This window comes from Cedecea sp. Ae19-4, from assembly GCF_059801165.1.
Genome location: NZ_JBCHWG010000002.1, coordinates 56,024 through 112,918 on the forward strand (window position 1 = coordinate 56,024; position 56,895 = coordinate 112,918).

Sequence of the window (56,895 nt, forward strand, 5' to 3'; positions counted from 1 at the left end):
AAAGGATGTTTGCGCACTCCCTCTGGGTCAGTTTATCACCTTCCCCTCGGGATCCGTGGAACATTGACTGCGGCTGGCTGAAGGGGCTGATTGCCGTCAACGTGTAAGGGTTCACTCTGGTGGAAACATCCACCAAATGAAACCGGGCCTTCAGATCGATTTCGGACAGGTCGCCGCAGCGCATATCGCTGGCGGTATAGTCATCCATCTTTTTCTGGGTTTTGAATATCTTACAGGGGAACTGAAGTGCCGGCATAAAGACCTTCCTGGTATATTATTAACGAGGCTCATCTTGAGCGTCGCTTATCATAAGCGGCATATATATACGGCGCGTAATATTTTTTATTTTTATAGTAAGAACTTAGACCTCAGTCATTATTTTCACTCACAACATAAAACAAAATTACTTTATTTATCTTTATGCATTCATCTAATTAATATATTGAATGAAATTATTATAAAAATATTATTGTATTAACGGATAAAATTCTCCCCCAGGTGTCTGTCACGGCACAGACCCTCTTTCGTATCTGTGCTATAACTCAGCGACTTATTTTCAGGGAGATGACCATGCGACAAAGAGTGATTGCCTGCCCGATAATCCAGAATCAGGGCCAATATTTGCTGTGCAAAATGCCACAAGATCGCGGGGTGTTTCCCGGCCAGTGGGCGCTCTCCGGTGGCGGCATTGAGCCGGGTGAAACCATGGCAGAAGGGCTACGGCGTGAGATCCGGGAAGAGCTGGGGGAAGCGCTGATTATCTCGCACATTGAGCCGTGGACCTTCCGCGATGACGTGCGGGTGAAAACCTACACCGACGGCAGCCAGGAGCAGGTGTACATGATTTATCTGATGTTCGACTGCATTAGCGAAAACCGCGAGATAACCCTTAACGAAGAGTTTGAGCAGTACGCGTGGGTCAGCCCGCAGGATCTGGCGAGCTACGATCTGAATGAAGCCACCGCCGCGACGTTCCGTGATAAAGGGCTGCTGTAATGCATTGGGCAGCCCGAAGGCTGCCCGGCACGGCTAGCGCATCGCGTTGTATATCGCCTGCTGAATTTTGACGGTCTGCTCATCCACCGGCTCTGGCTCCAGCCCCTGGGCGGTCGCATCTTCGTAGCGCTGCTTCTGCGCCGCCAGGCGTAGCTGAGCGCGCTCTACTTCCTCTTTCTGGCGCTGTACCGCCGGGGCTGAACTGCAGAAGCTGGCGAGGAATTGCTTTCTCAGCGAAGTCAGCTTTTGCCCTTTCTTCATGCCTAGCTCGGTGGAGCCAATCAGCCTGCGGCAGGGCCGGGTTTCGTCCATTTGCGGGCGGTATTGCAGCAAAATGGTCAGCACATCGCGGTCATCCGCCGCCAGCGCCTGCTCGGCAAAATAGACTTTCCAGTTCATCCCGCCCTGCATAAACAGGCGCACAATACGCGCGTCATTACGGTTAATCGCCGCCCGCAGGTTATTTTCGTCCCAGGTGATGCCCATATTGGCAAGCATATCCCGCGGGCTGTTGGATTCCGGCCGCTCTTTCTGCTGCACCGGCGTACTCACTATTGGCGGAGCCGCCGTCACCTCAGGTTTTGAGGTGGCATCACTTAACAGATAAAGACCAATCACCGCCACTGCCACCACCACAATCCCTACCGATGCCCACAGCGCGGTGGAGATCATGTCGGTAGTATCATGCTGTTTTTTGGCCGTGCGCGGGTCATAACGCTCGATGGATTCTCTGATCTCTGCCGGATCGCCGCCCTGGGCCGCATGATTTTTACGCGCCTGGTCAAGGTAGCTTTGCAGTGCCACATCATCCGCGTCCAGCAGCGAGGAGGGATTCACTTTAGTGCGGCCTTCGCTAAAGGCTTTTTGTACCGGGCCGCTGATTTCACCGAAATAGCTATCCAGCAAAGCCACCTGCACGCTCGTCAGCGGCTGCTTGTGCATCAGGTCGTTGCGGATTTGACGGGTGCCATCGAGGAAGATTTGCAGGGTTTTACGTTGGTCGATAAGAAAGCCCAGCTGAGGCGAGTTTTGGTAAACTTTGGCGTAGTGATGGGCAAACTCTTTCTTATCCACCAGCATCAGCGCCAGCTCGCTGAACTTCATGCCGCTCAGCACATCGCCCCGCTCGCCTCGCTTCAGCCAGCGGCGAACTTTGTCAGCCCCAAACTGGCTTTTTAGCTGATTAACCAGCTCCGCCTGGTTTTCCCACGCCTGATTGACCAGCCCTTTCAGCATCAGTTCAATGGCGCGCATCTGCTGCTGGGCGCCTTTCTGTAGCCCGTCAACGTCGGAGGAAAGCTCGGTGGAGTAGCCCAGCAAGGGCTGTTTGAAGCGCACATGTTCCAGATAGCTGGTGAAGCGCAAGGCGGCGAGGAGCTGGTTCTGGCTAACTTCCTGCCCGCTTTCATACTGCGGCACCAGCTGCTGCAAATGGCGCAGCAACAGCGTGAATTGTGAAATTTCGGAGTCGTTAAGATTCAGCCGTTTCGCCACCGCCCCCCAACTGCCCAGCGCCATACGGGCCTGCTCCAGCTGCTGGAAAAACCACTGCGGATCTTTGCCTTCGGCGGCACGAATATTCAATAGCGGCAGGATCTGAAGTGAAGCCTGCCGAATAATCCCCAGACACGTCTCAAAGTGCTCCCGCATCTGCAATGTTGCGCTGCTCATGATAGTCCTTTGTCGATGTCCGGCCTTACGTTGCCGAACGCAGAAAAAACGGCTTTTTTCCGCCCCAGGCGGCTATTTTTTTATGGTTATTAATGCCAAGGCCACACTTCGCCATTACAGCCGAGTGTAAAGCAGCCCGCCGGGAATCAATGGCGATAAAAAGAGCGATTTAGCCGGGCATTTTCAAATCTCACATTCGACGATTTCGCCCAATCTTTTCAGGGCCGCCTCGGTAACGGCGTTGAACGGCAAAGAATAGTTCAACCGCAGGCATTGGCGATATTTTCCAGAGGCTGAAAACAGCGAGCCGCTCGCAATATGGATTTTTGCCTCTTTCAATGCGCTGCCCAGCCGCACCGCATCGACTTCTTCCGGGAGTTCAATCCACATCAAAAAGCCCCCCTGAGGCCGGCTGACGCAAATCCCGCAGGGGAAATATTGCCGCACGCGGCAGGTAAACACCTCCAGATTGCGCTGGTAGTGCTGGCGCATACGCCGGATATGGCGGTGGTAATGCCCGTTGCGAATAAAGGCCGCTACCGCCTGCTGGGTGAAGGTCGCGCTGCTGCCGGTGCCGATATACTTGGTGTGCAGCGTGCGGTCGAGGTAACGTCCCGGCACAATCCAGCCCACGCGCAGCCCCGGTGCCAGCGTTTTTGAAAACGAACTGCACAGCAGGACGCGGCCATCCACATCCAGGGATTTGATCGTCATAGGGCGCGGGTATTCATAGGCCAACTCACCGTAGACATCATCCTCGATGATGGCGATATCAAAGCGCCGGGCAAGGTTCATCACCGCTTTTTTACGCGCCTCCGGCATGATGAAGCCAAGAGGATTATTGCAATTGGCTACCAGAATCACGGCTTTGATGGGCCACTGCTCCAGCGCCAGCTCGAGTGCTTCCAGGCTAATGCCGGTGACAGAATCAGTAGGAATTTCAACTACTTTAACACCGTAACCGCGCAGCATCTGCATGGTGCCGTGGAATGACGGCGACTCAACCGCCACTATGTCCCCCGGCTCACACACCGCGCGAATCGCAATCGACAGTGCTTCATGGCAGCCGTTGGTCACCACGATCTCATCGGCATTCACCATGCAGTTGCTGTCCAGCATCAGGCGGGCAATTTGCTCGCGCAGGGCTTTCACGCCGAACATACCGTCGTAGCCCAGCAGCTCAGGCTCCTGGTACTGCGCGAGCCGCCCCATTTCTCGCCACAGCGGTTTCATCGTCGACTGGGTGAGATCCGGCGATCCGCTGCCGAAGGCGATCACTTCGCAATCCTGCCGGGAGTTCACCAATTCCAGCACCGCATCCCACTGCGTCACTTCCACCGGGCGCTGTACGGGACGCGTTAAGCGCGGCACAGGCGGCACGGCTTTGCGCGGCGAAACAAAGTAGCCGGAACGTGGCTGAGGGGAAATCAGCTGCTGGTCTTCCAGGACGTGATACGCCTGTTGCACGGTACTGATACTGACGCCGTGTTCACTGCTCAGGCTCCGCACCGAAGGCAAGCGCTCCCCGCTTTGATAAAGCCCCTGCTCAATGCGCTCAGCCAGCAGCGTGGCGAGATGTTGGTAACGCGTCATGCTGTATCCTCACCGGAAGCCATACAGAAGGAAAAACCGATACAGAATGGCGCAAAAAATGCCATTCAGCTCATGTTTTAGCCCTTCTGTATGTTAAAGAAAAGTAATTTTTGAATCTGTCTGCTTTTGCCCGCTGGCCCCATGATTACCCCCAGGCAAACCGCGAGGAGTCACAGCATGGGCTTTGAAGAGAACCACCATCGCAGACCGTTTTATGGCCTGGTAATGCTTTACCAGTATTTTCGCCGCAGCCGCCAGCGCCGCCAGACTTTACGGGCGTTACGCGAACTTAGTCCGGAACAACTCAGGGATATGGGGCTGACGAGGGATGATTTATCCCGCTGGGAATAACGCTTAAGCGGTGCCACACGCTGGCACCGTTTTTTATTTACTGCTATCAAAAGGAGGACCAGACAACAACAACAATACTCAGGAGCCGCATGAACATCACCGACTTGCCTTTTACTACCACCGACTGGGCCACCCTAATCCCCACCGAACACCTAGGCATTACCGGCAAAGCGCTTTGGCGCACGCAGCAGTTTGGGCCCATCCGCGTGCGCATGGTGGAATACACCGCCGGCTATCTGGCCGATCACTGGTGCCAAAAAGGGCACGTTTTGCTGTGCCTGAAGGGCGAGCTGCAAACTGAGCTGGAAGATGGCCGCCAGTTTACGTTAACCCCGGGTATGAGTTACCAGGTGGCCGACGGCGCGGAGCCTCACCGTTCCTCAACGGCATCAGGTGCCGTCCTGTTTATTGTGGATTAACGCCATGCCGACGCTTTTGACGCCACGCCTGGCACTCAGCCAAATCACCGAAGCCGACTGGCCACTTTTCCGCTACCTGCAGCAGCAGCCGGACGTCATGCGCTACGTGGCCGATAACCGGCCGGAGACAGAGATCCGCCAGGCTTTTGACGCCCGTCTTCCCAACTGGCAGCCGGGCAGCCGCCACTGGCTCTGTATGGTGATGCGTCACCGCAAAACCGGCGTGCCGATTGGCGTCACCGGCTTCATTCTGCGTGAGGACGATATCGCGGAAGTCGGGTTTTTACTCGACCCGTCGTTTCACGGTCAGGGCTACGGGTATGAATCGCTGTACGAGGTGTGCGCCTTTGCATTTGCGGAGGTCGGCATCCGCAAGCTTGTGGCCACGGTCACCGCCGGAAATTTTCCGTCGAAGAAAGTGCTGGAGAAAGTCGGGTTTCAGCCGGAAGGAACGCTGCGGGAGAACTACTGGCTGAACGAACGCTGGCAGGATGACTGGATTTTTGGCCTGCTGGCCCGGGAGTTCAGATAAAACACGGGCCGCACAAGGCGGCCCATACTGCGTGATTCAAGACTTAGTTGTAGATTTCAGCCACGCCGTACATTTTGTTATCACCACCGGCGGAAACAATGCGGATAGACTTCGCGCCTGCCTGCTCGGCTTTCTGCTGCAGCTGGTGTTGCAGGCTGTCGAGGTTAGACGCGCCGCTGACCGATACGGTGCCCATTTTCTGGCTGACAGCTGGCTGAGTTTCCGCAGCGAAGCCGGAGAAGGAAGCAGCGAGAGTCATAACTACGGCAAAATATTTGATGCTTTTCATGATGGTTACCTTTGCATTTTGTTTAGTTGGAAGGCTGACTGCCTTCGATGAGATAAGAATAGCGCCGCCGTGCTTTGTTTGTTAGCGGAACAATTCGCTTATCTACTTCAAAAAAACTGAACACAAAGTCATCATGAAAAAGCGACAGAAAATGAGGGCAAACCCCGCACCCGGCGCTTAACAACAAGGCCGGATGAGGATTTAATCGGAAAACGATGACGGGTTTTATCGGCTTATTTCACCGAAAAGAGAACGCGGTCAGAATTCCGTGCGGGAGAAACCGGTCATCTCGGTCAGTTCCATCTCGCGACCCAGAGCGGTCATCGGATGGACAATTACCAGGCCACGCACGCTTTTCTTGAGCTTGCCCATATCGGCCTGCTCTTTTTTGGTAATCGCACGCTTGTACGGCAGCGCTACCAGCTTCTGCGCTTCTTTGCTCAGCTTCTGGTTACGCACCGCCTGCAGGCGAGCGATTTCGATTTCCAGCTTCTGCCGCTCTTTTTCCAGCTCGGCATATTTTTCCGCTTCGTTGATCAGGTGCAGGCCTGGCATTTCGTGGCGGATAGCGTCCAGACGGTCGCTGAGGCGTTTAATTTCTGCTTTTTCGATTTCTTTCATTTTGACTTACCGTGAATAAAGATGGCTTGCTGGCAAGGATACACGATCCTGAGGGACAGGGCGAAAAGCGGCTATTTCTGGAAGGCTTTTTTTAAGCTGATCCGGGAGATCAGCTCGGTCAGGGAAAGGACCATTGTGGAGCGAACGATTTGCATATAGCGCTGACGCTGCATTGCCAGCAGTTCAGGATCGCTGCCATCAACGAAGGTCGGCGTCGGCGGCAGCGCCGTCACGCAGTGCAGCTCGCCAAACGGGCCTAGCATTTCGTCATCGGTGAAGCTGTACTCGTTGCCGTCGTGGTTCAGTTCTTCCCGGAGCGCCATGAGCAGCTCGCAGTCTTCGTACTCGGCGCGGTTCAACACGCCCAGCCCGTAGATAAGCTTCAGGCGTACCGACAGGTCGCCCAGCGGGCCGTCGCCGTCCAGCAATGGCTCAACCGCATATTTCACCGCGTAGTCGTCCTTGCGGAACACCTGCAGCACCAGGATATTTACCGCTTCGGTTAACAGCTCGACGGCAGCAATCAGCAGGCTTCTTACGGTTTTGCCGGCATTCAGTCGCTCAAGCACGCGGTTTTCAAAGGCCTGGGTTTCTTCCATTTTTGCCTGCATCACTAAACATGTTTCAGGCGCGGTATCCACCGCGCCTGCATAGGGTTACGCTATGGCGTTATACGCCTTCACCGCCTCAGTCACGGCTTCGCTGTTTACATCCAGACCGGACACTTCCGCCAGCGCCGCCTGCGGGCCTTTATCTGCCAGAAGCTGCTTCAGCTCCTGCGCCTGCGGGTCCTGCTCGCTGTGGTAGTGCATTGCCGCCGCAATCCCTTTGATCAGGTTAGCGTGAGGCAAACCGTACTCAATCGTCCCCAGCAGCGGCTTAACCAGGCGGTCACCCGCGCTGAGTTTACGCAGCGGCTGGCGGCCAACGCGTTCCACGTCATCCTTCAGATACGGGTTTTCGAAACGACCGAGGATTTTCTTGATGTACGCGGCATGTTTGTCGGCTTCAAAGCCGTAGCGCTTAATCAGCACCGCACCGCTCTCTTCCATCGCCCCTTTCACTACGGCGCGCACTTTCTCATCAAGAATGGCATCGCGGATAGTCTGGTGCCCGGCCAGCTGACCGAGGTACGCGGTTATAGCATGCCCGGTATTCAGCGTGAAGAGCTTGCGCTCGACAAACGCCATAAGATTATCAGTAAGTTCCATGCCAGGAATGTTCGGCAGGTCACCTTTAAACTGGGTTTTATCGACAATCCACTCGCTAAAGGTCTCCACGGTCACTTCCAGCGGATCGTGAGTGGCGGATTCAGACGGCGGAACGATGCGGTCAACTGCAGAATCGACAAAGCCAACGTGCTGCTCTACCCACGCCCACGCGTCAGCAGACAGCGCTTTCTTGACGTGCTCTTTCAGCTGGCTGGTGCCACGCACCATGTTTTCACAGGCGATGATGTTCAGCGGCGTTTCGTTGCCGTTCGCACGGCGCAGTTCCAGGCCTTTGGCAAGCGTTGGTGCGATGCGCTCCAGCACAACCGGGCCGACGGCGGTGGTGATCAGATCAACCTGAGCGATAAGGGCCACAACGTCGTCGCCGATGCTGCTGACGGCATTCACGTTGGAGACGGTATCAATCTGCTGCTGCTCGCCGACTACGTGAACCTGGTAGCTGTGACGCGCGTTCAGGGCATCCAGAACCACCTGGTTTACGTCGGCAAAAGTCAGTTGCAGACCGGCGTCCGCCAGCAGTTTACCGATAAAGCCACGACCGATATTACCTGCACCAAAATGTAATGCTTTCATTGCGTTAACCTTCCTGATTATTTCACCCGTGAGGGCTGGGGTAAGGATACTGTATTCGAATCCCCTCACCCTAGCCCTCTCCCAAAAGGGGAGAGGGGGTAATGCTTTGCACCTGCTGCCCCTCAGGGGGTGAGGGGCAGGGTCTTATTTCTTACCGGCCAGCAAATCCAGCACTTCCTGGACGCTGGTGGTGTGCGCCAGGCGCTCAATCACCGACTCATCATCCAGCGCGTTGGTCAGGCTGGTGATGACCTGGATGTGTTCGTTATTGCGGGCTGCAATACCGATCACCAGGCGAGCCACGTCTTCCGGCTCTTCACCGAAGTGAACGCCTTCCGGGTACTGGCAGAACACCACGCCGGTTTTCAGCACGCGGTCTTTTGCTTCCACGGTGCCGTGAGGAACCGCGATACCTTCACCCAGGTAGGTCGGGGTCAGTTTCTCGCGCTCAAACATCGCGTCCACGTATTCCGGCTGCACGTAGCCGCCGTTCACCAGCTGTTCACCAGCGAAGCGAATCGCTTCTTCTTTGTTGCTGGCTTTCAGGCCGAGGAACACGTTACCCGCGCCCAGCTTGAACACCGCGTCTTCGCTGGAAACAAAGCTGTCTTCCAGGCTGTGCATGACTTTTTCTTCTTTCTGACTCAGATTCTGGGAAGCCACCAGACGCTCAACCAGGTTAGCGTACAGGCTGCTGTCGAGGAAGTTGGTCAGGGAGATATGCTGCGCCTGCGGCACCTGGCGCATCGCACGCTCGGTCAGGTCGCGGTGGGTAATCACCAGGTCAACGTCGTCCGGCAGGCTGTTGATCGCGCAGTTGGTCACGGAGATATTTTTCAGGCCAGCGTCGTTCACTTTCTTACGCAGCACGCCTGCGCCCATGGCGCTGGAGCCCATCCCTGCGTCGCAGGCAACGATGATTTTACGCACGTGGCTCAGGTCGTTAGACAGGCCAGCACCTACCGCCAGCGGCGCTGCGCCACCTTTGGATTCGGCTTTCATTTCCTGCATACGGCGAGCCGCAGCTTCGATGTCGTCTTCTTCTTTCACTTTGCTGGTTTTCAGCAGGATGGCGGAGACCACGAAGGAGACAACCATTGCCGCACAGATAGCCGCGATGTTAGCGAAGTACGCGCCTTTCGGCGTCATTGCCAGTACCGCCAGGATAGAACCCGGGGAAGCCGGAGACACCAGGCCGCCGTTCAGCACGGTCAGGGTGAACACGCCGGTCATACCGCCGAGGATAACGGCCAGGATCAGACGTGGGTTCATCAGCACGTACGGGAAGTAAATTTCGTGGATACCGCCCAGGAAGTGGATGATTGCCGCGCCGCCCGCAGACTGCTTAGCGTTACCGCGCCCAAAGAACATGTACGCCAGCAGAACACCCATACCCGGACCCGGGTTCGCTTCAATCAGGAAGAAGATGGATTTGCCCAGCTCGTGGGACTGCTGAATACCCAGCGGCGAGAAGATACCGTGGTTGATGGCGTTGTTCAGGAACAGGATTTTAGCTGGTTCTACAAAGATAGACGCCAGCGGCAGCATGTCGTGCACAACCATGAAGTTAACGCCTGCCGCCAGAACTTTGGACAGGACTTCAACCGCCGGGCCGATGCCGAGGAATGCCAGAATCGCCAGGATCATCCCGATGATACCGGCAGAGAAGTTGTTCACCAGCATTTCAAAGCCGGATTTGATTTTACCGTCGACCCATTTGTCGAAGTGCTTGATTGCCCAGCCGCCCAGAGGACCCGCAATCATTGCGCCGAGGAACATCGGCATATCTGCCCCGACGATAACGCCCATGGTAGTAATCGCACCCACCACGCCGCCGCGGTCACCGCCAATCAGGCGACCACCGGTAAAGCCGATCAGCAGCGGCAGCAGGTAAGTGATCATCGGGCCTACCAGCTTCGCCAGCGTTTCGTTTGGCAACCATCCGGTAGGAATAAATAAGGCCGTGATAATACCCCAGGCGATAAACGCCCCGATATTTGGCATAACCATATTGCTGAGGAAACGACCAAAGCTTTGCACTTTGATCTTGATATCGGATGACATACACATACCCCTTGTTGGTGTTCCGCGCTGAAAAGCAGCCCGAGGTTTATTGTTAACGTAGCGGCAGGGTCGCCGGCCTTATGCAGTAAAGTGACGCGAATCTGGCACTGAATCGTTAATCTGTCCAGCAACCGCCTAATTATGTGATTTAGATCACTAATACTCAGGGATCCACCTTCCACATTGAGTGATGAAGATCACATAATTGCAGTGTAAAAAAAGTACACCGTGGAATTTTTAACCCTGATTGACCTTTTAATGTGACTAAAATCACATTTTGTTATGACGTCTTTATTATTCATTTGTGATCTACTTCACAAAGTATTTTGGGGCAGATTAATCCTAATGTGATCCAGTTAAAATCTGGGCGTTGACAACAAACGGCGGGCAAGAAAGGGATGAAAGTAAATTACAGCGAAGCGGCTGGCAGAAAGCGCGACGTTGAATGCCGCGCTGGAATGAAAAGTTAGTTATCTAAGTCCGCGACAATGCCGCGCGCCTGAGCAAACAGCTGCTGGTAATGGGCGTCGCTGTCGCCAATCCCCTCTTCCACGCCGATGGTGTTATAGAGGAACTCAATTTTTGCATCTTCCACGCCCAGATACCCCATTGAGCCGTGAATATAATCGGCCATGTTTTTTTCCCAGCCATATTTCACAAACCCGGCCTGCGAGCCGCCGACCAGCGCCACCCAGCGGATTTTCTTATTGCCCAGCGTGCTGCCTGGCCCGTAGCCCAGGCCGAAGTTCCACACGCGATCCAGATAGCCTTTGAGCATGGCCGGGAAGCTGTACCACCACACCGGGAACACGATCACCACGGTGTCTTTATCTTCTAACTCGCCAAACAAGCGATGAACTTCCGGGGAATACTGTTTCTGCGGGTTGTTCCAGTCCGGCTCATCTTCCATGCCCAGCGCCGGGTTAAAGCCGCTGCGGTACAGATCCAGGGAGGAGACGTTAATGCCGCGTTCGGCCGCCTCGCCCTGAATTTCCTGCACCACCTGCGCGGTTAGCGACTCACTGCGCGGGTGCGCCCAAACAGTATACATATTCTCTGATTTCATGGAGTTATCTCAGCCAGTGGGGATGTACGTTCACTTTACGACCGCTGGATAATTCTGTAAAACGCAGTATTTGAGATGGGTTAATGAAGGATTTTCACTAATGGCGCTGAATTTTACCGACTTCGCAACCTTTATCGCCGTGGCGCGGCACAAAAGCTTTCGCGCCGCCGGGGACGAGCTGGGGCTGTCTCCTTCGGCGATCAGCCACGGCATCAAACAGCTCGAGCAGCGCCTGAAAATTCGGCTGTTCAACCGCACCACCCGCAGCGTCTCGCTGACCGAGGCTGGCAACAACCTCTACGAGCGCCTGCGCCCGGCCTGCGACGAGATTCATACTATTCTCGATGAGGTGAACTCGTTTCGGGACACGCCGATGGGCACCCTCAAAATCAACAGTTCGCGGCTGGCATCACGCCTTGTGCTGATGCCGCTGGTCGCCGGGTTTACCGCCCGCTATCCCGACATCAAAGTCGAAGTGACCACCGACGACAGGCTGGTGGACATCGTGAAGCAGGAGTACGACGCCGGGATACGGCTGAGCACCACGGTGGAAAAAGACATGATTGCCGTTCCCATCGGCCCAAAAGCGAGGATTTGCGTCGTCGCCACGCCGGAATACCTGGCGCAAAACCCTGCGCCAATGCACCCTCGCGAGCTGGTTAATCACTGCAGCGTCATCTTTCGTTTTCACAGCGGCCGCCCCTATTGCTGGGAGTTTTACGGGCCGGAGGGCAAGCTGGAAGTGACGCCGTGCGGCAACATCATCGTGGACGATCTCGACTCTGAGCTGGGAGCGGTGCTGTGCGGCGCAGGCATCGGCTATCTCTATCAGCAGCAGGTAGAAGAACACCTGGCAAGCGGCAGGTTGGTTTCAATGCTCGAAGACTGGCTGCCTGCGCTGCCGCCGTTCCAGTTCTATTACCCAAATCGGCAATACATGCCCAGCGCGCTGCGTGCCTTCGTTGATTACATAAAAGCGCAGCAGGCGTAGACTTTTTCACCAATGTTGGGTATCTGTTTCATACTTACCTCAAGTTGGCAAAAACGGATAATGTCATGAAACTGATCGGTAATTACACCAGCCCCTACGTGCGAAAGATCTCGGTCATCCTGCTTGAAAAAGGCCTCAGTTTTGAATTTATTAACGTCAACCCGTGGGTTGGCGACAGCCCGGCTCCGCAGTACAACCCGCTAGGCAAAGTCCCTACGCTTATCACCGATGAAGGCGAGCGCTGGTTTGATTCGCCGATCATCGCCCAATACCTTGAGCTGCTAAACATTGCGCCAGAGCTCATTCCGCACGACCCAAAAGCGGCGCTGAAAGTGCGCCAGCTTGAGGCGCTTTCCGACGGCATTCTGGACGCGGCGTTAACGTCGGTGCGTGAGAAACTGCGCCCGGCGGAACAGCAGTCTGAAGAAGTCCTGGTGCGTCAGCGCGAGAAGATTGGCCGCGCCCTCGACCTGCTGGAAGAATACGCCGCCGACGGCACCCTGGCCGCCGAGCCGCTCGATCTGGCCAGTATTTCCGCGGCCTGCGCAGTGGGCTATCTTAATTTCCGCCGCGTTTCACCGGGCTGGTGCGTGAACCGCCCTCACCTGGTCAAGCTGGTAGAACAGCTGTTCCAGCGCGAGAGTTTTGCCCGTACCGAACCGCCCGCGGCATGATCTGCGGCCAGGACAGGGGACGCTGTCCCCTGTAATATCGCCCACAAATTTCTTAATTCAGTCCTTGCCATGACGACAGCTCAAACACTTTTTAGCCATCTTCCAGCGACCGACCGCCTGCTGCGCGATGCCGCCTTTAGCGCCCTGCTTGCCGAGTTCGGTCATACCCGCGTGGTTGCCACGCTGAGAACGCTGCAAAACGAAGCGCGCGAGCACATCCGCTCGGCAAGCAAGCTGCCGGACTGGAGCGAGGACTGGGCGAAGAAAACGCGTAGCGTGCTCGAGGCCAGCCAGCGCAGCGCTCTCCAGCCCGTGTTCAACCTGACCGGTACCGTGCTGCACACCAATCTTGGCCGGGCATTACATGCTGAAGAAGCTATCGCGGCAGTGACGGAATCCATGCGCTCCGCCGTCACGCTGGAATATTCACTGGACGATGCCGGGCGCGGCCACCGGGATCGCGCCATCGCCGACCTGCTTTGTGAGCTGACCGGGGCGGAAGACGCCTGCATCGTCAATAACAATGCGGCGGCGGTTCTGTTGATGCTGGCGGCCTGCGCAGACGGCGGTGAAGTGGTAGTTTCTCGCGGCGAACTGGTGGAGATTGGCGGCGCGTTTCGCATCCCCGACGTCATGCGTCAGGCGGGCTGCGGGCTGGTTGAAGTCGGCACCACCAACCGCACGCACCTGAAAGATTACCGCGCGGCAGCGGGGGAAAATACCTCGCTGCTGATGAAGGTCCACACCAGCAATTACCACATTGAAGGCTTCACCAAAGTCGTTAGCGAGGCCGAGCTGGTTACGCTGGGCAACGAACTCGGCCTGCCGGTCGTCACCGATCTGGGCAGCGGCTCGCTGGTGGATTTAAGCCAGTGGGGCCTGCCGCCAGAGCCGATGCCGCAGCAGCTGATCGCCGATGGCGTGAGCCTGGTGAGCTTCTCCGGCGATAAACTGCTCGGTGGCCCGCAGGCCGGGATTATCGTCGGCAAAAAGGCGCTGATCGAGCGTATTCAGAGCCACCCCCTGAAGCGTGCGCTGCGGGCCGACAAAATGACGCTGGCGGCGCTGGAAGCCACACTGCGGCTGTACCAGCACCCGGAAACGCTGGTTGAACGCCTGCCAACCCTGCGCCTGCTGACCCGCAGCGCCGAAGATATCCACCGGCAGGCCAGCCGCCTGCTGCCCGCATTTGAAGAGCGCTTTGGCGAGCAGTTCGACGTGCGCGTTGAAGCGTGCCTGTCGCAAATCGGCAGCGGCTCTTTACCCGTTGATCGCCTGCCTGGTGCCGCTCTGACCTTCACGCCAAAAGACGGACGTGGCACAACGATCGCCTCGCTGACGCAAACTCTGCGCGAGCTGGAAAGGCCGGTGATTGGCCGCGTGGCCGAGGGCCGCCTGTGGCTGGATTTACGCTGCCTCGAAAACGAAGCGCTGCTGCTGGAGGGACTCGCCCAGTGATTATCGCCACCGCCGGGCACGTCGACCACGGCAAAACCACCCTGCTTCAGGCGCTGACCGGCGTGAACGCAGACCGCCTGCCGGAAGAGAAAAAACGCGGCATGACCATCGACCTCGGCTACGCCTACTGGCCGCAGCCGGATGGCCGGGTTATCGGCTTTATCGACGTGCCCGGGCATGAAAAGTTTCTGGCCAACATGCTGGCTGGCGTCGGCGGCATCGATCATGCCCTGCTGGTCATCGCCTGCGATGATGGCGTGATGGCGCAAACCCGCGAACATCTGGCGATTTTACAGCTGACCGGCAACCCGCAGATCACAGTCGCGCTGACTAAAGCCGACCGCGTGAGCGACAGCCGCATTGCGGAAGTCCGCGATGAAGTTACTGCATTACTGGGTGATACCCAGGCCGCAATCTTTGTGACCGCCGCCACCAGCGGGGAAGGCGTCGAGGCGCTACAGCAGCATCTCAAAGGGCTGGGCGAACGCCCTCATGCCACGGCACATCGCTTCCGCCTCGCCATCGACCGCGCCTTTACGGTCAGGGGCGCAGGGCTGGTTGTGACCGGCACGGCGCTGAGCGGCGAAGTCAATATCGGCGATTCACTCTGGCTGACGGGCGCAGAAAAACCGATGCGCGTGCGCGGCCTCCACGCTCAAAACCAGCCGGCAACCCGCGCGATGGCCGGGCAGCGTATTGCGCTGAACATCAGCGGTGACGCGGAAAAAACCGACATAAGCCGGGGCGACTGGCTGCTGAGCGACAAACCTCTGCAGCCGGTTGAGCGCGTCATCGTCGAGCTGCAAACGCTGCAGCCGCTCCAGCAATGGCAGCCGCTGCATATTCACCATTCTGCCCGCCACGTGACCGGGCGAGTTTCGCTGCTCGAAGGTAATCTGGCCGAGCTGGTGCTGGATGTCCCGCTGTGGCTGGCGGATAACGACCGCCTGGTGCTGCGCGATATCAGCGCGCGCATCACGCTCGCCGGAGCCCGTGCCGTGCTGCTTCATGCGCCACGCCGTGGTAAACGCCAGCCTGCCTTCCTGAGCTGGCTGGGTGAGCGGGCAGAAACCACCGATGACCAGCAAGCGCTGGGATCTCACCTGGCGCGAGGCGCCGTTTTGCTCAACGAATTTAGCTGGGCGCGTCAGTTAACAACGCAAGGGCTTCAGGCCTTACTTGCGAAGCCGGGATACTTGCAGGCGGGCAACGCGCTGTTAAGCCCGGACGTGGCCGCTCTCTGGCAGCAAAAACTGCTCGACGCGCTGGCTCGCTACCACCAGCAACACGACGATCAGCCGGGGCCGGGGCGAGAACGCCTGCGCCGCATGGCGTTGCCCGCAGAGGATGAAGGTCTGGTACTGTCGCTCATCGAAAAAATGCGCGGTGAAGGCCTAATAATGAGCTGCCAGGGCTGGCTGCATCTGCCGGGACATGAACCTGGGTTTTCCTCAGCACAGCAGGCCGTGTGGGATAAAGTCGACGCCCTGTTCGGCGACGAGCCGTGGTGGGTCCGTGACCTGGCCAAAGAAACCGGTGAAGAAGAGCAGGTCATGCGCCAGCTGCTAAGATCCGCCGCTCAGCAAGGGCTGGTCACCGCGATTCTGAAAGATCGTTATTATCGGAACGATCGCCTGCAGGCGTTTGCCGATCTGATCCGCGAGCTGGATCAAACCCACGGCGCGACCAACGCCGCCGACTTCCGCGACAGGTTGGGCGTGGGCCGCAAACTGGCGATTCAGATTCTGGAGTATTTCGACAAAATTGGCTTCACCCGGCGGCGCGGCAACGACCATCTGCTGCGCGATAAGGCGCTATTTTTACCGGCGTAATATTCCATTCTGCGGGAAGAGGTCTGCCCTCTTCCCCAGGGAATCCGTGAAGCATGTCGTAAAGCCGACGCGAAATGGCGAAGAAACAGACAGCCCGAACTACCCTTGTGAGTGAACCATCACAAGGAGACGGCCATGACAAATAATCCTCCCGATACCCGTATTATTCCCGGCGAGTATGGTTTCCCGCTCAAACTTAAACCCCGTTACGACAACTACATCGGCGGCCAGTGGGTTGCCCCGGTTGGCGGCCAGTACTATGCAAACCTCACCCCGGTAACCGGCCAGCCGCTGTGCGAAATCGCCAGCTCCGGCAAGGCCGACATCGACCTGGCGCTGGATGCTGCCCACGCGGCTAAAAAGGGCTGGGGGCAGATGTCCGTGCAGGAGCGCGCGTCTATCCTGCTAAAAATTGCCGACCGCATGGAGCAAAACATTGAGCTGCTGGCGACGGCGGAAACCTGGGACAACGGCAAACCGATTCGCGAAACCAGCGCCGCCGACGTGCCGCTGGCTATCGACCACTTTCGCTACTTCGCCTCCTGCATTCGTGCCCAGGAAGGCGGCATCAGCGAGGTGGATAAAGACACCGTGGCCTATCACTTCCACGAACCGCTGGGCGTGGTGGCGCAGATTATCCCGTGGAACTTCCCACTGCTGATGGCGAGCTGGAAAATGGCCCCGGCGCTGGCGGCGGGCAACTGCATCGTACTGAAGCCCGCGCGGCTGACCCCGCTCTCCGTGCTGCTGCTGATGGAGCTGGTTGGCGACCTGCTGCCGCCGGGCGTGGTTAACGTGGTCAACGGCGCGGGCGGCGAAATAGGTGAATACCTGGCGACCTCCAAACGCATCGCTAAAGTGGCGTTTACCGGCTCCACCGAAGTCGGCCAGCAGATCATGCAGTACGCCACCCAGAACATTATCCCGGTCACGCTGGAGCTGGGCGGCAAATCCCCGAACATCTTCTTCGCCGACGTAATGGAAGAGGAAGACGCCTTCTTCGACAAGGCGCTGGAAGGCTTTGCGCTGTTCGCCTTCAACCAGGGCGAGGTCTGCACCTGCCCGAGCCGCGCGCTGGTGCAGGAGTCCATCTACGAACGTTTCATTGAACGCGCGATCCGCCGCGTAGAAGCCATTCGCTCCGGCAACCCGCTGGACAGCCGCACCCAGATGGGCGCGCAGGTGTCTCAGGGGCAGATGGAAACCATCCTCAACTACATCGACATCGGCAAGAAAGAAGGCGCGGATGTACTTACTGGCGGGCGCAGAAAAGCGCTGACGGGCGACCTGCAGGCGGGCTACTACCTTGAGCCGACCATCCTGTTCGGTAAAAACAACATGCGTGTGTTCCAGGAGGAAATTTTCGGGCCGGTGCTCGCCGTCACCACGTTTAAAACCGTGGAAGAGGCGCTGGAGCTGGCGAACGACACCGAATACGGCCTGGGCGCGGGCGTGTGGAGCCGCAACGGCAGCCTGGCGTATAAAATGGGGCGCGGCATTCAGGCCGGGCGCGTGTGGACCAACTGTTACCACGCCTACCCGGCGCACGCGGCGTTCGGGGGCTACAAACAGTCCGGGATTGGGCGCGAAACCCATAAGATGATGCTGGAGCATTATCAGCAGACGAAGTGCCTGCTGGTGAGCTATTCCGATAAGCCGCTGGGCCTGTTCTGAGGATTGACCCTCACCCTAACCCTCTCCCTGGCAGGGAGAGGGGACGAGTTAGCGTTGCCTGTTAGATATTTTCTCCTGGCTCGCCTGGGGAGAGGATTGCTTCACCTTCCACTTATTTCCTCCCTCGCTCCTATGGAGAGAGGATTGCTCCACCTTCCACTTATTTCCTCCCTCCTATGGAGCGAGGATTGCTCCACCTTTCACTTCTTTCCTCCCTCTCCCCTTTGGGGAGAGGGCCGGGGTGAGGGGAAAACCTAGCGCAGCCGCTCAGGATGCGTATAAACCGTTGCCCGCCCAGGCCGGTTAAAGCCCACCAGCGTGAGATTTGTCCGCTGCGCAACTTCAACCGCTAATGAGGTCGCCGCAGACACCGCGAACAGGATTTCAATGCCGCACATCGCGGCCTTCTGCACCATTTCATAGCTAGCCCGGCTCGACACCAGCGCAGCGCCGTTGTGCCACGGGTTACGGCTGCGAACGCCGAGCATTTTATCCAGCGCTACGTGGCGGCCAATATCTTCCCTTCCGTCGAGGATGTGGCCCTCTGGATCTAGCCAAAGTGCCGCATGGGTACAGCCGGTCAGCTCGCCGACGGGCTGGTAGTCACGCATTTTTTTCAGCGCCGCATCCAGGTTTTCCAGGGCAAAAGTCTGGGTAAACGGCAGCGGCGGAACCGGGCGGCCAATGTCGTTTAACTGCTCGACGCCGCAAACGCCGCAGCCGGTTCGCCCGGCCAGCGCTCGCCGGCGCTCTTTCAGCCCCATAAAGCGGCGGCTGGACAGCTCAATTTGCACTTCAATACCGTTGCAGGACGGCGACACATCCATCCCATAAATCTCCGCAGGGCTTTCAATGATGCCTTCGGACAGCGAAAACCCGAGGGCAAACGCTTCGAGGTCTTTAGGCGATGCCATCATCACAACGTGTGAAATGCCGTTGTAAACCAGCGCCACGGGCACTTCCTCCGCCAGCCAGTCGGTTTCTGCCACGGTGAGATTGCCCCGGTGCCAAAGATCAATCGTGCGCGCGCCGGTGATCTGCGCCACGGTTTCTTTTTCAGAGTAGCGAAATTTGTTCACTTAGTTTTAACCATTCGAGAACACCCTCAGGACCATTGTGGTATTCTACTTAATACCCCTTCCGGATGAAGGGAAGAAAGCCATCAAAATCTATACTGGTTCTAATTGTGAACCTTTGCGGGTTACCCCGCAAAATAAATCCTAAGCAATGTGAAATGTCGAAATGTAAGGAGCGATCCATGCAGGTCAGCAGAAGGCAGTTCTTTAAGATCTGCGCTGGCGGTATGGCAGGCACCACGGCAGCAGCACTGGGTTTTGCCCCCGGCGCTGCGCTAGCGGAAACCCGGCAGTACAAGCTGCTGCGCACCCGTGAAACCCGTAACACCTGCACATACTGCTCCGTGGGCTGTGGGCTATTGATGTATAGCCTCGGCGACGGCGCAAAAAACGCAAAAGCCTCAATTTTCCATATCGAAGGTGACCCGGACCACCCGGTAAACCGCGGCGCGCTGTGCCCGAAAGGGGCCGGTCTGGTGGACTTCATCCACTCCGAAAGCCGCCTGAAAACGCCTTCTTACCGCGCGCCAGGCTCCGATAAATGGCAGCCAATCAGCTGGGACGATGCCTTTAACCGCATCGCGAAGCTGATGAAAGAAGACCGCGACGCCAACTTCATCGAAAAGAACGATCAGGGCACCACAGTCAACCGCTGGCTCTCCACGGGGATGCTGTGCGCCTCCGCGTCCAGCAACGAAACCGGCTATTTAACCCAGAAATTTACCCGCGCCCTCGGCATGCTTGCCGTGGATAACCAGGCGCGTGTCTGACACGGACCAACGGTAGCAAGTCTTGCTCCAACATTTGGTCGCGGTGCGATGACCAACCACTGGGTTGATATCAAAAACGCCAACCTCATCGTGGTAATGGGTGGGAACGCGGCAGAAGCGCATCCGGTGGGATTCCGCTGGGCGATGGAAGCCAAAATTCACAATGGCGCGAAGCTGATTGTGATCGATCCTCGCTTTACGCGAACCGCTTCGGTGGCGGATTTCTACACGCCTATCCGTTCCGGGACCGACATTGCATTCCTGTCGGGCGTCCTGCTGTACCTGATAAACAACAACAAATTCAATCGCGAGTACGTCGAGTCTTACACCAACGCCAACCTGATTGTGCGTGAGGACTTCGGCTTCGACGACGGCCTGTTCACCGGCTACGACGCGGCAAACCGCAAGTACGACAAAACCACCTGGAACTACGAGCTGGATGAAGAAGGCTTCGCCAAACGCGACCTGACGCTTCAGCACCCGCGCTGCGTGTGGAACCTGCTGAAAGAGCATATTTCCCGCTACACGCCGGATGTGGTCACCAGCATCTGCGGTACGCCGAAGGAAGACTTCCTGAAGGTGTGCGAGTACATCGCCGAAACCAGCGTGGCGGACAAAACCGCATCATTCCTGTACGCCCTGGGCTGGACACAGCACTCCATCGGCGCGCAGAACATCCGCACCATGGCGATGATCCAGTTGCTGCTCGGCAACATGGGGATGGCGGGCGGCGGCGTTAACGCCCTGCGTGGCCACTCCAACATTCAGGGTCTGACCGACCTCGGCCTGCTTTCCACCAGCCTGCCGGGTTACATGAACCTGCCCAGCGAAAAACAGGTGGATATCGACAGCTATCTGGCGGCCAACACGCCGAAACCGCTGCTGAAAGGCCAGGTGAACTACTGGGGCAACTACCCGAAATTCTTCGTCTCGATGATGAAAGCCTTCTTTGGCGACAAAGCGACGAAAGAAAACAGCTGGGGCTACGACTGGTTGCCGAAGTGGGACAAAGGCTACGACGTGCTGCAGTACTTCGAGATGATGAGCCAGGGCAAGGTCAACGGCTATCTGTGCCAGGGCTTTAACCCGGTGGCCTCGTTCCCTAACAAGAACAAGGTCGTGGCCTCGCTGTCGAAGCTGAAGTTCCTGGTCACCATTGACCCGCTGAACACTGAAACCTCCAACTTCTGGCAGAACCACGGCGAGATGAACGACGTTGATCCGTCGCAAATCCAGACTGAGGTGTTCCGCCTGCCATCCACCTGCTTCGCGGAAGAGAACGGCTCCATCGTCAACTCTGGGCGCTGGCTGCAGTGGCACTGGAAGGGGGCAGATGCGCCAGGAGAAGCGCTGAACGACGGCGAGATCCTCTCCGGCATCTTCACCCGCCTGCGCCGCATGTACGAGCGCGACGGCGGCAAAGTGCCTGAGCAGGTGCTGAACATGACCTGGCAGTACCTGACCCCGGATAACCCGGCGCCGGAAGAAGTGGCTATGGAAAGCAACGGCAAGGCGCTGGCAGACCTGATTGACCCGGCCACCGGCGCGGTGCTGGTGAAAAAAGGGCAGCAGCTCAGCTCCTTTGCTCAGCTGCGCGACGACGGGACAACGTCCAGCGGCTGTTGGATCTTCGCCGGGAGCTGGACACCGGACGGCAACCAGATGGCACGCCGCGACAACGCCGACCCGTCAGGCCTGGGCAACACGCTCGGCTGGGCATGGGCGTGGCCGCTTAACCGCCGCATTCTGTATAACCGTGCTTCCGCCGATCCGTCGGGTAAACCGTGGGATGAAAAACGCCGCCTGATCTCCTGGGATGGCGCGAAATGGGGCGGCATCGACGTGCCGGACTACAGCACCGCCGCGCCGGACAGCGGCGTCGGGCCGTTTATCATGCAGCCGGAAGGGCTGGGTCGCCTGTTTGCCCTCGACAAGATGGCAGAAGGGCCGTTCCCGGAACACTACGAGCCGTTTGAAACGCCGCTGGGTACCAACCCGCTGCACCCGAACGTGGTCTCCAACCCGGCGGCACGCGTGTTTAAAGATGACCTGGAGGCGATGGGCACGCACGACAAGTTCCCGTATGTCGGCACCACCTATCGTCTGACGGAGCACTTCCACTACTGGACCAAGCACGCGCTGCTCAACGCCATCGCGCAGCCGGAGCAGTTTGTCGAGATTGGCGAGAAGCTGGCCAACAAGCTCGGCATCGCCCACGGCGACACGGTGAAGGTCTCCTCCAACCGCGGCTACATCAAGGCCAAAGCGGTGGTGACCAAGCGTATCCGCACGCTGGACGTTCATGGTCAGAAGGTAGATACCATCGGGATCCCGATTCACTGGGGTTACGAGGGCGTGGCGAAGAAAGGCTTTATCGCCAACACCCTGACGCCGTTTGTCGGGGATGCCAACACGCAAACGCCAGAGTTCAAGGCGTTCCTGGTCAACGTGGAAAAGGTGTAACGGAGACGAATTATGGCTTATCAATCTCAGGACATTATCCGTCGTTCCGCCACTAACGGCTTCACGCCCGCGCCTCAGGCGCGGGATCACCAGCAAGAGGTCGCCAAGCTTATCGACGTCACCACCTGCATCGGCTGTAAGGCCTGCCAGGTGGCGTGCTCGGAGTGGAACGACATCCGTGATGAAGTGGGGCACAACGTCGGGGTGTACGACAACCCGGCGGACCTGACCGCCAAATCCTGGACGGTGATGCGCTTCTCAGAAGTGGAGCAGAACGACAAACTGGAATGGCTGATCCGCAAAGACGGCTGTATGCACTGCGCGGATCCGGGCTGCCTGAAGGCGTGCCCGTCGGAAGGGGCTATTATTCAGTATGCCAACGGCATCGTCGACTTCCAGTCCGAACAGTGCATCGGCTGCGGCTATTGCATTGCGGGCTGCCCGTTCGACGTGCCGCGCCTGAACCCGGAGGACAACCGCGTCTACAAATGCACCCTGTGCGTAGACCGCGTCACCGTGGGCCAGGAGCCTGCATGCGTGAAAACCTGTCCGACCGGGGCGATTCATTTCGGCTCGAAAGAGGATATGAAGACCCTCGCCGGCGAGCGCGTGGCGGAACTGAAAACCCGTGGTTATGACAACGCAGGTTTGTACGATCCGGCAGGCGTTGGCGGGACGCACGTGATGTACGTGCTGCACCATGCGGACAAGCCGACGCTGTATCACGGCCTGCCGGAGAACCCGTCCATCAGCCCAACCGTGAAGTTCTGGAAAGGCGTCTGGAAACCGCTGGCCGCCATCGGCTTTGCGGCAACCTTCGCCGCCAGCGTCTTCCACTACGTTGGGGTCGGCCCGAACCGTGCCGATGAAGAGGACGATAATCTGCACCATGACGACGACGAGGTGCGTAAATGAAAAAGCAACCGACCATTCAGCGCTATAGCGCGCCGGAGCGCATCAACCACTGGATCACCGCCTTCTGCTTCGTGCTGGCGGCGGTGAGCGGACTGGGCTTTTTCTTCCCGTCCTTCAACTGGCTGATGGGCATTCTCGGCACGCCGCAGCTGGCGCGCATCCTCCACCCGTTCGTTGGGGTGGTAATGTTCGCCTCCTTCATCATCATGTTTTTCCGTTACTGGCACCACAACCTAATCAATCGGGATGATATCTTTTGGGCGAAGAATATTCGTAAGATCGTCGTCAACGAGGAAGTGGGAGACACCGGGCGCTATAACTTCGGCCAGAAATGCGTGTTCTGGGCGGCGATTATTTTCCTGGTGCTGTTGCTGGCGAGCGGCGTGATTATCTGGCGTCCTTACTTTGCGCCAGCCTTCCCAATTCCGGTTATTCGATTTGCGTTAATGCTGCATTCATTTGCCGCGGTAGCGTTAATTGTGGTTATCATGGTGCATATTTACGCCGCCCTTTGGGTAAAAGGCACCATCACCGCGATGGTGGAGGGCTGGGTTACCACGACGTGGGCGAAGAAACATCACCCGAAATGGTATCGCGAAGTCCGCCGGAAACAGGAAAAGTCATCTGAATGAGTATTCGCATAATCCCGCAAGATCAGCTGGAGAAGAGCGAGAAACGCACGGCGGAAGTGATTCCGCCGTTATTATTCCCCAGGCTCAAAAATCTCTACAACCGCCGTGCTGAACGCCTGCGCGAGCTGGCTGCCAGCAACCCGCTGGGCGACTATCTGCGCTTTGCCGCGCTGATTGCCCACGCGCAGGAAGTGGTGCTGTACGACCACCCCCTGGAGATGGATTTAACCGCCCTGATTGCCGAAGCAGCTAAAACCGGCAAGCCGCCGCTGGATATTCACGTCCTGCCGCGCGACCCGCACTGGCAGCGCCTGCTGCAGTCGCTGATTGCCGAGCTGAAGCCTGAGATGGACGGCCCGGCGTTAGCGGTGATTGAAAATCTTGAAAAGGCGTCTTCCCAGGAGCTGGAAGAGATGGCCACCGCGCTGTTCAACGCCGACTTCGCGCTCGTCAGCAGCGACAAGGCACCGTTTATCTGGGCTGCGCTGTCGCTCTACTGGGCGCAAATGGCGACGCTTATCCCCGGCAAAGCCAAAGCCGAATATGGCGAACAGCGCCAGTTCTGCCCGGTTTGCGGCTCGATTCCGGTTTCCAGCATGGTGCACATCGGCACCACTAACGGCCTGCGTTATTTGCATTGCAATCTATGCGAAACCGAATGGCACGTGGTGCGCGTGAAGTGCAGCAACTGCGAGCAGACCCGCGACTTAAACTACTGGTCGCTGGACAGCGAACAGGCGGCGATCAAAGCCGAAAGCTGCGGCGACTGCGGCACCTACCTGAAAATTCTGTATCAGGAAAAGGACCCGAAAGTGGAAGCCGTCGCCGACGATCTGGCCTCGCTGGTGCTTGACGCCCGCATGGAGCAGGAAGGCTTCGCCCGCAGCAGCATCAACCCGTTCTTATTCCCTGGCGAAGGGGAATAAAACTGCCCTACCGGCCAGCTTGCGCTGGCCGGTAGTTTTCTTTTCTAACGATCAGCCGCGCTTAATCAACTGGGTAATTTGATCGTTTTGGATCTGATGCTCCACGCCCTGCGCGTCATAGTAGCGCGTCAGTCCGGTTTGCTTATCCACCTCTGGTTTACCTTTGGTGACGATCATTTCCCCGTTTTTGGTCGCCATTACGTAGCTGCTGGAGCAGGCCACAACCGAGAACGCCACCACGCCAACCAACATCATCCCGAAAAGTTTTTTCATTTTTGCCAACCCTTTATTGTTTTAGACACAGGATTGTAACGGGATGAAATGCAACCGGTTGTTAATGTGTATTGCGAAGAGAGACAGGGTTTAGCCACGGCACCATTCCTTTCGTTGGACATTTTCCATCGGGCAAGAGACGCTGTCCCGGCACACAACCATATTTTGGCAGCCCGCCAGTTTCTCTTATCAGGATACTTTTATGTCAGTCACAGACCCCGTCATACGCCAGTTCGAGGCGTACAATGCCCACGACCTCGACGCCTTTACAGCCTGCTTTAGCGCAGATTTCACCGCCTATCGCCCGCCAGCCGTAACGCCTTCTCTGGCAGGACGCGATGCCCTGTATGCTTTCTACAAAGATCACCGCTTCAATAACCCGGCCCTGCGAGCAGAAATCATTTCCCGCACCGCAATGGGCAACAAGGTGTTCGACCATGAGAAGATCCACGGCCTGAGCGATGAACCCATTGAAAGTATGGCCGTTTTCGAAGTGGAAAATGGGCTGATAAAAACGGCATGGTTCTTTTTTGGCTGAACCCTGCCCGCCATAAATGATGGGTTTACCTGGCCAGTTTGTCGGCATAGGATATGGATATTCATCCAGTAAAAGGACGTATTATGGCCCTCGAACCCGCTATTGCCCGGCTGGTGAATGACTTTATTGCCGCCGGTCGCCCCTCTTCCCGCCAGCAAAGTTTTGCCGAACGGCGGGCAGGCTATATCGCCAGTACCGTGCTGGCCGGTGAAACGGAAACCAGAGTCCAGGTGGAAGATATTTCACTGGAGGGAATGCCGTTACGGGTCGTTTCCCCACTCGACGCCAGTGGAACACTGCCGACGGTGATTTATTATCACGGCGGCTGCTTTGTCAGCGGCGGGTTTGCCACTCACGATAATCAGCTCCGCCAGTTAGCTTTTCACGGCGGATGCCGGGTCATTGCCGCGCAGTATCGCCTGGCCCCAGAACACACTTACCCTGCCGCCCATGATGATGCCGAACGTGCTGCCATATTAATCAGGCACCACGCCATGAATTTAGGCGTCGATAGTGAGCGTATCACGCTTGCCGGAGACAGCGCGGGTGGGCATATCGCCCTGGTAACCGCCCTGCGTCTGAAAGCCGCCAAGGAATGGCTCCCGGCTAGCCTGATGCTGATTTATCCGATGCTCGACGCCAGCGCTCAGCAGCCAAGCTACCAGCAGAACGGCGAAGACTACATTATCACCCGCGACACGCTGCTCAGCGGCTTTGAAGCTTATTTCCCTGGAACGGATGTGATGCATCCGGAAGCCAGCCCGCTGTGGCGCGAAGATTTTGCCGGGCTGCCACCGGTGCATATCCTCACCGCCGAATACGATCCGCTGCGCGATGAGGGCGAATTACTTTATTCCCAGCTTATAGAACAAGGTGTTACGGCAAGCTGCCAGCGCTATCTGGGCGTGATCCACGGTTTCTTTCAGCTGGGCGGCATCAGCCAGACAGCAAGAGAGGCCATGAGAGACATAGCCTGGCGAACCGCGTCAACGGAGTGATTCCCAGGTCGTTAGACTGATTTAGCAAATAATTTCACTTTAGGCGCAGGATATATTCTTACTGACCCATTGGGCAGCAGCATGAAACCCGGTATACTGCGCCCGCCTCCATGTAGCAATGCAGGCGCGGAAGGTCGTCGTCTCCGGTGAGGCGGCTGGACTTCAACTCCAGTTGGTGCCGCCAGCGGCGCCGGGCAGGTTCGACTCCTGTGACTTTCCGCCAAGTTTAAAATATCAAAAACATCTAAATAAAATAATTGGTTGAGAATATTAAAATATTTCCACCAAAGCACATTAATGTTTTAGCGTGCCATCTACTTCATGCAACATTCCAAAAATTCGTAATAATCCTTATTAGCTTTCAGCGCGATACAAATCTTATACATCCATAGATGATGCTGGCCACTTTCAGGTACGGAAATATTGCAGCTCTCTGTTAATCCCGATGTTTAATCTTCTGATCGACAGCCTGCAAGCGCCCCGCTTTGTCCGCGCAGATTCAGGTCTGGCAACGATCGATAGCCAGTCCGGAAATAATATTCACTAGCCCCTCACCCGACCCTCTTCCTAAAAGGGAGAGGGGAAAAATACGCGGCGTCATCAACGCCGTGTTCCCTTCCTGGCAGCTGCCTCACAAAACCCGCTCACAGCGTCTGCCCGTGATAAATCTGGTAGCCCAAATCAATGGTGTTGTGGTTGAGATCTTCATTGCCGATCTTATCCAGCAGCATTCTGGCCGCCACCCGGCCAATGTCGAAGCGGGGGGTGATCACACTTGCCAGGCTGGGGATCATCTGGCGCCCCATCTCCAGCCCGTGAAAACCGGCGATCGAGATCTGTTCCGGGACAAGCAGGCCCCGCTCGCGGCAGAGCAGCAGGGCGCCCATCGCAATATCGTCGTTAGTGCAGAAGACTCCGTCCAGGTCAGGGTAAGCGGCCAGAGCGTCGCGCATCAGCTGCATACCCAGATGGATGGATGAAATGGCTTTCGGGTTGATACGCTGCGGCTCCAGGCCGCGCTGCGTCATGGCGTCGCAGTAGCCGCGAAAGCGCTGCTCGTCGCGCACGTCATCTTTTGAACCGAGGTAGACGATCCTGCGCCGCTGCCGCTTGTCCAGCATGGTGCCAACCATGTCTAACGCGGCCTGGCGGTTATCAAACCCCACTTCCATATCCAGCCGGTCGCCCTGAATATCCATCAGTTCCACAACCGGGATGGCAGCGGACCGCAAAAACTTCACGGTGCGGAAGGTGTGGTACTTCTCGCAGAGAATAATGCCGTCGATGTTGTAGGAGAGCAGGTTAATCACCGACTCCTCTTCCGACTCGCGGTTGTAGTTATAGTTGGCGATCAGGGTCTGGTAATTCTGCCCGGACGTGACGGACTCAATGCCGGCGAGAATGTCGGCGAAGAGCTGGTTTTGAAAAGAAGGAATCAGCACTCCCAGCGTATAGCTGCGGGCATTCAGCAGCATACCGGGGGCACGATTGGGCACGTAATCAATCTCTTCCATGATTCGGGCGATACGCAGCCCGGTTTCTTTTGCAACCTTTTTAGGCGAACGGATGTAGCGGCTGACGGTCATCTTCGTCACGCCAGCCAGCGTGGCGATATCCTGCAAAGAAATGCGGTGGTTTCTCATCGGCCCTCTCAATACCGGGGCGCAGCGCGCGCACCCGGTGGCCTGTCGGCGAGTCATACAACGATTTAATGCAAAACGGCATTTATCGTCAATACGCCCAGCAGCCCCATGACTGAGATCAGCGTTTCCATCACGGTCCAGGTACGCAGCGTTTCCCCCACGCTGAGGTTAAAGTAACCCTTAAACAGCCAGAATCCCGGATCGTTAACGTGAGAGGCGATCACGCTCCCCGCCCCGGTCGCCAGCACCATCAGGGCCGGGTCGGCGTGGGTCACGCTGATGATAGGCAGCACCACGCCTGCGGTAGTGATCGCCGCGACGGTCGCCGAACCCAGCGCAATACGCAGCAGTGCCGCCACCGTCCAGCACATCAGCAGCGGCGAGAGCGGCGCACCGTTCATCAGGTGCGCGATGTACTGCCCTACGCCGCTGTCGACCAGCACCTGCTTAAAGGCGCCGCCACCGGCGATGATAAACACGATCATCGCGATAGCGCCGATAGAGTCCCCGGCGATGTTCATCACCTGCTCCATGCTTCGCCCTTTGCGCCAGCCGAGGGTAAAGGTGGCGATAGTCAGGGCAATAAACAGCGCGACCGCCGGGTTACCAATAAAGTCGAGGAAAGATCTGAGCCCACTTTTTTCAGGCAGCACCACGTTACAAAGCGCGGCAATGGCCATCAGCAGCACGGGGGTGATGGACACCAGCAGGCTGTTCCAGAACGAAGGCATTTCCGCCTCGCTGAACACCCGCGAGCTGAACAGACCTTCCGGCGGCTTCTTTTCAAACCGGGTTAACAAACGGGAGAACAGCGGTCCGGCAACGATAATCGTCGGCAGGCTGATAATCAGCCCGTATAGCAGGGTGGTACCGAGATTGGCGTTATACATGGTGGCAATCGCGGTCGGCCCCGGGTGCGGCGGCAGGAAGCAGTGCGTGACCGACAGCGCGGCCACCATCGGTACCCCCACATACAGCAGCGGCAGGCCGGACGAGGCGACAACGGTGAACACCAGCGGCAAAAGCAGCACAAAGCCGACCTCAAAGAACATCGCCATCCCAACCACCAGCCCGGCAATCATCAGCGCCCACTGTACGCGCTTCGCGCCGAAGGCTTCGATCAGGGTAGTGGCGATGCGCTGCGCCGCCCCGGTATCCGAAATCAGCTTCCCGAGCATCGCCCCAAAGCCAAGGATCATCGCCAGCCCGCCGAGGGTGCCGCCAATCCCGTTTTGAATGGAGTGCAGAATCGCCTGGGGATCCATTCCCTCCGCAAACCCAACCACCGCCGCCACCAGAACCAGCGCGATAAAGCCGTTCACTTTAAAACCGATCATCAGGACCAGCAGCAGGGCGACGCCTGCGGCAATAATAAGTAATGGCATACGCTTATCTCTTATCAGTGCAAAAAAAGCAGCGCGAAGCGCTGCAGGTTAGTGGTCAGGTCGGGCAGTCAGCGCGTTTAAAAAAGCTGAAAACCAATCGCTTGATTTTCAGCTTTCTGCGGCGAGAGAAGGCCCATGCTCTCCACCTTTTATTCGGTCTACCCGCCTTCACTTTTCGGCAGGCACTCGCGCCGTTAAACGGCGGCCAGCATGCCGCCATCAACAAACAACAGGTGCCCGTTAACGAAATCTGAAGCTTTTGAAGAGAGGAACACCGCGGCGCCAATCAGCTCCTGCGGATCACCCCAGCGTGCGGCGGGCGTCCGTTTGCACAGCCAGCCGCTGAACGCTTCGTCATTCACCAGCGCCTGAGTCATTTCCGTTTTGAAGTAGCCGGGGGCGATGCCGTTGACCTGAATGTTGTGGCGGGCCAGCTCAACGCACATGCCCCGGGTCAGCATCTTCACCGCGCCTTTCGAGGCGGCGTAAGGCGTGATCGTGTCGCGCCCCAGCTCACTCTGCATGGAGCAGATATTGATCACCTTCCCGGCCTGGCGCGCCACCATCCGGCGGGTCACCGCCTGCGAAACCAGGAAAACGCCGGTCTGGTTCACCGCAATCACATCATTCCAGTCCTGCTCGGGGAACTCGGTAAAAGGATGGCGGCGCTGAATTCCGGCGTTGTTCACCAGCACATCAATCGGGCCCACTTCCTGCTCAATGCGCTCCACAGCCGCATCGACATCTTGTTTCTGCGTCACGTCGAACGGGGCGCCCACGGCGCGGATCCCTTCGTCCCGCAGCTTTTGCACCGCAGCCTCGACCTTAGCTGGCGTGCTGGCGTTGACGACAATCTGCGCCCCGTACTGACCCAGCCCGGTAGCCATCAGGTACCCGAGCCCCTGCGCAGAGCCGGTAATCAGGATGTTCTTGCCTTTCAGTGAAAAAAGATCGTTCATTGCCTTAATCCTTATTAACAGGCCTCAGAAAACCAGCTGAACTTTCGCGGCCTGGGTTTTATCCCCGGCAAAGATCAGCGCCTGCTCCAGGTCGGTAAAGGCATACTCTGCGCTCAGCAACGGCAGCGGGTTAATCACCTTGTTAGCCAGCCAGGAAACGGCCGTATTGAACTCCGTGGTGAAGCGGAAAGAGCCTTTCAGCGAAATCTCTTTGGCGATGAGCATCATCATGGGGAATTCCGGCACTGCGCCGCCCATTCCTACCTGCACCATGGTGCCTTTGGCGCGGGTCACTTCCAGGCAGGTGGTTACTGACGAAGGGTGACCGGAGGCTTCAAAGCTGATATCGAAGTAGCCTTTTTCCTCTTTCCTGCCGTCCAGGCTATCGTGCAGCGGGTTCACCAGCGTGTCGGCGCCCATCTGCGCGGCCAGCGAAAGCGAGCGCGGGCTGACATCGGCGCAGACAATTTCTGCCGCTCCCAGCGTTTTTACCGCGCTGGCGATCAGGCAGCCAATCGGCCCTACGCCGGAGATAAACACGCGCTTGCCCTGCAGATCTCCCGCCTCGTGCGCGGCGTGGATGGCCACCGCCAGCGGCTCGGCAAACACCATCACTTTTTCATCCGCTTCAGCGGGATAGGGAACGCACTGCGCGCTGTCGACGGTTTTAAACCGGGTAAAGCCGCCGTCAACGTGTGGGAAGTACATTGCGCTGCCGAAGAAGCGCATGGTTGTGCATTGATTTTCTTCCTGGCTAAGGCAATATTTACAATGGCCACAAGGTTTGGATGGATTAATAGCGACCGTCTGTCCTTCATGTAATTCAGGAGAATCGGTATGCACTACCGTGCCAATAACTTCATGGCCTAAAATCATTGGGGCTTTTACGGCAAAGTTGCCGACCTTCCCTTCCTGATAATAATGCAAATCGGACCCGCAAATGCCTCCCCGGGAAATCTTCAGCAACGTCCCTTTATTATTCCACTCAATTTCCTGATGGCTAACGGAAACGGTTTGCTTGCCTGAGATCACACAGGATTCAGTGTTAATTTTCATCAATACCTCAATAGTCAGCGGGTAAAACTCAGCGCTATTTAAAGGCTTTTACCTGCCCATAATTGTGATGAAAATCACACTTAAAGGCTGTTACAGAAGGATGTTACGCATAACGTGACGCACCTTTTAGTTCTTAGCGGTTGGCGCCAGGGATGGGGCGATGTAATGCGGAAAATAAAAAAATAGCTTCTGAGGATTCTGGTAAATAAATAAAAAACATCAAAAACCTTTAAAAGAAAAATACATGAACGTTCTGCAAATCAAATATTAGCCATCATGAAAAGTATGAATTATTTATTTACAAAGTAGAGTAATATTTTTAATTACCCATGAGAATGAAAGAGATAACCCGGCACTCATCGGCCGGGAATCTGTCAATCACCTTGAATAGGCTCTGCCACAAAAGAGAGCCTGAATAATTAGCTTAGCTGCAAGAGAATACCCGAGCCGTCGGCCTCAACTCGCAGGGCATCGTAATTTTCCGCGCCGGTATAACGAGAGAGCTCCCCGGCGTGGTGAGCGTTGGTGCCGGAAATGACAAAGATTTTTGCGCCTGCCGCTTCACCGGCTTGTACACCCGCCAGGGCATCCTCAAACACCAGGCAGTCGGCCGCGTTTACGCCCAATTTTTCCGCCGCCAGCAGGTAGCCCTCCGGGGCGGGCTTACCGAGACGGACGTCTTCCGCCGCAATAATAACTTTGGGTTCAGGCAAACCGGCGGCCTGAATGCGGCGCAGCGCCAGCGCTTTTGGGGCGGAAGTAACAATGGCCCAGCGATCCATCGGCAGCGCCTGCAAAAACTCTCGCGCGCCGCCGATGGCTTCCACGCCATTCACATCGGCGATTTCAGCTTCGGTAATCCGCTGTGCTTCGGCTTCGGCATCCACGCCCGGTAGATTCTGGCGGGCAATCGTCTCCACCGCGCGCACGCCGTGAATGGTGGGCAGGAAAGCTACCGGATCGATGCCGTGACGCACGGCCCACTCACCCCAGATGCGTTCTGCCACGCGAATGGAGGTCAGAATGGTGCCGTCCATATCAAAGAAGAAGGCCGCAAAGCGCTGGCCGTTAAAAAGTATATCGCCCGTTTGTGCTGTCAATGACGTGCTCTCCACAGGAGTCTGATGGTCTGCGGAGCATCATACATGGGCGTTATTTATTGTTCACCTGGGCAACCACCTTCTCCCTAAAAGGGAGAAGGGAAATACCGATCAACGATTCAACCTGTAAAGCTTACTGGCAGGTCCTCTGTATAGAGGTCGGCACTGTTCTGATAATCACCACAAATTACATCGGCGGCGTCAGCCCGTTAACCCCGGCGGAAATTCCGCGCGCGACGGCCTGGCCTTTGTCATCTTTGGTGGCAAACAGCACCACTTTCGCGCCCGGCTTCAGCACGGATTTGTCGGCGGGGCTGATCAGCACCACCGGCACGTCGTCCGGCACCTGCACGGTTTTCTGCTGGCCGTGGAATTTCACCGTCATCGTGCGCCCGTGGCTGTTCACGAGGGTGCCGACCGTGCCGTTGGTCATGGTGTTCACCTGGCCGTTGGCGGATTCAAACGGATTAAACCCTTCCCCGGAACCGCGCAGGCTCGGGGCAAAAACGTGTACCTCCAGCGCCTTCAGCGTGCCATCCGCCTGCGGCACGGCGGCGGTGCCGATGAAGCTGTCGGGCTTGATGTCGCTCATCTTCGCTTCGCTCACGCCGTTGATTCGGGTTTTGTCCGTCAGGCCAACGGAAAGCTTTTCCCCCTGACGGGTGGTGATTTGCAGCGAGGAATCATTGACCGCATCAATGGTGCCGCGCACCGGGGTAATGACATTGTCCGCCGCCGCAGCGCCCACGCTCAGCAGCAGGAGGCTTAAGGCCGGGATAAACAAACGTGGCTTGATCATGCTTTCTCCAGGATTCAGGTCAGGGTAAGGACTGCTCTGGATCAAGATTAACCGCCAAATGAATTCCGGGGGTGAAAGAGTGTGTTCAAACGTTTCCTGACCCACCCGAAACGTGCTCTTTTGCGAAGCGAATAAGGCGTTTAATCAGCGGCGTGCGCTCCCGCTTGCGGTACAGCATCCAGATAGCCGAAGGGATTTCTGCCCCGGCAATCGGGCGATAGACCACGTCCGGCACGCCGATGGTTTTCGCCATGATCTCCGGGATAACCGCGATGCCGTTGCCCAGCGCGATATGCGCCAGCACTTCGGTCAGCGTGCTGGAGCGGATGGCATCGTTGAGCACAAATCCCCCGCGGCGGGCGACTTCATGCGAGCCGGATGTCTGCTCCGGCAGAATAAAGCTTTCCCCGGCCAGAGCGGCAGGGTCGATAGCTTCCGTGCCGGAAGCCAGACGATGGCAAGCGGGGAGCGCCAGGCAAAAACAGTCGCTTTGCACCAACAGGTGCCCGACTTCTGACGGCAGCGCGACCGGGGCGCGCACAAACCCAACGTCGATTTTGCCCTCCACCAGCGCCGCCGCCATGCTGTCCATCAGCACTTCTCGCGCACCAAGCGAGATATCCGGATATCTCCCCCGAAACGCCCCCATCACCGAGCTAAGCGTCCCCGACCAAAGCGAAGACGCCACGTAGCCGACGCGAATGTAGCCCTGCTCGCCGCGTGCAGCGCTAAGCACACGCTCACGCGTCAGCTCAGCCTGCCGCAGAGTGGCTTCGGCTTCTTCGCGGAAAATCTCCCCGGCCTGGGTGAGCTGTACGCGCCTTTTGGTGCGTAAAAAGAGCGGAGTGCCAAACTCCCGCTCAAGCTGACTGATTTGCACCGACAGCGTCGGCGTGGAGATGTTCAGCGTTTCCGCCGCCGCGCCAAAATGGAGCGTTCGGGCAACTTCGAGAAAATAACGCAGATGGCGAAGCTCCATGTTTACTCCTGATTATTAGGTATTAACTAATAATAATGCCGAACTTGAAAATTGAATACCGCGCCCCGGATCGCGAAGCTTAAGGCGTGTTCTTCCCGCGTTTTCGGAGCTTTTATGTCTACTGTGCTGGCCGCGCCCGTGGCCAAAAACGACACCACCGTGCTGCTGGTTGCTTCCATGGGCTGCGCGATGACGGTCATCGACACAAATATCGTTGGCGTCGTGTTGCCGACCATCGCCCGCGGGCTGGACGCCACGTTTGCCGATATGGAGTGGGTGATCGGCGCCTACGTGCTGTGCTTCTCTTCCCTTTTGCTGCCCGCCGGTTCGCTGGCGGACCGCTTCGGCAGACGGCGGATTTTTTTATTCGGTATCGCCCTGTTTGCCCTGGCGTCCCTTGCCTGCGGAGCGGCCACCACCATCCTGATGCTGAATATTGCCCGCGCACTGCAGGGCGTAGGCTCGGCGTTCTTGCTGGCACCCGCGCTGGCGATCATCGGCCATACCTTCCGCGAACCTCAGGCACGGGGCCGGGCGTGGGCCATATGGGGCGGCATGATGGGCATCACCATGGTGCTTGCGCCTTTGGCCGGCGGCATCATCAGCGCCTATTTCGGCTGGCGCTGGGCGTTCTACATCAACATCCCCATCTGCCTGCTGCTGGCGATGGCGGTGCTGCGCACCATCGAAGAGTCCCGCAATCCTGCCGCCGGTAAGCCGGATGTACACGGCATTTCGCTGTTTATCGCCGCCATGTTTTCTCTCACCTGGGCGCTGATCCTCGCCCCGGAGCACGGCTGGAGCAGTCCCGAAGTGATGGGGCGCTTTATCGCTTCGGCGTGGTTCTTTCTGTTCTTTGCGCTGGTCGAACGTTACAAAGCCCAGCCAATGCTCGATCTCCGCCTGTTCCGCTCGCTGCCGTTTATTGGCGCAGTGCTGTCCATGTTTACCTATGCGGCTACGGCGCAGGTAATGACCTCACTGCTGCCGCTGATGCTGCAAAACGTCGAGGGGAAAACCGCCCTGGCGTCCGGGGTGGGTATGCTGCCGTTTGCGCTCGCCATGCTGTTCTTCCCGATGGTGGCCCGCTGGATGGCACAGCGCATGGCCGCCCGCTGGATCTTAGCCGCCGGATTAGGGCTGGTTGGCGTCGGCAACCTGATTATCGCTGGCGGCGTGCTGGCGCAGTGGCCCTGGCTGGTTATCACCGGTATGGCCGTGCTGGGCAGCGGCGGCGGTATTCTTAACGGCGAAACGCAGAAGGCAATTATGGGCACCGTGCCTCACGAAAGGGCGGGCATGGCTTCGGGGATCAGCACCACGGCGCGCTTCTCCGGCATTCTGCAAGGTTTTGCGCTGCTGGGGGCCATTCTGGCCGGGCATACGCGTCACGTGCTGACCTCAACGATACAGGCTAGCAACCTGCCGGTACGGGATGATTTTATTACTCAGGTTGTGGCCGGAGATGTGCAACGCGCCCTTGCACTGTGGCCGGAGAAACAGGCTCAGACGCTAAGCTCGCTGATCCGCCACAGCTACGCCTGCGGCTTCTCGCTGATGCTGGTTTGCGCCGCGCTGTTCGCTTTCTTCATTGCTCTGGTTGTCGTTTTCACCGTGCGGGATCGCGCCGGGAGTCAGCCCAATGAACGCTAAAGAGATTGATTTCCAGTTTGCGATTTTCAGCGATATTCACGCCAATTTACCGGCACTTGAGGCCGTTTTGCAGGACATTGACCGCCACCACATCAACCAAATTTGGTGCCTGGGCGATCTGGTGGATTTTGCGCCGTGGCCTAATGAAGTGATAAACCTGATTCGCAGCCGCAACATTCCGGTGGTGATGGGCAACCACGACCGCCGCGTAGCAATGGACGAGCTGGTCACGCCGCTGGCTAAGCACTCCGTCCATGAACAACAAGCCCGTGAACAGGCGATTACCTTGAGCAAACGCACGCTGACGGAGGAGAACCGCCGCTGGCTCAGCGCCCTGCCCCGGTCGAGAGCGTTTTACGCCGGGCCGCTCAGAATTCTGCTGGTCCACGCCAGCCCGGATTCTCTGTCCGAGTATGTGCATCGCCAGTTCTCCTGCAGCCAACTGATGAAGTGGCAAACCACGCATCAGTTCGATGTGATGGTTTCCGGGCATACGCACTACGCGGATATTCGCGAATTAGCCCGCAGCGATGGCCGCAGACTAATCGTCGCCAATACCGGTGCCGTCGGGCGAATCAAACCCGGCGAGCCGCAGGCCACCTGGCTGAGAGGGCACTACCGTCACGGGAAGCTAAAACTGGCGGTTCAAACGGTAAATTATGACGTCGCCGCCGTGGCCCAGGCGATTAAAGACAGCCCGGTGCCTGACTTTTACGCGGAGGAGCTGTATCAACACGGCATGGCCTGTTCACGGGCGCTGTCGGTATTCTGAGCGGCTCACTATTTCGTGATAAGCTGCGCAATATTGGCGACAGATAACGCACATCAATATGTCGATGCGCGATACTGCCTCACTTTCATTGCTTGCCGCTTCAGGAAGAAAAATGGCCTCTAAATATGCACTCGTTCTGCTGGCTCCGCTGCTGCTGGCCGCCTGTTCGTCATCGGACAATTCAGGGATGGATCGCCAGGACAGGCAACGCCTGGACGACAGCTTTATGCGCTCCCCGTGGCCAGATCCCTACTACAACAGCCGCTACCTGACGCCGGAACAGCGCCAGGACATTCGCGACCGCATCCGCGCCGACCAGCTGGAAGCCAGAGGCCGCAGGGATAACAGTACCGACAGCGGCGACGGCTTTGGCCAGCCGGTGCATTTCTAAACGGTTGGCGCCATTTCTCCCCACATAATCAGGGAGGCCAATGACCTCCCCGTCACGCTTAGAAGCTGTAGTTTGCCGTCAGCGAGAAGCTGCGCGGGGCGCCATAAACCACATAGTCGGAAAGCCAGGATTCATATTCTTTGTCGAACAGGTTATTGATGTTGCCCTGCACGGCGAAGTTTTTCGTTACCTGGTAACGGGTGAAGAGATCCACCAGCGCGTAGCTGCCCTGTTTGATGCGGGTGTTGCCGTTCGGACCGTAGGCATCCTGCCAGGTTTTACTCTGCCAGTTCACACCGCCGCCCACGGTCACTTCCGGCAGCATCGGCAGCTGGTAGCGGGTAAACAGCTTCAGCGTGGTGCGCGGCTGGTCCGGGTTTACCGCGTCGCCGTTATTGTCGTCTGCCACATAGCGGGAAGCCCCGAAGGTAAGCTGCCAGTTATCGGTCAGCGCACCGTTCAGCTCAAACTCCACGCCGCGGCTCACGGTGCCGTCCACGGATTTATACGCCGTTTCACCAGGGTTGCCGTTAACCGGCGTGCCGAGCGACTGGGCAACTTTGTCCTGTTCGATGCGGAACACCGCCAGCGAGGTGGTCAGGCGCGTGTTAAACCAGTCCGCTTTCACGCCCGCTTCGTAGCTCTTCCCGGTGGTTGGGTCGAGGTAATCGCCGTTGACGTCGCGCTTGTCGGTCGGCTGAAAGATGGAGGTGTAGCTGGTGTAGGCCGACCAGGTGTCATTGATGTCGTAAACCAGCCCCGCGTACGGCGTGACGTCGTGTTTTTTGCTGCTCAGGCTGGTTTGCGGCGCGGTGGACGGATTGTAGTCCGCGTCCCATTCGGTATAGCGGGCGCCCACAATCAGGTGCAGCGGGTCAGCCAGCGAGAAACGTGCGGCGGTGTAGGCGGCCTGCTGGCGCACTACATCTTTGCTGTAGAGCGAGAAGGCTGACCAGCTTGGGTCTGCGACGCTGCTGTAGAAGCTGTCCATCGCGATGCCGCCATATGGCAAGCCGGTGTTCGGCATGGCGTTATCGTAGTGGTTACGCTGGCGGCTGTAGCTGCCGCCGAACATCAGCTCGTGCTGGCGGCCAAACAGGTCAAAGCCGCCACGCACAAACGCATCCACCGAATCCTGTTTACGCTCGCCCCGGTTCCAGCCGCCGTAGGCGCTGGTGCCCGCGCCGGTGACTTTATCCGGGAAGCCGGTGACGTACATCAGCTTAGAGTCGAAGTTGGTTTCAGCGTGCAGCGTGTTAATTCGCGCTTCCCAGCCATTATCAAAGCGCTGGACCAGGTTGGCGAACACTTTGGTGGCGTCTTTATTGGAGTAAGCCCAGTCCGGCGCAGTGGTGGCGCTGCGGCTAAAGTGCGTCCGGCTGCCGTCGGCATACCAGGTGGGCAGGCCGCCCCAGGTCGGGCTGTCGTCATTGCTTTCCTGGTAGTCGTAGCCGACGGAAAGCGTGGTGGAATCGGTCAAATCGGCATCCACCACGCCGTAGATAAATTTCTTGCGGTAGTGGCTTTTGTCCAGCCAGGTGTCGTTGTCCTGGTAGCCGGTGACCACACGGCCCCGCACGTTGCCGGACTCGCTCAGCGGCGCGGAGAGATCGGCCACATAGCGCTGCTTGTCCCAGCTACCGTAGCTGGCGGACACGTTGCCTTTAAATTCGCGGCTGTCGGCGTGCTTGCGCACCATGTTGATGTACGCCGATGGATTGCCGCTGCCGCTCATCAGCCCCGCCGCGCCGCGCACTACTTCAATATTTTCAAACACGGCGGTATCCGATCCGGTATCACCGAAGTCCCAGACGTCGCTAACCTGCGTGGGCATGTCGTCGTAGGCATAGTTGCTGATAAAGAATCCGCGCGCAAAGTAGGTGGCACGGCTGCTGTCCACCAGCTTGGTGCTGATGCCGGTGGTGTTATCCAGCACCTCACCGATGGTTTGCAGGTTCTGATCCTGAATACGCTGCTGGCTGATGACGCTGACGGATTGCGGGATATCGCGCGGAACCAGCAGCAGCTTGGTGCCGGTGGTGGTGGTTTTGACGCTGTAATCCTGTTCCTGTCCCGCCAGCGGATTGTCCGCCTGAGTATTCACCGTGATGGTGTCTTCTGCCTGCGCAGAAGGCAGCAGCGCCAGCGCTATAGCCGCCGCCAGGAGTGATGGGCCGCCTGCCCGTAACGTGAACCGATCCCTGGAGAAGTTAACAAATGCCATGTTAAACCCTCATTTTTGCAGTGCTGCGGCGTTTTCCGTGGCCGGCACTTTTTTTGATTTTTATAAAGACGCGCACGATTAAATGCGGATGAGAAATATACGCATTTGTATTTAACCTGTAAACAAATGTAATTCTCTGAGGGTTAACGAAGATTGCACCGTTGCGGGGCAAAAATGGGCGTTTGGTGGCAATAAAAATTGCCGCTTTCGCTTTACAAACCGACACGGAATTCTGCTGTTAAAACAGCCTCATCATCTGGCTTATTGCATAGGTTGTGATAGATTCCTCTCGCTTTCAAAACATACACAGCAAAATACGCTGCGAAGCCTCTCTCTTTTTTCAGGTAAACGATCGGACGCCATGAGAAAGTTAGCCAATATCCACCTGCTGATGATGTTGATTCTGCTGGTTGCTGTCGGGCAGATGACACAGACGATTTATATTCCTTCTATTCCCGATATGGCTCATGAAATGGGCGTGCGCAGCGGCGCGATTCAGCGCGTGATGGCGGCCTATTTGTTTACCTACGGCGTGTCTCAGCTGTTTTATGGCCCGCTTTCCGATCGCATTGGCCGCCGCCCGGTGATCCTCGCCGGCATGGTGATTTTTATGCTGGCGACGCTCGGTGCGCTGTTTACTACGAATTTGCATATTCTGGTGCTGGCAAGCGCCCTGCAGGGCATGGGCACCGGGGTCGCGGGCGTGATGGCGAGAACCATGCCGCGCGATCTCTACGAAGGCGGTGATTTACGCCAGGCCAACAGCCTGCTGAACATGGGCATTCTGGTGAGTCCGCTGCTGGCACCGGTTATTGGCGGGATGCTGGACAGCGTCTGGGGCTGGCGGGCCTGCTACGGTTTCCTGCTGCTGCTGTGTGCCATTGTCGCGTTTTCTATGTGGCGCTGGCTGCCCGAAACCCGCCCGGCAGACGCCACGCCGCCTCGCCTGATGCGCAGCTACAAAATGCTGCTCGGCAATATCTCCTTCAACTGCTATCTGCTGATGCTGGTCGGTGGCCTGGCTGGCGTGGCGGTGTTTGAAGCCTGCTCCGGCGTGCTGATGGGCGGCGTACTTGGCCTGAACGGGGTGGTGGTCAGCATTCTGTTTATTCTGCCCATTCCGGCGGCGTTTTTTGGCTCCTGGTACGCGGGCCGCCAGAACGTGCGTTTCTCCAGCCTGATGTGGCAGGCGGTATTGAGCTGCCTGTTCGCCGGTATTCTGATGTGGATCCCTGGCTGGTTCGGCATCATGAATATCTGGACACTGCTGGTACCTGCGGCGCTGTTCTTCTTCGGCGCAGGCATGCTGTTCCCGCTGGCGACCAGCGGCGCGATGGAGCCGTTCCCGTTCCTGGCCGGTACCGCAGGGGCGCTGGTTGGCGGTCTGCAGAACATCGGCTCCGGCGTGATGGCCTGGTTCTCCGCGCTGATGCCGCAAACCGGGCAATACAGCATCGGCATGCTGATGACCGCGATGGGCGTGCTGATCCTGTGCTGCTGGCTGCCGCTGGCGCAGCGGTTCCAGCATCATGGCGAGACAGTTTAGTTATTTAGCCTCTTCGGCAAGGTTTTTCAGCCAGCTAATAAAAGCGTCAATCTTCGGCCATTGTCGGCCAGTTAGGGTCGAAATGTAGTAATACTGATGGCATTTTAACGTTTTATCCCCAAACGGGGCGATGAGCTCGCCCCGCTCCAGCCGCTTTTGCACCAGCCTTTTTCTCCCCATCGCTACGCCAACGTGGTTCATCGCGGCAATCACCGCCAGGTCAGAGCGATCGAAGCCTATGCCCGTCGAGGCCGGGAGTTCAATACCAAACTGCTGAGCCCAGCTGTACCACTCATCGGTGCCGGAATCATTGCTCCACGCCTGCCGGTCATGCAGCAAAGTACAGTGGCGCAGTTGAGCAGGCCTGGAATGGAGTTCAAAGCGGCGGGCATATTCCGGGCTGCAAACCGGCAGAATCGCCTCATCCATCAGAAAATGGTGGCTCAGTTGCGAGGAAGGCGCATCGTCAAAATAGAGCGCCAGATCGATACCCGCACGCTGTAAATTGAGGTTGTCGTTCCCGGTCAGAATAGTTAATGAGATAGCAGGGTAGCGCTGGGTGAAATCCCCCAGCGCGGGCACCAGCCAGCACTGGGCGATCGACGGCCTGGAGTACACGGTCAGCACCCCCGAGAGTTCCTGGTTTTTGATATCCAGAATCTCCTGGTTCAACGTGTCCAGAGACGATTTCAGCGCCCAGAACACCCGCTTGCCTTCGTGCGTCAGTTCCACTTTACGATGCGAGCGAACAAAAAGCTGGATCCCCAGCTCCTCTTCCAGCTGGTTTATCCGGTGGCTAACCGCGCTGGGGCTGAGTGACAGTTCATCCGCCGCCAGTGCAAAAGATTGATGGCGCGCCGCCACCTCAAAAGTGTACAGCTTCGACAGTTGCCAGCCGTTTAATAACCGATTTCGCCCCTCGCGTGACGTTTCCATCGTGACCTCTCTCTCAATTCCGGCGGCCAAGTTTAAAAAATCCGCGGCTAACCAGCAGCATTTAGTTGAAGAAAAGCGAACCTGAAACACATTTCATCGCCTGATTTCGACTCAAATCACCCTATTGATTCAATTTACCTCATGTGAAAGGCCAGTTTTATCGTTTGTCAGCCCGGATGGATTTTTATCCAATAGCCCGCAAATGATGCACAGGAGAAGGGCTAATGGGATCGCAAATCTGGGTGGTGGGTACGCTGCTTGCCAGCATAGTGTTAATCGTGTTGACCATCATAAAACTGAAGCTTCATCCTTTCCTCGCGCTGCTGCTGGCGAGCTTTTTCGTCGGCGTGATGATGGGCATGGGCCCGCTGGAGATGGTCAACGCAGTGGAAAGCGGCATCGGCGGCACACTCGGCTTTTTAGCCGCGGTCATCGGGTTGGGGACCATTCTGGGAAAAATGATGGAAGTCTCCGGCGCCGCCGAACGCATTGGCCTCGCGCTGCAGCGCTGCCGCTGGCTTTCCGCCGACGTGATTATGGTACTGGTCGGCCTGATTTGCGGCATTACGTTGTTCGTTGAGGTTGGCGTGGTGCTGCTCATCCCGCTGGCCTTTTCCATCGCCAAAAAGACCCACACTTCGCTGCTGAAACTGGCGATCCCGCTGTGTACCGCGCTGATGGCCGTTCACTGCGTGGTGCCCCCACATCCGGCGGCGCTGTTTGTGACCAATAAACTCGGCGCCGATGTAGGCACCGTGATTGTGTATGGCTTAGAGGTTGGCCTGCTGGCGTCTCTGGTGGGTGGCCCGCTCTTTCTGAAATGCCTGGGCAAGCGTCTGCCGTTTAAATCCGTTCCCGTCGAATTTTCATATCTGCAAACGCGCGATGCGGCTTCTCTGCCGTCCTTGAGCGCCACGCTGTTTACCGTGCTGCTACCCATTGGCCTGATGCTGGCGAAGACGCTCGCTGAGCTGAACATGATCCCGGGCAGCACGGCTTATACCGCGCTGGAGTTTATCGGCAACCCGATTACCGCCATGTTTATCGCCGTTTTCGTGGCCTATTATCTGCTGGGCCTGCGTCAGAACATGGGTATCGCTACGCTGCTGAGCCACACCGAAACTGGCTTTGGCTCCATCGCGAATATCCTGATGATCATCGGGGCAGGCGGCGCGTTTAACGCCATTCTCAAGGCCAGCGGCATGGCAGACAGCCTGGCGCTGAGCCTTTCCAGCCTGCATATGCATCCGATCCTGCTGGCCTGGCTGGTTGCCCTTATCCTTCACGCCGCCGTCGGGTCTGCGACCGTGGCGATGATGGGCGCCACGGCTATCGTTGCTCCGCTGCTGCCGCTCTATCCCAACGTCAGTCCGGAGATTGTGACGCTCGCCATCGGCTCCGGCGCTATCGGCTGCACCATTGTGACGGATTCGCTGTTCTGGCTGGTGAAGCAGTACTGCGGCGCGACGCTCCATGAAACCTTTAAGTACTACACCACGGCGACATTCATCGCTTCTTTAGTTGCACTGGCCGGCACATTCCTGCTTTCCTTTATCATCTGAGCGCCAGGAGGCTCGTTATGAAATCGACAGAATTACACGCGTTAACCGAAAAATTTCCGCTGCTCAGCGAGCTTACCGCCCTGAACGAAACGGCCTGGTTTAATCCGGGAGCCACCTCCCTTGCCGAAGGCTTACCGCATGTTGGCCTGACGGAGCAGGACGTCAAAGAAGCGCACGCCAGGCTCGCTCGTTTTGCGCCTTATCTGGCCAAAGCATTCCCGGAAACCGCCCCAACCGGTGGGATTATCGAGTCAGAGTTGGCCGCCATTCCGGTGATGCAAAAGCGCCTGGAAAAAGAAAATGGGCAGCGGCTCTTCGGTAAACTGTGGCTGAAAAAAGACAGCCATCTGCCTATTTCTGGCTCGATTAAGGCTCGCGGGGGCATTTATGAAGTCCTGACTCACGCGGAAAAACTGGCTACCGAGGCGGGCCTACTGAGTCCTGAAGATGACTACAGCAAGTTGCTTTCTCCTGAATTACGCGAGTTTTTCAGCCGCTATAGCATCGCCGTTGGCTCTACCGGCAACCTGGGTCTGTCGATTGGGATCATCAGCGCCAGAATTGGCTTCCGCGTCACGGTGCATATGTCCGCCGACGCCCGCGAATGGAAAAAAGCTAAACTGCGCAGCCACGGCGTGGAGGTGGTTGAATACGCCGAAGATTACGGGGTTGCCGTTGAGCAGGGGAGAAAAGCCGCCGAGGCTGACGCCAACTGCTTCTTTATCGATGATGAAAATTCCCGCACGCTGTTCCTTGGCTACGCCGTCGCCGGGCAACGGCTAAAAGATCAATTCTCGCAACAGGCTATTACCGTCGATGAGCAGCACCCTTTGTTTGTCTATCTGCCCTGCGGCGTCGGCGGCGGCCCCGGTGGCGTGGCGTTTGGGCTGAAACTGGCCTTTGGCGACCACGTTCATTGTATTTTTGCCGAGCCAACCCACTCCCCCTGCATGCTGTTAGGGGTTTATACCGGCCTGCATGATGCGCTTTCCGTGCAGGATATCGGGATAGATAACCTGACCGCCGCCGACGGTCTGGCTGTGGGGCGGGCTTCCGGCTTTGTCGGCAGAGCAATGCAAAGGCTGCTGGACGGCTTCTATACCGTGGACGATCAAACGCTGTACAACCTGCTAGGCTGGCTGGCTGAAGAGGAAAATATTCGCCTGGAGCCGTCGGCCCTGGCCGGTATGGCCGGGCCGCAGCGCGTGTGCGCGACGACGTCTTACCATGAGCTGCAGGGCTTCAGCGCCCGGCAGCTTAATAACGCGACGCATTTGGTCTGGGCCACCGGGGGCGGTATGGTTCCAGAGGCTGAGATGGCGCAGTATTTAGCGAAGGCTCGCTGATTAGCCCCTCACCCCAGCCCTCTCCCCAAAGGGGAGAGGGAGAAAACCCCGGCATATTTTGTTCCCGATCGGCCCCTCACCTAATAAGGGCCGGAAGAAACCCGCATCTTTGGCCTGAATGCTGTTCTGTCCCCTCTCCCTTCCAGGGAGAGGGTTAGGGTGAGGGTCACCTTCCCCGTCATATTTTTGTCATTTAGTTACCTTACTCTCACTTCCGGTTTAATTATTTGATCAATCTACGCGCGTAGATACACTGCGAGAAATGATTAAAAATGGCATCTTCGCCAACAGATAACGTTCGATCTCTGTGAGAACTCTAATGACGACAAGCACTTTCTCCCCTCCTCCGGCCTCGGCGCAACACGCGGCAGAAGAGCGTCTGGCCACGCCGGAAGGTAAACGTGATTTTATTCGCGCCACCTTCTCCTGCTGGCTCGGCACCACGATGGAATACGCGGACTTCGCGCTGTATGGCCTGGCGGCCGGGATCATCTTTGGCGATGTGTTCTTCCCGGATGCCACGCCCGTCATGGCGCTGCTCTCCAGCTTTGCCGCTTACTCCGTGGGCTTTGTTGCCCGGCCAATAGGCGCCCTGCTGTTTGGCTGGCTGGGCGACCGCTACGGCAGAAAAATGGTGATGGTCATTACCATTGCGCTGATGGGCTGCTCCACTACGCTTATTGGCCTGATCCCAAGCTACGCGCAAATTGGCGTCTGGGCGCCAACCTGCCTTGTGATTCTGCGTTTTGCCCAGGGGCTTGGCGCGGGTGCGGAGCTGTCCGGCGGTACCGTCATGCTGGGTGAATATGCACCAGTGAAACGCCGTGGCCTGGTGTCCTCCATTATCGGGCTGGGCTCCAACAGCGGCACGCTGCTGGCTTCTCTGACCTGGCTACTGGTGCTGCAGATGGATAAAGAGACGCTGCTTGCCTGGGGCTGGCGTATTCCGTTCCTGTGCAGCATGTTGATTGCCGCTGTTGCCCTGATTATTCGCCAGCATCTGCGTGAAACCCCGGTGTTTGAGCGCCAAAAAGCGCTGCTGGAAGCCGAGCGTAAACAGGTGCGGGAAAAGGGGCTGGCCGAGCAGCAGAAAGATCCTCGCAGCTTCTGGCAGCGGACCCGCGCCTTCTGGACCATGGTCGGGCTACGCATTGGTGAAAACGGCCCTTCTTATCTCGCCCAGGGTTTTATCATTGGCTACGTCGCCAAAGTGCTGGCAGTGGATAAATCCGTCCCCACGCTGGCGGTGCTGATCGCCTCGGTGCTAGGCTTCGCCATTATTCCTTTTGCCGGCTGGCTCTCCGACCGCTTTGGCCGCCGGATCGTTTATCGCTGGTTCTGCCTGCTGCTGATTATCTACGCTTTCCCGGCCTTTATGCTGCTGGACTCGCGCGAGCCGATGATCGTTATTCCAACCATCGTTGTCGGCATGGGGCTGGCTTCGCTGGGCATTTTCGGTGTGCAGGCCGCCTGGGGCGTGGAGCTTTTCGGCGTGACAAACCGCTATACCAAGATGGCGTTTGCCAAAGAGCTGGGGTCGATGCTTTCCGGCGGAACTGCACCGCTGATTGCCGCCGCACTGCTCTCCTGGACCGGGCACTGGTGGCCTATCGCGCTCTACTTTACAGTGATGGCGGGCATCGGGCTGGTGACCACCTTCTTTGCACCTGAGACCCGAGGTCGCGACCTTAATCTGCCGGAAGACGCTATTTGATTTGTCACAGAGTTGACGGCGATTTTTACGGAGCAAAGCTTTATGCTGTGGCTCCGTTTATCGCCCGCCAGCCAAATAAAGCAGGTATTCAGTGACTAAGCCTCAAGTACACCGCGTTACCCGCGCTGAAGTCGCCAAAGAAGCAGGGACTTCCGTCGCGGTCGTCAGCTACGTGATTAACAACGGCCCGCGTCCGGTCGCGCAGGCGACGCGTGAGCGCGTGCTCGCCGCCATCAAGAAAACCGGCTACCGCCCGAACGGCATTGCCAGGGCTTTGGCCAGCGGCACCACGCGCACCTACGGTTTAGTCGTGCCCAATATTGCCAACCCGTTTATCTCGTCCATGGCGCACGCGCTCCAGCAGGAGGCTTTTGCCGATGGCCGGGTGCTCTTGCTGGGGGATTCCGGTGACGATCGCGCCCGCGAGCTGGAGCTTATCAATAACCTGCTACATCGCCAGGTGGACGGGCTGATTTATACCAGCGTCGACAGGCATCCTTACATCGATCTTATCCAGGCCAGCGGTACGCCTTGCGTGATGCTGGACAGGGTTGAGCCGGAGCTGAACGTTTGCTCGATTCAGGTTAACGAGCAGCACGCCGCACGGCGCGCAACCCGCCATCTGATTGAGCACGGCTATCGCGATATCGCCATTATTTGCGGGCCACAGGAGATGCTAAACACTCAGGATCGCATCAGCGGCTGGCGGCTGGCGCTGGAAGAAGCGGGCCTTACCGTGCACCCTGAATGGATTTTTTCAACGGATTACACTCGCCAGGGCGGCTACAATGCCACAAAGCAAATGCTGGCTGGCGAATTGCCTCGGGCGCTGTTTGCCACCAATGAACAACAGGCCTTTGGCTGCCTGAGAGCACTGTCTGAACACGGGCTTTCCGCGCCGAAAGACCTCGCCCTGGTGTGCTTCAACGGCACCCTGGAATCGGCCTTCAACGTTCCCTCTTTGACGACGGTTCGCCAGCCCGTCACGAACATGGCAAAAAAAGCCATCGAAATGCTGAAAAAGTGGGACGGGCAGCCGCATAAACACGAATTTGATTTTGAGCTGGAGATTGGCGAGTCCTGCGGCTGTCACTCCCTCACCACAGCAGGAAGTTATAAGTAACATGAAGCGTTTAATTATCGATTGCGATCCGGGTAACGGCGTTGCCGGGGCTAACGTAGACGACGGTCTGGCCCTTGCCCTGGCGCTTGCGGCGCCGGAGATTTCTCTGGAGCTTATTACCACCGTGTCCGGCAATACGCCAAGCGAAGTGGGCTACGCCGTCGCCTCTGATTTAGTCGCTCGCCTGGGCATGGCCGTTGAGGTCGCCCGCGGCGCTTCGCGTGCGCTGATCGAGCCTTCAGCACCGTGGCGGGAACATCTGGATCACAAAGTCGATAAAGTGGGTCTGCGCCACCTGTGGAAGGACGTTACTGCCCCGCAAATGCTGGCCGAAGTTGCCCCGCTGGCGGTGCATAAGATGGGCGAACTTATCTGTACAAATCCTGGTGAAATCACGCTGATAGCTATCGGCCCGTTGACCAACGTGGCGCTGGCTTTGCAGCTTTACCCGCAGATGGCGAGCGCGGTAAAAGAGATTGTCATCATGGGCGGCGTGTTTAACGTTGACGGCTACCTGAAGGATACCAACTTCGGCGTTGACCCGGAGGCCGCACACGCCGTGCTGACCAGCGGCGCAAACATCGTTCTGGTGCCGATGGACGTCACCACCCAAACCATGATGACTCACCAGGATTTAGATGCGCTCGCCACCTGCGATAACCGCCTGAGCCGTTTTCTCGTGGACACCATTCGCCCGTGGATGGATTTTTCCATGCAAACTCGCCAACTGCCGGGCTGCTGGATCCACGATGTGCTGACCGTTGCCTGGCTGCTTGAGCCCGAGCTGGTGAGCTGGGCGGAGGATTATGTGGATGTGTCGCTGAGCGGGCTGAGCCGCGGCAGAACCCTGCGGTATGGCCCGGAACATTTGCGGCTGACGGTGAACGTTGACTCGCCGCAGGGCAAGCCGGTGAAGCTGCTGCAAACCGTGGATAACCAGAAGCTGCTGGCGCTTATCGACCGGCATATCCGCCAGTTTGCATAGGCAATAGAAAGGGCGCTTAAGCGACCTTTTTACTGCTAAAAAACGCTGGTGATAGAAGAAAACCAGACGACTCGTTAAAAAACAGGAAAATCAATTTGTTGATTTTCGGCTGATAACCACAAAGAGGAAAAAACCACGCTTTTTCCCTCTTTGTCAGCAACGTTAAAGGGCGCATAAGCGCCCTTTTTTACAGAACCTTGCTAAGGAAGGCCTGAGTTCGCGGGTTTTGCGGGGCGCTAAAGATCTGCGCCGGCACGCCCTGTTCCTGAATCACACCCTGGTCAATGAAGATCACCCGGTCCGCCACTTCGCGGGCAAAGCCCATTTCGTGGGTCACGATAATCATCGTCATCCCTTCCTGCGCCAACTGTTTCATCACCGCCAGCACTTCGCCGACAAGCTCAGGATCCAGCGCTGAAGTTGGCTCGTCGAACAGAATTATCGACGGCTCCATCGCCAACGCACGGGCAATCGCCACGCGCTGCTGCTGGCCACCGGAGAGGCTCGAAGGCCAGGCGTCGATTTTGTCCAGCAGGCCGACCTTTTGCAGCAGCTTTTCGGCGCGGTTTACCGCTTCCGCTTTGGACAGCCCTTTCAGCGACATGGGTGCCATGATCAGATTTTCCAGCACCGTCATGTGCGGGAACAGGTTAAAACGCTGGAACACCATGCCCACGCCTTCGCGCAGCGTGTTGAGATTAGTTTTTGGGTCGTGTACCGCAAAACCGTTGACTACGACTTCGCCGCCGTCCGGTTTTTCCAGCGCGTTCAGGCAACGCAGAAACGTACTTTTGCCGGAGCCGGAAGGGCCAATCACGCAAACCACTTCCTGAGGCGCGATATCGCAGGAGATACCGCGCAGCACGTGAGTTTTGCCAAACTGTTTCTGTAAATCCTTAACGTGAATCACTTTTGCCAAACCTCTTTTCCATATGTTGCACCAGCAGCGAAAGCAGGAATGTCAGCACCCAGTACACCACGGAGATGGTCAGGTACGGTTCCCAGTAAGTCGCGTAAGCGCCGGAAACGGTACGCGCCGCGTAGGCCAGGTCGGCGAGACCGATGGCGGATGCCAGCGACGAGTCTTTCACAATGGCAATCGCGTTGTTGCCCAGCGGCGGCAGGATGCGGCGGAACGCCTGCGGCAGAATAACCTTACGCATCGTTTTGCCCCAGCCCATACCCAGCGCGCGTGACGCTTCCATCTGCCCTTTGTCGATGGACTGAATACCGGCACGGAAAATCTCGGACACATAGGCCCCGGCGTTAAGGGTGATCGCCACCACGCAGGAGAGAAACGCGCCGTATTCGGAGCGAAGGTCGCGGGCAAAGTCCACGGACATCATCCCGCTGGTGATCATGATCCCGTCGCGCGGGTTTATAAACAGCGGCACCAGCGCAAAGTGAACCACCATGATCTGCACGAACAGAGGCGTGCCGCGAAACGCGCTGACGTAAACGCGCACTGGCCACTGCACGGCATAACGCAGCACGTGCTTCCACGGGCCGTCATCGGCGTGAGCCATACGCCCAAGCCCCAGCAGCAGCCCCCAGGTCGTGCCTAAAATCACGCAGATAATGGTGCACTTGATGGTCATCAGCGCGCCCTGCATAAACAACGGCGCGTATTCTGAGATTATCTCCCAGCGAAATCCGGTCATACCTGTCCTTTTTGGGGCCGGAACGGCCCCGATTGATAATTACTCTGCCGGGAGGGTTGGAACGTTGTTGTCGAACCAGGTGGCGTAAATTTTAGCGTAGGTGCCGTCGGCGATGATTTTCTTCAGGCCGGCGTCGATTTTGCCTTTCAGCTCGGTATTACCTTTGGCAACCGCGATGCCGAAGTACTGACGCTCAAACTTGCTGTCCGGCACCAGCTTCAGCGGTTTTTCCGGGTGGGATTTGATGTAGTACTTCACCACGCCCACGTCGCCCACGGCGGCGTCGATACCGTCTTCAGTCAGTTCCTGCAGCATCAGCGGCGTGTTGTCAAAGCGCTTGATGTCGGTACTGTTTTTACCCAGAACGTCGGACACTACAATGTCGCCGGTGCTGGAGTTAACCACGCCCACTTTTTTGCCTTTCAGCGAGGTAACAGAATCTACTTTAGAGTCGGTCGGCACCACGATGGATTGCTCTGCCGGGAAGTACGGCGTGGAGAAATCGACCATCGCTTTACGCTTGTCGGTGATGGTGATACCGGAAATGATGATGTCGCGATCGCCGGAGTTCAGCGTGGCGAAGATACCTTCCCACGGCGTGTTAACCAGCTTGATATCAAACCCTTCGGCTTTAGCGATGGCTTTGATGATGTCGATATCGAAACCTTCCAGCTGTTTCTGGCTGTTTTCGTATTCAAACGGGCGGTAGGTGCCGCCGGAACCCACAACGTAGGTCTGCGCCAGCGCCTGAGCAGAACTGAACAATGCCGCGAGCAAACACCCGCCAGCCACTACTGATTTCATCGCTTTAGTAAACATAGAAGCCCCTGGATATATGATGTTTTTATGCAGTTAATTTGCATAAAAATACATAATTACCCGAAGTGCAGCAACAGATAATTCACGCTGAGTGATAATTACTGACACTGAGGCTTCAGAATAGCGTCCAGCAATGGCGCCATATCAGGCCGCCAGGCGCCCTCTTCCCCATCGTAGAATTTTTCATCGCCGTTGACTGCATACGGAATCTGCGCTTTTTGTAATTCACAGGCGACAAACGTCGCCATCGCAACCTGCTGATCGACCGGTAATTTACTGCCAGGAGACCAGTTCCCGACCCAGGAAAGATGGCCGGTTTTCTGCTGCCAGTGCACGGCGGTTTCGATGCGGGCGTGGATAGCCGCTTTTTCAGCATCCGTCCCCGTCGTCCACTGGTTTTTTCCGTTCCATGTTTTGCCGTTCCAGTTTTTTGGGCCTCCCGGCATCAGGTGCCAGTCAGCCATGACCAGTCCGTGGCGGGATTCAGGAATTTTAAGCGTGGCCAGCGCTTCCGGGGAGGCGTGGTTGCGTGGCGCAACAAAGATATGGCGCTGAGGGCTGATTTTATGAATTGCCTTCACGGTTTTGTCGTAAATCTGGTTGAGCAACTGAGGGTTGGCGCTGAGTTTCTCCTCCGGCTGCCCGATAATATCGAACACCAGCGAGTCGTCATTTTTGGCAAAAAAGCGCGCCACGGTCGTCCACCACTCCACAATATCTTCCGCATTTTCAGCGGTCGGCTTCGCTTTCAGCTCCGCAGCCCGGTAGCTGATCACCGGCACGATATGGTACTGCTCGCAGGCATCCACGATGCGCCGTAAATGCACCAGTTTCTGATGGGTTATCGGCCCGGCAACGCGAATGCGGACGTGGCCAAAGCCTCGCTGCTGAAAGTCACGCACCGTCAGAGGGTCAAATTCGCGGATGCCTCGCTCTGTTAATGCCCAGTCAACGTTCATTCCCACCCCAAGCTGGCTGGTCCAGGTGGGCGGCAAAACATCCTGCTGCTGCGCAAACGAACTGGCACAGAAAGAGAGGGCAACCAGAATAAGAGTTGGCTTTAACATCGGCGGCACGTTACTTAGCGAAGGAAAACTAATATTTAGCATGCTTTTCCCATTTTCGGGGAGTGAGGATTGCAATAAAAAATTAATCGTGATGCCGAGTGTGAAGGATTGCCAAAGCGAACTACTCGTCGCTGAGCACAATGCCGAGCCTGTCCGCCATCTTCACAATCTCTTCAACCACTTCTGGCGTTGAAAATATCCCACAAGCTTCACGCTGCAACGCTAAATCCTCAGGACGAGTTCTGTCGCCATAAAAAAGGAAAGCACTGCTGTCATCATGCTGTCGGGATTTCCAGACCATGCCGTCAATGGCGGGATTTTGATCGTGAATCGCGCGCGCCCAGCGCTGCGTTTGCGGGTAAACCAGGCGATCGCTTAACAGAAAAAACTGCTTTGATAACCCCATCCGGTAGAGGTCTGCTGTTTTAAGCGTCACCAGCGTCATCTCTCGCCTGAGCACCAGTTGACTCATTCCCCAGTGCCGCCACGGCCTGATGGATAAAAAGCCCCGCCGCTCGCCGCCAATCAGGTCGTGAAAAAGCGTTTCGGCCAGCGCCCCTGTGATGCTGTCTGCCGCATACAGGCTTGGCACCAGCCGCCCCTGTATATCTTTAAAAGGGCTGAACCTGGCACCGTAATCGTTTCCGGTCAGTTCACGCCCTGGATTGAAACTGTTTCCAGGCCAGGTAAGGGCATGACAGCGATAAAGGACCTTTCCCGCCGGTAAAGTTTCTTTAAAAATCGGGATCGCGTCTCCCGGCTCAGGAAGTTCAGGGGCAAGCAACACTGGCTCGCCAAAAAGTCCTTTCGTTTTGGCCTCATCCTTCGGCGCCATCCTGTAGCCTCCTGACCTCGTATTCAGCGGCCTGTAGCACGTTAGCCGGATAAGCAGAGACCATTTCGGCAGGCGTTTTTCCCGCCAGCAGTCCGTTAGAGGTCGCAAACCATTCTGCCAGCCCCCAGGCCGTTTTATGCTGAGCGAAGGTTTCCAGAATGACTTTCATCACAGGCAGAGGACGGTAGTTTTCATCCAGACCATAGCGCGGATAGACGTTCCCGACGCCGCGTTTAATGACCGAGAAAATTTTTCCAGCCGCCTTCCAGCGCGTTGGCTGAGCCGAGACATTTTTTGTCGAGTAGCCGCCCAGCATGGCGATTTCATGGGTGGTCAGCCAGCCTTCGTCCGTTAACCTGTCTCGCGCCTGTGCAAGGCGGGCCTGGTTAATCACCTCGCACTGCTGGGCCGGAGGAAGAAAACTGCTTTGTGCCGCGTAACGCTTTGACGAATCTGCAGTGTAGTTGGCTGCGGGTTCATGGGCGACAAGCACGCTCTCACCGATAAGCTTCTCGCCATAGAGTTCCACCAGCTTTTCATAACCGTCATTAAGCTCCAGCGCCTGCTGCTGCGTTTGTAGCTCTTCGGTTGCCTCTAGCAGATGAGTGAGTTGGGTATGCAGCGCTTCCAGCCCGGAAACGCCACCGCGAAGCGCAAGCTGCAGGGTCAGCCCGGCTTCGCGCTTGCTGTTTGGCTCGCGAACGCCTCTTGCAAGCGTGAGCTTCACGCTCTCGCTGTCAAACAGCACCCGGTCTTTTTTCTTCTCAATACGTCCGGTTTGCCTTGATACCATTGCGCCCTCCAAAATAACCCAACTAACCAACCTAACCTTAATAACCCTAACAACTTTATCGCCGGGTACAAAAAATGTCCAGACTGGAGAAGGCAATCTGGGAAGCATCGCCATAAAAAAAGCGCGACGTCTCCGCCGCGCTTCGTAAAAGCCTGAGAAAACTTATTTCAATTCAGGCCAGTAGTCTTTGTTCGCTTCAATCAAATCATCAAGAATCGCTTTGGCAACGGAGGCGCTCGGCACGGTTTTCGACAGGGTGATCGCCTGCCACAGTTTCTGATAAGAGCGGTGCTCCCAGGCATCCACGACCAGTTTTTCAACGGCGACCTGCTGGCTCATCAATCCTTTCTGGAACTGAGGGATGTTCCCCACGACCAGCGGCTCCGGCCCGTCTTTGCCCACCAGACAAGGGATTTCCACCATGGCTTCCGGGTCGAAGTTATTGATTGCCCCGTTATTCGGCACAATCAGCAGCATCCGCTCCTGGGTGTTAAAGGCAATGGCCGTTGCAAGATCGACGATGTAAGAGGCATGTTCGTCAATTTCCAGCTCACCTGCAGAGGATTTCCCGGCGCTAATAATGGCGTTGCAGGAACCAAACACGTGCTTCTCGCGGTGATCCATTACCTCATTCGCCCTGGTGCGCTCCGGGTTGGAGTGCTGCACCACGTAATCCGGATACAAATAGTATTTCAGGTAGGTGTTCGGCAGCGTGTCCGGATCAAGCGCCCAGACATCTTTTGCTTTGGCAAACGTGTCGTTCCAGCTTGCTTCGGTGCCATGCTCATCTTTTGGCGGCACATAGCCATATTTAGCCACATGTTCGCGAATTTTCGGCATCAAGTCATTGCCGTCTTTATCTTCTACGTGGGTCCACCAGCCAAAGTGGTTCAGGCCGTAGTAACGCACCTTCATCTCTTTGCGATCCTTCAGGCCCACAATCTGCGCCATGCGGCTTTCGATGCCGATAGGCATATCGCAGATATTCAGGATTTTTGAGTCTGGACGCAGGCGGCGGGTCGCTTCCGCCACAATGGCTGCCGGATTGGAGTAGTTCAACATCCAGGCGTTCGGCGAATATTTTTCCATATAATCCACCAGCTCCAGCACGCCGCCGATGGAGCGCATGCCGTAGGCTATCCCGCCCGGGCCGCAGGTTTCCTGGCCGAGTACGCCGTGGCGAAGCGGGATTTTCTCGTCTTTTTCACGCATCGGATATTTGCCCACGCGAATGTGCGCCATCACAAAATCCACGTCACTGAACGCTTCCTGCGGGTCGGTGGTATAGCTGAAGTCGATATCCGGGGCCTGCTCTTTCAGGATGATTTTGCAGGCTTCGGCGATAGTTTCCTGGCGTGCGCCGTCGGTATCGTAGAACTTCAGCGTCCGCAGCGGGAAACGGGTCTGGTTAGCCAACAGCATCAGCACGATGCCAGGGGTAAAAGTACTGCCGCCACCTGCTACAACTACCGAGAATTTTTTCATGATACTGCCTCCGTCATGGATGGGTGTTCGTCTGAAGTTTGCTCTTTGATAAGGGTTTCAATCTGGTCGCGAATTTGCGGGACATGCAGCCCGACAATCACCTGAATGCCATTGCCGCTGCGCACCACGCCGTGGGCGCCAAGGGCTTTGAACACTTCGTCGGCTTCGGTCAGAGCCATGTCACCGAGCGTGATACGCAGACGAGTCGCGCAGTTATTCAGGCTGGCGATATTCGCCGCGCCGCCGAGCGCCTGCAGGAAGCCATGCGCCTGCCCGTGCTTTGCATCCTGACTGACTGCCGCACTGGTTTGCTGTCGTGCAGCCTGGTAGTCGGCCTTGCTGTAGAGTTTGATCTCGCTGTCTTCCCGGCCCGGCGTTTTCAGGTTGAAACGCAGAATCAGGGCGCGGAAAACCACGAAGTAGACGCCGGTAAAGGCGATGCCGATGCCTATCTGGGTAAAGACCATCGAGGCGTGGTTATGGAACATGGGGATCCAGTTTTGCGGCAGGAACTGATCCAGCAGGCCGCCGCCCATGTTGCCCACCACGCCCGCCATGTACATCACCGTTGCCATTGAGGCGGCCAGGAAAGCGTGAACAGCGAACAGCAGCGGAGAGATAAACAGGAAGGTAAATTCCAGCGGTTCAGTGATGCCGACCAGCATGGCTGTCAGCGTCGCGGGTATCAGCAGCCCGGCAACCTTCACGCGGTTCTGCGGCGAGGCGGTGTAGTAGAGCGCCAGCGCGATACCCACCGAACCGAACACCTTCGAGTTGCCGTGCAGGGCGAAGCCGCCTTCCGGGAACAGAGATTTCAGCGAGGCAGTGCTCTGGCTGAACGCCTGCAAATGCTGCGCCCAGTACACCTGAATGCCGCCTTCAACCGCCGCCGGGCCGAAGATGAACGGGCCATAGACGAAGTGGTGCAGCCCGGTAGGGATCAGAATACGTTCAAGGAAGGTGTATACCCAGACCCCCAGCGCCCCGGCACTGCGTAAAAACGCCTGCAGCGATTCGATGCCGAGCTGCACTTTTGGCCAGCCGAGCAGCGTCAGCCAGGCGCAGGGGATCATCACCAGGAAGGCCACAATCACCACAAAAGAGCTGCCCTGGAAAATACCGAGGAACACCGGCAGCGGCTTATCGAAATAACGGTTGTGAATCGCGGTGACGATGCCGGAGATAACAATCGCCCCGATGATGCTGGTGTCGAGCGTTTTAATCCCGGCCATCATCGTCAGGCCGCTGCCTGCCGTAGGGTCGAGGCTAAAGTCGACGCCGAAGTAGTGCCCCCACGTCATCCCCATCGCATTGATGAAGTAGTTCCAGGTTAAGAAGCTCACCAGCACCGCCAGGCAAGCTCGCCCCTGGGCCTGTTTTGCCAGGCCGATGGGCAAACCCACGGCAAAAATCAGCGGCATATTGCGGAACACCG

At 57.2% G+C, this 56,895-nt stretch carries 52 protein-coding genes and 1 tRNA gene (2 of these 53 only partly in view); 25 read left to right on the forward strand and 28 right to left on the reverse strand.

From position 1 onward, the window contains the following. Positions 1 to 256, reverse strand: partial view of a YPO3983 family protein gene (locus tag AAIE02_RS13120; protein WP_498532722.1) — the 5' end (the start) only. It extends 596 nt beyond the left edge of the window; 256 of the gene's 852 nt are visible here — the first part of the coding sequence; the start codon lies at positions 254 to 256; the stop codon falls past the left edge of the window. Between the two features lie 314 nt (positions 257 to 570). Between AAIE02_RS13120 and nudI the strand changes: the two genes are divergently transcribed. After that, positions 571 to 996 (forward strand): nucleoside triphosphatase NudI, encoded by a 426-nt coding sequence (gene nudI / locus AAIE02_RS13125; RefSeq protein ID WP_008458672.1) that lies wholly within the window; start codon positions 571 to 573, stop codon positions 994 to 996. Between the two features lie 33 nt (positions 997 to 1,029). Here nudI and AAIE02_RS13130 read toward each other — a convergent pair whose 3' ends face one another. Both AAIE02_RS13130 and AAIE02_RS13135 read right to left on the reverse strand, forming a co-directional pair. Then, a complete protein-coding gene (locus AAIE02_RS13130; RefSeq protein ID WP_498532723.1) occupies positions 1,030 to 2,667 on the reverse strand; it encodes an STY4199 family HEPN domain-containing protein in 1,638 nt (545 codons plus the stop codon). A gap of 183 nt (positions 2,668 to 2,850) precedes the next feature. Next, entirely contained in the window at positions 2,851 to 4,260 is a 1,410-nt protein-coding gene (locus AAIE02_RS13135; protein ID WP_336818999.1) for an aminotransferase-like domain-containing protein, read from the reverse strand. Positions 4,261 to 4,437: 177 nt separating this feature from the next. On the opposite strand from AAIE02_RS13135, the gene AAIE02_RS13140 reads away from it, so the two are divergent. The 3 genes from AAIE02_RS13140 to AAIE02_RS13150 all read left to right on the forward strand — a co-directional run bounded on the left by AAIE02_RS13140 (position 4,438) and on the right by AAIE02_RS13150 (position 5,562). Beyond that, a complete protein-coding gene (locus AAIE02_RS13140; protein WP_008458678.1) occupies positions 4,438 to 4,611 on the forward strand; it encodes a DUF1127 domain-containing protein in 174 nt (57 codons plus the stop codon). 89 nt (positions 4,612 to 4,700) lie between these two features. Further along, positions 4,701 to 5,030, forward strand: a complete 330-nt coding sequence (locus tag AAIE02_RS13145) for a DHCW motif cupin fold protein (RefSeq protein WP_498532724.1) — start codon at positions 4,701 to 4,703, stop codon at positions 5,028 to 5,030. A gap of 4 nt (positions 5,031 to 5,034) precedes the next feature. Continuing rightward, positions 5,035 to 5,562 carry a GNAT family N-acetyltransferase gene (locus tag AAIE02_RS13150; RefSeq protein ID WP_336818996.1) on the forward strand — a complete coding sequence of 176 codons (528 nt, stop codon included), beginning with the start codon at positions 5,035 to 5,037 and terminating at the stop codon, positions 5,560 to 5,562. A 43-nt stretch (positions 5,563 to 5,605) separates the two neighbouring features. Here AAIE02_RS13150 and AAIE02_RS13155 read toward each other — a convergent pair whose 3' ends face one another. The 6 genes from AAIE02_RS13155 to AAIE02_RS13180 all read right to left on the reverse strand — a co-directional run bounded on the left by AAIE02_RS13155 (position 5,606) and on the right by AAIE02_RS13180 (position 11,407). Next, positions 5,606 to 5,851, reverse strand: a complete 246-nt coding sequence (locus AAIE02_RS13155; RefSeq protein ID WP_008458685.1) for a YdgH/BhsA/McbA family protein — start codon at positions 5,849 to 5,851, stop codon at positions 5,606 to 5,608. Positions 5,852 to 6,109: 258 nt separating this feature from the next. Further along, positions 6,110 to 6,472 carry a YibL family ribosome-associated protein gene (locus AAIE02_RS13160; RefSeq protein ID WP_008458687.1) on the reverse strand — a complete coding sequence of 121 codons (363 nt, stop codon included), beginning with the start codon at positions 6,470 to 6,472 and terminating at the stop codon, positions 6,110 to 6,112. Positions 6,473 to 6,543: 71 nt separating this feature from the next. Then, positions 6,544 to 7,083, reverse strand: coding sequence for a mannitol operon repressor MtlR (gene mtlR / locus AAIE02_RS13165; RefSeq protein WP_008458691.1), 540 nt, complete (start codon positions 7,081 to 7,083; stop codon positions 6,544 to 6,546). 45 nt (positions 7,084 to 7,128) lie between these two features. Continuing rightward, positions 7,129 to 8,277, reverse strand: a complete 1,149-nt coding sequence (gene mtlD, locus AAIE02_RS13170) for a mannitol-1-phosphate 5-dehydrogenase (RefSeq protein WP_336983166.1) — start codon at positions 8,275 to 8,277, stop codon at positions 7,129 to 7,131. A gap of 144 nt (positions 8,278 to 8,421) precedes the next feature. After that, positions 8,422 to 10,341: a PTS mannitol transporter subunit IICBA gene (locus tag AAIE02_RS13175; protein ID WP_008458694.1), complete on the reverse strand. Its 1,920-nt coding sequence runs from the start codon at positions 10,339 to 10,341 to the stop codon at positions 8,422 to 8,424. A 466-nt stretch (positions 10,342 to 10,807) separates the two neighbouring features. Next, entirely contained in the window at positions 10,808 to 11,407 is a 600-nt protein-coding gene (locus AAIE02_RS13180) for an NAD(P)H oxidoreductase (protein ID WP_498532725.1), read from the reverse strand. Positions 11,408 to 11,507: 100 nt separating this feature from the next. Between AAIE02_RS13180 and AAIE02_RS13185 the strand changes: the two genes are divergently transcribed. The 5 genes from AAIE02_RS13185 (at position 11,508) to exaC (ending at position 18,036) form a co-directional block, all read left to right on the forward strand. Further along, positions 11,508 to 12,398: a LysR family transcriptional regulator gene (locus AAIE02_RS13185; RefSeq protein ID WP_336983170.1), complete on the forward strand. Its 891-nt coding sequence runs from the start codon at positions 11,508 to 11,510 to the stop codon at positions 12,396 to 12,398. 65 nt (positions 12,399 to 12,463) lie between these two features. After that, positions 12,464 to 13,072 (forward strand): glutathione S-transferase, encoded by a 609-nt coding sequence (locus AAIE02_RS13190; RefSeq protein WP_166994769.1) that lies wholly within the window; start codon positions 12,464 to 12,466, stop codon positions 13,070 to 13,072. A gap of 69 nt (positions 13,073 to 13,141) precedes the next feature. Then, positions 13,142 to 14,530, forward strand: coding sequence for an L-seryl-tRNA(Sec) selenium transferase (gene selA, locus AAIE02_RS13195; RefSeq protein ID WP_498532726.1), 1,389 nt, complete (start codon positions 13,142 to 13,144; stop codon positions 14,528 to 14,530). After that, positions 14,527 to 16,362 (forward strand): selenocysteine-specific translation elongation factor, encoded by a 1,836-nt coding sequence (gene selB / locus AAIE02_RS13200; protein ID WP_498532727.1) that lies wholly within the window; start codon positions 14,527 to 14,529, stop codon positions 16,360 to 16,362. Before selA ends, selB begins: the two co-directional genes overlap by 4 nt. Before the next feature lie 135 nt (positions 16,363 to 16,497). Continuing rightward, positions 16,498 to 18,036 carry an acetaldehyde dehydrogenase ExaC gene (gene exaC, locus AAIE02_RS13205; protein WP_166878657.1) on the forward strand — a complete coding sequence of 513 codons (1,539 nt, stop codon included), beginning with the start codon at positions 16,498 to 16,500 and terminating at the stop codon, positions 18,034 to 18,036. A gap of 254 nt (positions 18,037 to 18,290) precedes the next feature. Here the strand turns inward: exaC and fdhD are convergent, their stop codons facing one another. Next, positions 18,291 to 19,115, reverse strand: a complete 825-nt coding sequence (fdhD, locus tag AAIE02_RS13210; protein WP_336818981.1) for a formate dehydrogenase accessory sulfurtransferase FdhD — start codon at positions 19,113 to 19,115, stop codon at positions 18,291 to 18,293. Between the two features lie 179 nt (positions 19,116 to 19,294). Here fdhD and fdnG point away from each other — a divergent pair, with 179 nt between their 5' ends. Genes fdnG through fdhE form a run of 4 tightly spaced genes read left to right on the forward strand, consistent with a single transcriptional unit; the run spans position 19,295 to position 24,818 of the window. Beyond that, positions 19,295 to 22,345 (forward strand): formate dehydrogenase-N subunit alpha, encoded by a 3,051-nt coding sequence (gene fdnG / locus AAIE02_RS13215; RefSeq protein ID WP_498532728.1) that lies wholly within the window; start codon positions 19,295 to 19,297, stop codon positions 22,343 to 22,345. 12 nt (positions 22,346 to 22,357) lie between these two features. After that, entirely contained in the window at positions 22,358 to 23,260 is a 903-nt protein-coding gene (fdxH, locus tag AAIE02_RS13220; protein ID WP_008458719.1) for a formate dehydrogenase subunit beta, read from the forward strand. Beyond that, on the forward strand, positions 23,257 to 23,892 hold the full coding sequence (gene fdoI, locus AAIE02_RS13225; protein WP_008458721.1) for a formate dehydrogenase cytochrome b556 subunit: 636 nt from the start codon (positions 23,257 to 23,259) through the stop codon (positions 23,890 to 23,892). The genes fdxH and fdoI overlap by 4 nt, the downstream gene beginning before the upstream one ends. Then, a complete protein-coding gene (gene fdhE / locus AAIE02_RS13230; RefSeq protein ID WP_008458723.1) occupies positions 23,889 to 24,818 on the forward strand; it encodes a formate dehydrogenase accessory protein FdhE in 930 nt (309 codons plus the stop codon). The genes fdoI and fdhE overlap by 4 nt, the downstream gene beginning before the upstream one ends. A gap of 51 nt (positions 24,819 to 24,869) precedes the next feature. Here the strand turns inward: fdhE and AAIE02_RS13235 are convergent, their stop codons facing one another. After that, complete coding sequence (locus AAIE02_RS13235) at positions 24,870 to 25,091, reverse strand: YgdI/YgdR family lipoprotein (RefSeq protein WP_166994781.1); 222 nt, start codon at positions 25,089 to 25,091, stop codon at positions 24,870 to 24,872. Between the two features lie 202 nt (positions 25,092 to 25,293). Here AAIE02_RS13235 and AAIE02_RS13240 point away from each other — a divergent pair, with 202 nt between their 5' ends. From AAIE02_RS13240 to AAIE02_RS13250, 3 genes are all read left to right on the forward strand, one after another. After that, a complete protein-coding gene (locus AAIE02_RS13240) occupies positions 25,294 to 25,629 on the forward strand; it encodes a nuclear transport factor 2 family protein (protein WP_498532729.1) in 336 nt (111 codons plus the stop codon). Between the two features lie 83 nt (positions 25,630 to 25,712). Beyond that, positions 25,713 to 26,627, forward strand: a complete 915-nt coding sequence (locus AAIE02_RS13245; RefSeq protein WP_498532730.1) for an alpha/beta hydrolase — start codon at positions 25,713 to 25,715, stop codon at positions 26,625 to 26,627. Between the two features lie 128 nt (positions 26,628 to 26,755). Continuing rightward, a tRNA-Sec gene (locus AAIE02_RS13250) sits at positions 26,756 to 26,850 on the forward strand. Positions 26,851 to 27,271: 421 nt separating this feature from the next. Here the strand turns inward: AAIE02_RS13250 and idnR are convergent. From idnR to AAIE02_RS13285, 7 genes are all read right to left on the reverse strand, one after another. Continuing rightward, positions 27,272 to 28,270: a DNA-binding transcriptional regulator IdnR gene (idnR, locus tag AAIE02_RS13255; RefSeq protein WP_498532731.1), complete on the reverse strand. Its 999-nt coding sequence runs from the start codon at positions 28,268 to 28,270 to the stop codon at positions 27,272 to 27,274. Positions 28,271 to 28,335: 65 nt separating this feature from the next. Further along, positions 28,336 to 29,655, reverse strand: coding sequence for a gluconate:H+ symporter (locus tag AAIE02_RS13260; protein ID WP_498532732.1), 1,320 nt, complete (start codon positions 29,653 to 29,655; stop codon positions 28,336 to 28,338). A 194-nt stretch (positions 29,656 to 29,849) separates the two neighbouring features. Further along, a complete protein-coding gene (idnO, locus tag AAIE02_RS13265; protein ID WP_008458735.1) occupies positions 29,850 to 30,614 on the reverse strand; it encodes a gluconate 5-dehydrogenase in 765 nt (254 codons plus the stop codon). A 24-nt stretch (positions 30,615 to 30,638) separates the two neighbouring features. Further along, positions 30,639 to 31,670: an L-idonate 5-dehydrogenase gene (idnD, locus tag AAIE02_RS13270; RefSeq protein WP_498532733.1), complete on the reverse strand. Its 1,032-nt coding sequence runs from the start codon at positions 31,668 to 31,670 to the stop codon at positions 30,639 to 30,641. Between the two features lie 419 nt (positions 31,671 to 32,089). Continuing rightward, positions 32,090 to 32,770 carry an HAD-IA family hydrolase gene (locus AAIE02_RS13275; RefSeq protein ID WP_498532734.1) on the reverse strand — a complete coding sequence of 227 codons (681 nt, stop codon included), beginning with the start codon at positions 32,768 to 32,770 and terminating at the stop codon, positions 32,090 to 32,092. A gap of 187 nt (positions 32,771 to 32,957) precedes the next feature. Next, positions 32,958 to 33,569, reverse strand: a complete 612-nt coding sequence (locus AAIE02_RS13280) for a hypothetical protein (protein ID WP_039288852.1) — start codon at positions 33,567 to 33,569, stop codon at positions 32,958 to 32,960. Between the two features lie 85 nt (positions 33,570 to 33,654). Further along, positions 33,655 to 34,548 carry a LysR family transcriptional regulator gene (locus tag AAIE02_RS13285; protein WP_498532735.1) on the reverse strand — a complete coding sequence of 298 codons (894 nt, stop codon included), beginning with the start codon at positions 34,546 to 34,548 and terminating at the stop codon, positions 33,655 to 33,657. A 114-nt stretch (positions 34,549 to 34,662) separates the two neighbouring features. On the opposite strand from AAIE02_RS13285, the gene AAIE02_RS13290 reads away from it, so the two are divergent. From AAIE02_RS13290 to AAIE02_RS13300, 3 genes are all read left to right on the forward strand, one after another. Beyond that, complete coding sequence (locus AAIE02_RS13290) at positions 34,663 to 36,201, forward strand: MFS transporter (RefSeq protein WP_498532736.1); 1,539 nt, start codon at positions 34,663 to 34,665, stop codon at positions 36,199 to 36,201. Next, on the forward strand, positions 36,191 to 36,973 hold the full coding sequence (locus tag AAIE02_RS13295; RefSeq protein ID WP_498532737.1) for a metallophosphoesterase family protein: 783 nt from the start codon (positions 36,191 to 36,193) through the stop codon (positions 36,971 to 36,973). The genes AAIE02_RS13290 and AAIE02_RS13295 overlap by 11 nt, the downstream gene beginning before the upstream one ends. A gap of 112 nt (positions 36,974 to 37,085) precedes the next feature. Then, positions 37,086 to 37,364, forward strand: a complete 279-nt coding sequence (locus AAIE02_RS13300) for a hypothetical protein (RefSeq protein WP_154187416.1) — start codon at positions 37,086 to 37,088, stop codon at positions 37,362 to 37,364. 58 nt (positions 37,365 to 37,422) lie between these two features. On the opposite strand, the gene fhuE is transcribed toward AAIE02_RS13300, so the two are convergent. Further along, positions 37,423 to 39,588: a ferric-rhodotorulic acid/ferric-coprogen receptor FhuE gene (gene fhuE / locus AAIE02_RS13305; RefSeq protein ID WP_498532738.1), complete on the reverse strand. Its 2,166-nt coding sequence runs from the start codon at positions 39,586 to 39,588 to the stop codon at positions 37,423 to 37,425. A 361-nt stretch (positions 39,589 to 39,949) separates the two neighbouring features. Between fhuE and emrD the strand changes: the two genes are divergently transcribed. Beyond that, positions 39,950 to 41,134 (forward strand): multidrug efflux MFS transporter EmrD, encoded by a 1,185-nt coding sequence (gene emrD, locus AAIE02_RS13310; protein ID WP_166878713.1) that lies wholly within the window; start codon positions 39,950 to 39,952, stop codon positions 41,132 to 41,134. Here the strand turns inward: emrD and dsdC are convergent, their stop codons facing one another. Then, positions 41,135 to 42,070, reverse strand: coding sequence for a DNA-binding transcriptional regulator DsdC (dsdC, locus tag AAIE02_RS13315; RefSeq protein WP_498532739.1), 936 nt, complete (start codon positions 42,068 to 42,070; stop codon positions 41,135 to 41,137). A 224-nt stretch (positions 42,071 to 42,294) separates the two neighbouring features. On the opposite strand from dsdC, the gene dsdX reads away from it, so the two are divergent. From dsdX to AAIE02_RS13340, 5 genes are all read left to right on the forward strand, one after another. Continuing rightward, on the forward strand, positions 42,295 to 43,632 hold the full coding sequence (dsdX, locus tag AAIE02_RS13320) for a D-serine transporter DsdX (RefSeq protein ID WP_498532740.1): 1,338 nt from the start codon (positions 42,295 to 42,297) through the stop codon (positions 43,630 to 43,632). Positions 43,633 to 43,649: 17 nt separating this feature from the next. After that, positions 43,650 to 44,978, forward strand: a complete 1,329-nt coding sequence (dsdA, locus tag AAIE02_RS13325; protein ID WP_498532741.1) for a D-serine ammonia-lyase — start codon at positions 43,650 to 43,652, stop codon at positions 44,976 to 44,978. 319 nt (positions 44,979 to 45,297) lie between these two features. Further along, a complete protein-coding gene (locus AAIE02_RS13330) occupies positions 45,298 to 46,692 on the forward strand; it encodes an MFS transporter (RefSeq protein WP_336983195.1) in 1,395 nt (464 codons plus the stop codon). A 91-nt stretch (positions 46,693 to 46,783) separates the two neighbouring features. Beyond that, positions 46,784 to 47,815, forward strand: coding sequence for a LacI family DNA-binding transcriptional regulator (locus AAIE02_RS13335; RefSeq protein ID WP_498532742.1), 1,032 nt, complete (start codon positions 46,784 to 46,786; stop codon positions 47,813 to 47,815). 1 nt (position 47,816) lies between these two features. After that, a complete protein-coding gene (locus tag AAIE02_RS13340) occupies positions 47,817 to 48,800 on the forward strand; it encodes a nucleoside hydrolase (protein ID WP_336983196.1) in 984 nt (327 codons plus the stop codon). Positions 48,801 to 48,987: 187 nt separating this feature from the next. Here the strand turns inward: AAIE02_RS13340 and AAIE02_RS13345 are convergent, their stop codons facing one another. The 8 genes from AAIE02_RS13345 to AAIE02_RS13380 all read right to left on the reverse strand — a co-directional run. Continuing rightward, positions 48,988 to 49,710 carry an amino acid ABC transporter ATP-binding protein gene (locus AAIE02_RS13345; RefSeq protein ID WP_008460680.1) on the reverse strand — a complete coding sequence of 241 codons (723 nt, stop codon included), beginning with the start codon at positions 49,708 to 49,710 and terminating at the stop codon, positions 48,988 to 48,990. Beyond that, complete coding sequence (locus AAIE02_RS13350) at positions 49,697 to 50,461, reverse strand: amino acid ABC transporter permease (protein WP_008460679.1); 765 nt, start codon at positions 50,459 to 50,461, stop codon at positions 49,697 to 49,699. The genes AAIE02_RS13345 and AAIE02_RS13350 overlap by 14 nt, the downstream gene beginning before the upstream one ends. A 39-nt stretch (positions 50,462 to 50,500) precedes the next feature. Further along, a complete protein-coding gene (locus tag AAIE02_RS13355; RefSeq protein ID WP_085938922.1) occupies positions 50,501 to 51,265 on the reverse strand; it encodes a basic amino acid ABC transporter substrate-binding protein in 765 nt (254 codons plus the stop codon). Positions 51,266 to 51,378: 113 nt separating this feature from the next. Further along, entirely contained in the window at positions 51,379 to 52,347 is a 969-nt protein-coding gene (locus tag AAIE02_RS13360) for a cellulase family glycosylhydrolase (protein WP_336983197.1), read from the reverse strand. Positions 52,348 to 52,468: 121 nt separating this feature from the next. Continuing rightward, positions 52,469 to 53,182, reverse strand: coding sequence for an RES domain-containing protein (locus AAIE02_RS13365; protein WP_166994814.1), 714 nt, complete (start codon positions 53,180 to 53,182; stop codon positions 52,469 to 52,471). Then, positions 53,166 to 53,975, reverse strand: a complete 810-nt coding sequence (locus AAIE02_RS13370) for a hypothetical protein (protein ID WP_336706608.1) — start codon at positions 53,973 to 53,975, stop codon at positions 53,166 to 53,168. The genes AAIE02_RS13365 and AAIE02_RS13370 overlap by 17 nt, the downstream gene beginning before the upstream one ends. A 162-nt stretch (positions 53,976 to 54,137) precedes the next feature. Further along, on the reverse strand, positions 54,138 to 55,460 hold the full coding sequence (locus tag AAIE02_RS13375; RefSeq protein ID WP_498532743.1) for a 6-phospho-alpha-glucosidase: 1,323 nt from the start codon (positions 55,458 to 55,460) through the stop codon (positions 54,138 to 54,140). Further along, a protein-coding gene (locus AAIE02_RS13380; protein ID WP_498532744.1) for an alpha-glucoside-specific PTS transporter subunit IIBC crosses the window boundary here: on the reverse strand, positions 55,457 to 56,895 show its 3' portion. Its footprint extends 184 nt past the window's final position; 1,439 of the gene's 1,623 nt are visible here — the last part of the coding sequence; its start codon lies off the right edge, out of view — the gene reads right to left on this strand; the stop codon is at positions 55,457 to 55,459. The genes AAIE02_RS13375 and AAIE02_RS13380 overlap by 4 nt, the downstream gene beginning before the upstream one ends.

What these genes read in the sequence shown, in the direction of transcription:
- AAIE02_RS13130 (WP_498532723.1), bottom strand. Translation starts at nt 2,667, where the DNA reads ATGAGCAGCGCAACATTGCAGATGCGGGAGCACTTTGAGACGTGTCTG.
- AAIE02_RS13285 (WP_498532735.1), bottom strand. Translation starts at nt 34,548, where the DNA reads ATGGAGCTTCGCCATCTGCGTTATTTTCTCGAAGTTGCCCGAACGCTC.
- AAIE02_RS13185 (WP_336983170.1), top strand. Translation starts at nt 11,508, where the DNA reads ATGGCGCTGAATTTTACCGACTTCGCAACCTTTATCGCCGTGGCGCGG.
- AAIE02_RS13145 (WP_498532724.1), top strand. Translation starts at nt 4,701, where the DNA reads ATGAACATCACCGACTTGCCTTTTACTACCACCGACTGGGCCACCCTA.
- nudI (WP_008458672.1), top strand. Translation starts at nt 571, where the DNA reads ATGCGACAAAGAGTGATTGCCTGCCCGATAATCCAGAATCAGGGCCAA.
- AAIE02_RS13370 (WP_336706608.1), bottom strand. Translation starts at nt 53,975, where the DNA reads ATGGTATCAAGGCAAACCGGACGTATTGAGAAGAAAAAAGACCGGGTG.
- AAIE02_RS13245 (WP_498532730.1), top strand. Translation starts at nt 25,713, where the DNA reads ATGGCCCTCGAACCCGCTATTGCCCGGCTGGTGAATGACTTTATTGCC.
- AAIE02_RS13290 (WP_498532736.1), top strand. Translation starts at nt 34,663, where the DNA reads ATGTCTACTGTGCTGGCCGCGCCCGTGGCCAAAAACGACACCACCGTG.
- AAIE02_RS13190 (WP_166994769.1), top strand. Translation starts at nt 12,464, where the DNA reads ATGAAACTGATCGGTAATTACACCAGCCCCTACGTGCGAAAGATCTCG.
- mtlR (WP_008458691.1), bottom strand. Translation starts at nt 7,083, where the DNA reads ATGCAGGCAAAAATGGAAGAAACCCAGGCCTTTGAAAACCGCGTGCTT.
- exaC (WP_166878657.1), top strand. Translation starts at nt 16,498, where the DNA reads ATGACAAATAATCCTCCCGATACCCGTATTATTCCCGGCGAGTATGGT.
- AAIE02_RS13135 (WP_336818999.1), bottom strand. Translation starts at nt 4,260, where the DNA reads ATGACGCGTTACCAACATCTCGCCACGCTGCTGGCTGAGCGCATTGAG.
- dsdC (WP_498532739.1), bottom strand. Translation starts at nt 42,070, where the DNA reads ATGGAAACGTCACGCGAGGGGCGAAATCGGTTATTAAACGGCTGGCAA.
- AAIE02_RS13175 (WP_008458694.1), bottom strand. Translation starts at nt 10,341, where the DNA reads ATGTCATCCGATATCAAGATCAAAGTGCAAAGCTTTGGTCGTTTCCTC.
- selA (WP_498532726.1), top strand. Translation starts at nt 13,142, where the DNA reads ATGACGACAGCTCAAACACTTTTTAGCCATCTTCCAGCGACCGACCGC.
- AAIE02_RS13280 (WP_039288852.1), bottom strand. Translation starts at nt 33,569, where the DNA reads ATGATCAAGCCACGTTTGTTTATCCCGGCCTTAAGCCTCCTGCTGCTG.
- dsdX (WP_498532740.1), top strand. Translation starts at nt 42,295, where the DNA reads ATGGGATCGCAAATCTGGGTGGTGGGTACGCTGCTTGCCAGCATAGTG.
- AAIE02_RS13160 (WP_008458687.1), bottom strand. Translation starts at nt 6,472, where the DNA reads ATGAAAGAAATCGAAAAAGCAGAAATTAAACGCCTCAGCGACCGTCTG.
- fdoI (WP_008458721.1), top strand. Translation starts at nt 23,257, where the DNA reads ATGAAAAAGCAACCGACCATTCAGCGCTATAGCGCGCCGGAGCGCATC.
- idnR (WP_498532731.1), bottom strand. Translation starts at nt 28,270, where the DNA reads ATGAGAAACCACCGCATTTCTTTGCAGGATATCGCCACGCTGGCTGGC.
- fhuE (WP_498532738.1), bottom strand. Translation starts at nt 39,588, where the DNA reads ATGGCATTTGTTAACTTCTCCAGGGATCGGTTCACGTTACGGGCAGGC.
- dsdA (WP_498532741.1), top strand. Translation starts at nt 43,650, where the DNA reads ATGAAATCGACAGAATTACACGCGTTAACCGAAAAATTTCCGCTGCTC.
- mtlD (WP_336983166.1), bottom strand. Translation starts at nt 8,277, where the DNA reads ATGAAAGCATTACATTTTGGTGCAGGTAATATCGGTCGTGGCTTTATC.
- AAIE02_RS13365 (WP_166994814.1), bottom strand. Translation starts at nt 53,182, where the DNA reads ATGGCGCCGAAGGATGAGGCCAAAACGAAAGGACTTTTTGGCGAGCCA.
- AAIE02_RS13330 (WP_336983195.1), top strand. Translation starts at nt 45,298, where the DNA reads ATGACGACAAGCACTTTCTCCCCTCCTCCGGCCTCGGCGCAACACGCG.
- AAIE02_RS13180 (WP_498532725.1), bottom strand. Translation starts at nt 11,407, where the DNA reads ATGAAATCAGAGAATATGTATACTGTTTGGGCGCACCCGCGCAGTGAG.
- AAIE02_RS13355 (WP_085938922.1), bottom strand. Translation starts at nt 51,265, where the DNA reads ATGAAATCAGTAGTGGCTGGCGGGTGTTTGCTCGCGGCATTGTTCAGT.
- AAIE02_RS13375 (WP_498532743.1), bottom strand. Translation starts at nt 55,460, where the DNA reads ATGAAAAAATTCTCGGTAGTTGTAGCAGGTGGCGGCAGTACTTTTACC.
- AAIE02_RS13340 (WP_336983196.1), top strand. Translation starts at nt 47,817, where the DNA reads ATGAAGCGTTTAATTATCGATTGCGATCCGGGTAACGGCGTTGCCGGG.
- AAIE02_RS13155 (WP_008458685.1), bottom strand. Translation starts at nt 5,851, where the DNA reads ATGAAAAGCATCAAATATTTTGCCGTAGTTATGACTCTCGCTGCTTCC.
- fdxH (WP_008458719.1), top strand. Translation starts at nt 22,358, where the DNA reads ATGGCTTATCAATCTCAGGACATTATCCGTCGTTCCGCCACTAACGGC.
- emrD (WP_166878713.1), top strand. Translation starts at nt 39,950, where the DNA reads ATGAGAAAGTTAGCCAATATCCACCTGCTGATGATGTTGATTCTGCTG.
- AAIE02_RS13240 (WP_498532729.1), top strand. Translation starts at nt 25,294, where the DNA reads ATGTCAGTCACAGACCCCGTCATACGCCAGTTCGAGGCGTACAATGCC.
- AAIE02_RS13350 (WP_008460679.1), bottom strand. Translation starts at nt 50,461, where the DNA reads ATGACCGGATTTCGCTGGGAGATAATCTCAGAATACGCGCCGTTGTTT.
- idnO (WP_008458735.1), bottom strand. Translation starts at nt 30,614, where the DNA reads ATGAACGATCTTTTTTCACTGAAAGGCAAGAACATCCTGATTACCGGC.
- AAIE02_RS13150 (WP_336818996.1), top strand. Translation starts at nt 5,035, where the DNA reads ATGCCGACGCTTTTGACGCCACGCCTGGCACTCAGCCAAATCACCGAA.
- AAIE02_RS13235 (WP_166994781.1), bottom strand. Translation starts at nt 25,091, where the DNA reads ATGAAAAAACTTTTCGGGATGATGTTGGTTGGCGTGGTGGCGTTCTCG.
- fdhE (WP_008458723.1), top strand. Translation starts at nt 23,889, where the DNA reads ATGAGTATTCGCATAATCCCGCAAGATCAGCTGGAGAAGAGCGAGAAA.
- AAIE02_RS13260 (WP_498532732.1), bottom strand. Translation starts at nt 29,655, where the DNA reads ATGCCATTACTTATTATTGCCGCAGGCGTCGCCCTGCTGCTGGTCCTG.
- AAIE02_RS13295 (WP_498532737.1), top strand. Translation starts at nt 36,191, where the DNA reads ATGAACGCTAAAGAGATTGATTTCCAGTTTGCGATTTTCAGCGATATT.
- AAIE02_RS13140 (WP_008458678.1), top strand. Translation starts at nt 4,438, where the DNA reads ATGGGCTTTGAAGAGAACCACCATCGCAGACCGTTTTATGGCCTGGTA.
- idnD (WP_498532733.1), bottom strand. Translation starts at nt 31,670, where the DNA reads ATGAAAATTAACACTGAATCCTGTGTGATCTCAGGCAAGCAAACCGTT.
- AAIE02_RS13300 (WP_154187416.1), top strand. Translation starts at nt 37,086, where the DNA reads ATGGCCTCTAAATATGCACTCGTTCTGCTGGCTCCGCTGCTGCTGGCC.
- AAIE02_RS13360 (WP_336983197.1), bottom strand. Translation starts at nt 52,347, where the DNA reads ATGTTAAAGCCAACTCTTATTCTGGTTGCCCTCTCTTTCTGTGCCAGT.